At 47.9% G+C, this 57,671-nt stretch carries 53 protein-coding genes, 1 tRNA gene, 3 rRNA genes and 1 pseudogene (2 of these 58 cut by a window edge); 7 read left to right on the forward strand and 51 right to left on the reverse strand.

All coding sequences use genetic code 11. The annotated features are described in order from the left end of the window. Nucleotides 1–369: the 3' portion of a GNAT family N-acetyltransferase gene (locus QF041_RS20180; RefSeq protein WP_307415442.1), read on the forward strand. It extends 126 nt beyond the left edge of the window; only the last 369 of its 495 coding nucleotides appear in the window; the start codon falls outside the window, past its left edge; it ends in the stop codon at nt 367–369. A gap of 150 nt (nt 370–519) precedes the next feature. Further along, nucleotides 520–876: a c-type cytochrome gene (locus QF041_RS20185; protein ID WP_036607288.1), complete on the forward strand. Its 357-nt coding sequence runs from the start codon at nt 520–522 to the stop codon at nt 874–876. Nucleotides 877–950: 74 nt separating this feature from the next. On the opposite strand, the gene rbsK is transcribed toward QF041_RS20185, so the two are convergent. The 4 genes from rbsK to QF041_RS20205 are packed head-to-tail and all read right to left on the reverse strand — an operon-like array spanning nt 951 to nt 2,809. Further along, entirely contained in the window at nt 951–1,934 is a 984-nt protein-coding gene (gene rbsK, locus QF041_RS20190; RefSeq protein ID WP_307415443.1) for a ribokinase, read from the reverse strand. Between the two features lie 44 nt (nt 1,935–1,978). Continuing rightward, complete coding sequence (locus tag QF041_RS20195; RefSeq protein ID WP_017691315.1) at nt 1,979–2,275, reverse strand: 4a-hydroxytetrahydrobiopterin dehydratase; 297 nt, start codon at nt 2,273–2,275, stop codon at nt 1,979–1,981. 30 nt (nt 2,276–2,305) lie between these two features. Beyond that, nucleotides 2,306–2,500, reverse strand: coding sequence for a hypothetical protein (locus QF041_RS20200; protein ID WP_307415444.1), 195 nt, complete (start codon nt 2,498–2,500; stop codon nt 2,306–2,308). 15 nt (nt 2,501–2,515) lie between these two features. Then, a complete protein-coding gene (locus QF041_RS20205) occupies nt 2,516–2,809 on the reverse strand; it encodes a hypothetical protein (RefSeq protein ID WP_074092938.1) in 294 nt (97 codons plus the stop codon). A 233-nt stretch (nt 2,810–3,042) separates the two neighbouring features. Here QF041_RS20205 and motA point away from each other — a divergent pair, with 233 nt between their 5' ends. Together motA and motB are read left to right on the forward strand one after the other, a co-directional pair. Further along, nucleotides 3,043–3,843 (forward strand): flagellar motor stator protein MotA, encoded by an 801-nt coding sequence (motA, locus tag QF041_RS20210; RefSeq protein WP_211085594.1) that lies wholly within the window; start codon nt 3,043–3,045, stop codon nt 3,841–3,843. Then, on the forward strand, nt 3,830–4,648 hold the full coding sequence (gene motB / locus QF041_RS20215; protein ID WP_036607292.1) for a flagellar motor protein MotB: 819 nt from the start codon (nt 3,830–3,832) through the stop codon (nt 4,646–4,648). The genes motA and motB overlap by 14 nt, the downstream gene beginning before the upstream one ends. Nucleotides 4,649–4,859: 211 nt before the next feature. Here motB and rluF read toward each other — a convergent pair whose 3' ends face one another. Together rluF and QF041_RS20225 are read right to left on the reverse strand one after the other, a co-directional pair. Next, nucleotides 4,860–5,561, reverse strand: a complete 702-nt coding sequence (rluF, locus tag QF041_RS20220; protein ID WP_036607293.1) for a 23S rRNA pseudouridine(2604) synthase RluF — start codon at nt 5,559–5,561, stop codon at nt 4,860–4,862. Between the two features lie 18 nt (nt 5,562–5,579). Further along, complete coding sequence (locus QF041_RS20225) at nt 5,580–7,919, reverse strand: PAS domain S-box protein (protein ID WP_307415445.1); 2,340 nt, start codon at nt 7,917–7,919, stop codon at nt 5,580–5,582. A 332-nt stretch (nt 7,920–8,251) separates the two neighbouring features. Between QF041_RS20225 and tadA the strand changes: the two genes are divergently transcribed. Both tadA and QF041_RS20235 read left to right on the forward strand, forming a co-directional pair. After that, nucleotides 8,252–8,758 carry a tRNA adenosine(34) deaminase TadA gene (gene tadA / locus QF041_RS20230; protein WP_307415446.1) on the forward strand — a complete coding sequence of 169 codons (507 nt, stop codon included), beginning with the start codon at nt 8,252–8,254 and terminating at the stop codon, nt 8,756–8,758. A gap of 45 nt (nt 8,759–8,803) precedes the next feature. Beyond that, nucleotides 8,804–9,373, forward strand: a complete 570-nt coding sequence (locus tag QF041_RS20235; RefSeq protein ID WP_307415447.1) for a GNAT family N-acetyltransferase — start codon at nt 8,804–8,806, stop codon at nt 9,371–9,373. Nucleotides 9,374–9,640: 267 nt separating this feature from the next. On the opposite strand, the gene QF041_RS20240 is transcribed toward QF041_RS20235, so the two are convergent. The 13 genes from QF041_RS20240 to QF041_RS20300 form a co-directional block, all read right to left on the reverse strand. Then, nucleotides 9,641–10,735, reverse strand: coding sequence for a hypothetical protein (locus QF041_RS20240; protein ID WP_307415448.1), 1,095 nt, complete (start codon nt 10,733–10,735; stop codon nt 9,641–9,643). 235 nt (nt 10,736–10,970) lie between these two features. After that, complete coding sequence (locus QF041_RS20245) at nt 10,971–11,123, reverse strand: small acid-soluble spore protein P (RefSeq protein WP_036607296.1); 153 nt, start codon at nt 11,121–11,123, stop codon at nt 10,971–10,973. Nucleotides 11,124–11,144: 21 nt separating this feature from the next. Beyond that, a complete protein-coding gene (locus tag QF041_RS20250) occupies nt 11,145–11,321 on the reverse strand; it encodes a hypothetical protein (protein ID WP_307415449.1) in 177 nt (58 codons plus the stop codon). A gap of 29 nt (nt 11,322–11,350) precedes the next feature. Then, on the reverse strand, nt 11,351–11,689 hold the full coding sequence (locus QF041_RS20255) for a hypothetical protein (protein WP_036607297.1): 339 nt from the start codon (nt 11,687–11,689) through the stop codon (nt 11,351–11,353). A 192-nt stretch (nt 11,690–11,881) separates the two neighbouring features. After that, a tRNA-Ser gene (locus QF041_RS20260) sits at nt 11,882–11,970 on the reverse strand. Nucleotides 11,971–12,167: 197 nt separating this feature from the next. Beyond that, nucleotides 12,168–13,451 (reverse strand): serine--tRNA ligase, encoded by a 1,284-nt coding sequence (gene serS, locus QF041_RS20265; RefSeq protein WP_076254817.1) that lies wholly within the window; start codon nt 13,449–13,451, stop codon nt 12,168–12,170. A 273-nt stretch (nt 13,452–13,724) separates the two neighbouring features. Then, nucleotides 13,725–14,315 carry a pyridoxal 5'-phosphate synthase glutaminase subunit PdxT gene (gene pdxT, locus QF041_RS20270; protein WP_307415450.1) on the reverse strand — a complete coding sequence of 197 codons (591 nt, stop codon included), beginning with the start codon at nt 14,313–14,315 and terminating at the stop codon, nt 13,725–13,727. Nucleotides 14,316–14,532: 217 nt separating this feature from the next. Next, the gene (locus QF041_RS20275) at nt 14,533–15,921 is read right to left on the reverse strand and encodes a D-alanyl-D-alanine carboxypeptidase family protein (protein ID WP_307415451.1); all 1,389 of its coding nucleotides are present in this window, start codon (nt 15,919–15,921) and stop codon (nt 14,533–14,535) included. Nucleotides 15,922–16,337: 416 nt separating this feature from the next. Beyond that, complete coding sequence (gene guaB / locus QF041_RS20280) at nt 16,338–17,795, reverse strand: IMP dehydrogenase (protein ID WP_017691330.1); 1,458 nt, start codon at nt 17,793–17,795, stop codon at nt 16,338–16,340. 367 nt (nt 17,796–18,162) lie between these two features. Continuing rightward, nucleotides 18,163–18,279, reverse strand: a 5S ribosomal RNA gene (gene rrf / locus QF041_RS20285). Between the two features lie 81 nt (nt 18,280–18,360). Beyond that, nucleotides 18,361–21,288 (reverse strand): 23S ribosomal RNA (locus tag QF041_RS20290). A 306-nt stretch (nt 21,289–21,594) separates the two neighbouring features. Then, nucleotides 21,595–23,147, reverse strand: a 16S ribosomal RNA gene (locus QF041_RS20295). The 16S, 23S and 5S rRNA genes sit together here, the layout of an rRNA operon. A gap of 439 nt (nt 23,148–23,586) precedes the next feature. Then, a complete protein-coding gene (locus QF041_RS20300; RefSeq protein ID WP_307415452.1) occupies nt 23,587–24,138 on the reverse strand; it encodes a hypothetical protein in 552 nt (183 codons plus the stop codon). Nucleotides 24,139–24,225: 87 nt separating this feature from the next. On the opposite strand from QF041_RS20300, the gene QF041_RS20305 reads away from it, so the two are divergent. After that, complete coding sequence (locus QF041_RS20305; RefSeq protein WP_307415453.1) at nt 24,226–24,816, forward strand: TetR/AcrR family transcriptional regulator; 591 nt, start codon at nt 24,226–24,228, stop codon at nt 24,814–24,816. Nucleotides 24,817–24,901: 85 nt separating this feature from the next. Here QF041_RS20305 and QF041_RS20310 read toward each other — a convergent pair whose 3' ends face one another. The 32 genes and pseudogenes from QF041_RS20310 to QF041_RS20465 form a co-directional block, all read right to left on the reverse strand. Next, nucleotides 24,902–26,239 carry a TrkH family potassium uptake protein gene (locus tag QF041_RS20310; RefSeq protein ID WP_036606097.1) on the reverse strand — a complete coding sequence of 446 codons (1,338 nt, stop codon included), beginning with the start codon at nt 26,237–26,239 and terminating at the stop codon, nt 24,902–24,904. A gap of 204 nt (nt 26,240–26,443) precedes the next feature. Next, nucleotides 26,444–27,955: a lysine--tRNA ligase gene (gene lysS / locus QF041_RS20315; protein WP_047844500.1), complete on the reverse strand. Its 1,512-nt coding sequence runs from the start codon at nt 27,953–27,955 to the stop codon at nt 26,444–26,446. Between the two features lie 115 nt (nt 27,956–28,070). Continuing rightward, a complete protein-coding gene (greA, locus tag QF041_RS20320) occupies nt 28,071–28,550 on the reverse strand; it encodes a transcription elongation factor GreA (RefSeq protein WP_036606099.1) in 480 nt (159 codons plus the stop codon). Between the two features lie 251 nt (nt 28,551–28,801). Continuing rightward, nucleotides 28,802–29,821: a tRNA dihydrouridine synthase DusB gene (gene dusB, locus QF041_RS20325; RefSeq protein ID WP_091018303.1), complete on the reverse strand. Its 1,020-nt coding sequence runs from the start codon at nt 29,819–29,821 to the stop codon at nt 28,802–28,804. A 96-nt stretch (nt 29,822–29,917) separates the two neighbouring features. Then, on the reverse strand, nt 29,918–30,112 hold the full coding sequence (locus QF041_RS20330; RefSeq protein ID WP_036668438.1) for a helix-turn-helix domain-containing protein: 195 nt from the start codon (nt 30,110–30,112) through the stop codon (nt 29,918–29,920). Beyond that, nucleotides 30,073–30,621, reverse strand: a complete 549-nt coding sequence (gene folK, locus QF041_RS20335; protein ID WP_307415454.1) for a 2-amino-4-hydroxy-6-hydroxymethyldihydropteridine diphosphokinase — start codon at nt 30,619–30,621, stop codon at nt 30,073–30,075. The genes QF041_RS20330 and folK overlap by 40 nt, the downstream gene beginning before the upstream one ends. Before the next feature lie 9 nt (nt 30,622–30,630). Further along, a complete protein-coding gene (gene folB / locus QF041_RS20340) occupies nt 30,631–30,993 on the reverse strand; it encodes a dihydroneopterin aldolase (protein ID WP_036606103.1) in 363 nt (120 codons plus the stop codon). 117 nt (nt 30,994–31,110) lie between these two features. Next, the gene (folP, locus tag QF041_RS20345) at nt 31,111–31,974 is read right to left on the reverse strand and encodes a dihydropteroate synthase (RefSeq protein ID WP_307415455.1); all 864 of its coding nucleotides are present in this window, start codon (nt 31,972–31,974) and stop codon (nt 31,111–31,113) included. Next, nucleotides 31,971–32,855, reverse strand: coding sequence for an aminotransferase class IV (locus QF041_RS20350; RefSeq protein WP_307415456.1), 885 nt, complete (start codon nt 32,853–32,855; stop codon nt 31,971–31,973). Before QF041_RS20350 ends, folP begins: the two co-directional genes overlap by 4 nt. A gap of 1 nt (nt 32,856) precedes the next feature. Continuing rightward, entirely contained in the window at nt 32,857–33,432 is a 576-nt protein-coding gene (gene pabA / locus QF041_RS20355; protein ID WP_036606106.1) for an aminodeoxychorismate/anthranilate synthase component II, read from the reverse strand. 50 nt (nt 33,433–33,482) lie between these two features. Further along, nucleotides 33,483–35,054 carry an anthranilate synthase component I family protein gene (locus QF041_RS20360; RefSeq protein ID WP_307415457.1) on the reverse strand — a complete coding sequence of 524 codons (1,572 nt, stop codon included), beginning with the start codon at nt 35,052–35,054 and terminating at the stop codon, nt 33,483–33,485. 140 nt (nt 35,055–35,194) lie between these two features. Continuing rightward, nucleotides 35,195–36,133 carry a cysteine synthase A gene (gene cysK, locus QF041_RS20365; protein WP_036668448.1) on the reverse strand — a complete coding sequence of 313 codons (939 nt, stop codon included), beginning with the start codon at nt 36,131–36,133 and terminating at the stop codon, nt 35,195–35,197. Between the two features lie 345 nt (nt 36,134–36,478). Beyond that, nucleotides 36,479–37,429: a peptidyl-prolyl cis-trans isomerase gene (locus tag QF041_RS20370; RefSeq protein ID WP_307415458.1), complete on the reverse strand. Its 951-nt coding sequence runs from the start codon at nt 37,427–37,429 to the stop codon at nt 36,479–36,481. A 23-nt stretch (nt 37,430–37,452) separates the two neighbouring features. Beyond that, on the reverse strand, nt 37,453–38,343 hold the full coding sequence (hslO, locus tag QF041_RS20375) for an Hsp33 family molecular chaperone HslO (protein WP_307415459.1): 891 nt from the start codon (nt 38,341–38,343) through the stop codon (nt 37,453–37,455). A gap of 102 nt (nt 38,344–38,445) precedes the next feature. Continuing rightward, complete coding sequence (locus tag QF041_RS20380) at nt 38,446–39,216, reverse strand: type III pantothenate kinase (protein ID WP_026081372.1); 771 nt, start codon at nt 39,214–39,216, stop codon at nt 38,446–38,448. 6 nt (nt 39,217–39,222) lie between these two features. Beyond that, nucleotides 39,223–40,089, reverse strand: a complete 867-nt coding sequence (gene nadC / locus QF041_RS20385; protein WP_253428914.1) for a carboxylating nicotinate-nucleotide diphosphorylase — start codon at nt 40,087–40,089, stop codon at nt 39,223–39,225. Further along, nucleotides 40,086–41,726, reverse strand: coding sequence for an L-aspartate oxidase (nadB, locus tag QF041_RS20390; RefSeq protein ID WP_307415460.1), 1,641 nt, complete (start codon nt 41,724–41,726; stop codon nt 40,086–40,088). Before nadB ends, nadC begins: the two co-directional genes overlap by 4 nt. A gap of 35 nt (nt 41,727–41,761) precedes the next feature. After that, nucleotides 41,762–42,700, reverse strand: coding sequence for a quinolinate synthase NadA (nadA, locus tag QF041_RS20395; protein ID WP_307415461.1), 939 nt, complete (start codon nt 42,698–42,700; stop codon nt 41,762–41,764). Between the two features lie 298 nt (nt 42,701–42,998). Then, a complete protein-coding gene (gene ftsH, locus QF041_RS20400) occupies nt 42,999–45,044 on the reverse strand; it encodes an ATP-dependent zinc metalloprotease FtsH (RefSeq protein WP_036606115.1) in 2,046 nt (681 codons plus the stop codon). A gap of 100 nt (nt 45,045–45,144) precedes the next feature. After that, entirely contained in the window at nt 45,145–45,684 is a 540-nt protein-coding gene (gene hpt, locus QF041_RS20405) for a hypoxanthine phosphoribosyltransferase (protein WP_017691352.1), read from the reverse strand. A gap of 52 nt (nt 45,685–45,736) precedes the next feature. Further along, nucleotides 45,737–47,176: a tRNA lysidine(34) synthetase TilS gene (gene tilS / locus QF041_RS20410; protein WP_307415462.1), complete on the reverse strand. Its 1,440-nt coding sequence runs from the start codon at nt 47,174–47,176 to the stop codon at nt 45,737–45,739. 44 nt (nt 47,177–47,220) lie between these two features. Then, nucleotides 47,221–48,168: a serine/threonine protein kinase gene (locus QF041_RS20415; protein ID WP_211085371.1), complete on the reverse strand. Its 948-nt coding sequence runs from the start codon at nt 48,166–48,168 to the stop codon at nt 47,221–47,223. Next, entirely contained in the window at nt 48,152–48,904 is a 753-nt protein-coding gene (locus QF041_RS20420) for a VWA domain-containing protein (protein ID WP_307415464.1), read from the reverse strand. Before QF041_RS20420 ends, QF041_RS20415 begins: the two co-directional genes overlap by 17 nt. Before the next feature lie 85 nt (nt 48,905–48,989). After that, a pseudogene (gene spoIIE, locus QF041_RS20425) lies at nt 48,990–51,498 on the reverse strand (stage II sporulation protein E). Between the two features lie 473 nt (nt 51,499–51,971). After that, nucleotides 51,972–52,502 (reverse strand): S1 domain-containing RNA-binding protein, encoded by a 531-nt coding sequence (locus QF041_RS20430; RefSeq protein ID WP_017691357.1) that lies wholly within the window; start codon nt 52,500–52,502, stop codon nt 51,972–51,974. 198 nt (nt 52,503–52,700) lie between these two features. Further along, entirely contained in the window at nt 52,701–53,039 is a 339-nt protein-coding gene (locus tag QF041_RS20435) for an FtsB family cell division protein (RefSeq protein WP_307415465.1), read from the reverse strand. A gap of 11 nt (nt 53,040–53,050) precedes the next feature. Continuing rightward, a complete protein-coding gene (yabQ, locus tag QF041_RS20440; RefSeq protein ID WP_307415466.1) occupies nt 53,051–53,620 on the reverse strand; it encodes a spore cortex biosynthesis protein YabQ in 570 nt (189 codons plus the stop codon). Then, nucleotides 53,617–53,901, reverse strand: a complete 285-nt coding sequence (gene yabP / locus QF041_RS20445; RefSeq protein WP_036606119.1) for a sporulation protein YabP — start codon at nt 53,899–53,901, stop codon at nt 53,617–53,619. The genes yabQ and yabP overlap by 4 nt, the downstream gene beginning before the upstream one ends. Nucleotides 53,902–54,073: 172 nt before the next feature. Continuing rightward, on the reverse strand, nt 54,074–54,352 hold the full coding sequence (locus QF041_RS20450; protein WP_017691361.1) for an RNA-binding S4 domain-containing protein: 279 nt from the start codon (nt 54,350–54,352) through the stop codon (nt 54,074–54,076). Continuing rightward, nucleotides 54,352–54,624 (reverse strand): HU family DNA-binding protein, encoded by a 273-nt coding sequence (locus QF041_RS20455; RefSeq protein ID WP_017691362.1) that lies wholly within the window; start codon nt 54,622–54,624, stop codon nt 54,352–54,354. Before QF041_RS20455 ends, QF041_RS20450 begins: the two co-directional genes overlap by 1 nt. A gap of 310 nt (nt 54,625–54,934) precedes the next feature. Continuing rightward, nucleotides 54,935–56,428, reverse strand: coding sequence for a bifunctional methyltransferase/pyrophosphohydrolase YabN (gene yabN, locus QF041_RS20460; RefSeq protein WP_307415467.1), 1,494 nt, complete (start codon nt 56,426–56,428; stop codon nt 54,935–54,937). A 148-nt stretch (nt 56,429–56,576) separates the two neighbouring features. Then, on the reverse strand, nt 56,577–57,671 hold the 3' portion of the coding sequence (locus QF041_RS20465) for a putative polysaccharide biosynthesis protein (protein WP_307417018.1). The gene runs 654 nt beyond the window's last position; the window shows 1,095 of its 1,749 coding nt (coding positions 655–1,749); the start codon falls outside the window, past its right edge — the gene reads right to left on this strand; it ends in the stop codon at nt 56,577–56,579.

The raw sequence follows: 57,671 nt of genomic DNA on the forward strand, positions 1-57,671 counted from the left end.
GCTCTGGAAGTGGAATTCGGAGATGCACAGCTGCGGCAGGAGCAATATGCGATCGTCCTGGATCAGAACGATCGTATATGTGGGTTTGCTCAATACTTCCCACTTCAAGGGGTAACCCGGATTGGCCTTGGCATGCATCCAGAGCTGTGTGGTCAGGGTCAAGGGATAGCTTTTGTCACTGCCATTGTACAGGAAGCCATTCGCCGAAATCCCACAAATGAGATTGATCTGGAAGTACTCACTTGGAATGCTCGTGCCATTCAAGTCTATCTGAAGAGTGGATTTGTCACCCAGGATACATACGAACGACAGACCCCAAGCGGCTTGAAGCCCTTTCACTGTATGGTTTATGAAGGGCCTCGCGGTTAGAATCCATTGCAAAACAACCAAATTTGCCCCTTGTTATGTGATTAGTTCAAAAAATTCCCACAAAATGCTATGATGTCAGTACAGGTTCCGTTATAATGATATGGATAGTTTCAGGTTAGATGATCTTTCATTCTGGAGGGGACATAAGGGATGCACAAATGGATCATGAGCGGAGTATTTTTTGCAGCATGCGCTTTAGCTATTGTTTTAATGTTTACGCTTCCAGGGAAAGAGGAAGTGGCTGAAGAAGCCAAACCAACCATGCCGGAAGTAACATTGGATGCCGGACAGGCTGAGGCACTGGTCAAAGCCAATTGTATCTCCTGTCACGGGGATCAGCTTCAAGGTGGCGTAGGACCTGCTCTGGCAAATATCGGTAGCCAAGATGATCTGGAGAAGATCTATTCTACGATTGTCAAAGGTAAAGGTGGTATGCCTTCCTTCAAGGGCAAACTGCAGGACGAAGAGATTGCAAATATCGCCATGTGGCTGTCAGAGAAGAAATAATCTCTGCACACGCATAACAAAGAGGCGCTTAATCCCCTTTTGGGAGAATAAGAGCCTCTTTGTTATATCAATTATTAAGCCTCTGGCGCATTCTCGGCCAGAAAGGCCTCAACTTCACGTGCGGACGGCATCCCGGACTGGGCGCCGAGCTTCGTCACGGATAACGCGGCCGCACCCATGGCGAAGCCTACGGCCGCGTCCAAAGTCTCACCGCGCGCGAGGGCTACTGCCAGCGCGCCGTTGAAGCAATCGCCAGCGCCGGTTGTATCGACGGCGCTTACGGCGTAGCCGGGCGCACGGCACGCGCCGGCACGCTCTGCTTGTACGCGGCCACCAGGCGCCGCCGCGTAAACAGCCCCCTCGGGGCCGAGCGTCGTGACGACAGCGGCCCCGAGGGATGCGGCGAGCTCTGCGACCGCCGCATCCAGGTCTTCCGGCCGGAGATGATCCCGGCCGGTAAGCACGGCAAGCTCACTGCGGTTCGGCGTGACAACGTCGACGCACCGCAGGAGCTCCTGGGGCAGACCCGGCACCGCGGGAGCCGGGTTGAGCACCACCAGTGCGCTGCCTTCAGCCGCCAGTTGGGCGGCGCGGGTAACCGCTGGCAGCGGGATCTCCAGCTGCAGCAGCACCGCTGCGGCTGCAGTCAGGCTTTTTACCGTATCCGCCTCTTCCAGCATCTCAGGCACCACTTGCCCATTCGCACCAGGAATAACGATAATCCGGTTGTCTCCCCGAGAGAGCCAGATGGAAGCCGTCCCTGTAACCGTGTCTTCCAATATGCGAACCTGCGAGGCATCTGCACCACTTTCCGTCAGACTGTGCAGCAGACGTTCACCAAAACCGTCCGATCCCACCGCACCAATCATCGTAGTCTGTCCACCCAGACGCGCAGCGGCAACAGCCTGGTTGGCCCCTTTGCCACCAGCGAGGTAATGCAGCTCCTCACCGCTCACCGTCTCTCCCTCTTCCGGAATCGTGTCTGTCTTCACCACAAGATCCATATTGAGACTGCCTACGACAGTAATAAGAGGTTGTTTCTGATTATAGTCTGACATGTATGGTTCACTCACTTCTGGCCGCGCGATAATAACCGACCTCGTTATTGCGACCTCATTTTGTCATAAGCTTCGTTATATTGCCCTGCTTCCTTGATATCTACAGATGTAATACCACCCGCATCCCATGATGTGAGACGCAGCGTAACCGTTGTATAATCAATCGTAATAAAAGGATGATGATTGAATGCTTCCGAGATCGCAGCGACCTCATCCACAAATGCAATCCCTTTCATGTAGTTGGAGAACACGAATTTACGTACAATCCACCGTCCCTCTTCCAGTTCCCAGCCTTCCAGCCTCCCTAGATGAGCTTCGACTTCCTCTTGCGAAAAAACCATGCGTTATCTTCCTCCCCATAGGATGGTACATTACAGACGTGAGTCCGTATAACCACCGACACCTTCGGCGCTATCAACAGCAACCTCAAAGGCCAGGCTCACCGCCATGCGGTTGGCCCATTTCACGACTAACATCTTACCACGGACAAGCTTCAAAATCCAATCAACTACATGGCATAGAACCACTAACCATAAGGGTTTGAGGACAATTCCAGTTCCATTCATACCCCTGTAAACACACTAAATTAAAGGTACAAACGTCAACTCTTCTTCTCCGATCAAAATATGAATGCGGTGCTGTTCCTTATCATGGATGACCACGCCACTTCCAACCGGAATAACAGACTCCTCGCCCAGCGCATAGAACAAATCCTCCGCCAACGCCTCATCCACTTCAAGTTGGTCAGATGCAGCCAGTCTCTCCCACTCTTCCGCGTCCATTTCAAAGAAAACATACCGATCCGGTATGCGTCCGATTGCCGTTGTCAGATCTGTCAAAATTCCTTCATAATCCCGTCCATGCTTTACGCCCATTGGCTTTTCACTCCTATTCGGCCCCTAAGGAGCGGATTTGATCTTATTATACCTGAAAATAGCCCTTAAAAAAAAAGGCCTTCTGGTCGATAAATACATATATGACCGTTTTAACTGTTTTAGCAACCGTAAGGAATGCCTAACATTGAACGGATTGCGGCCAAAAATTCGTCCGGAAGCCCGAACACAGCCGCTTGAAAGGATTCAATTTTATCTCATGGATGAGGTGTATGATGAACATTTCAACGATTATTGGACTAATTTTGGGGCTGGTCTCCCTTGTATTTGGTATGTTCTTGAAGGGTGCGCCCTTAATCAACCTGGTTAACAATCCCGCAGCCTACATTATTATCTTTGTTGGTACGGCAGGAACCATCTTTATCGCATTTCCGATGTCTGAAGTTAAAAAAATCCCTAAGCTTTTCGGGATTGTTTTCAAAAATCAAGTACTTATTGATCGCGTATCCCTGATCGGCACATTTATGGATTGGGCTTCCACTACCCGTCGTGAAGGTTTGCTTGCACTGGAATCAAAAGTAGAAGAGATTGACGATCAGTTCCTTCGTGGCGGTATGCGTATGATTATAGACGGCAACGATCAGGAATTTGTAAGTGATGTACTCATGGAGGATATTCATGCTACAGAGGAGCGCCACCGTGGCAGTGCCTTGATCTTCGCTCAGGCGGGGATGTACGCACCAACGCTCGGGGTTCTCGGGGCCGTTGTAGGTCTCATCGCAGCACTTGCCGATCTCAGTGACATGGAGAAACTCTCCCATGCGATTGCGGCAGCATTTATCGCTACACTCCTTGGTATATTTAGTGGTTACGTGTTATGGCACCCGATGTCTAACAAGCTGAAACGGATGTCCAAGCAAGAAATGGAGATCAAGCTGATGATGGTTGAAGGACTGTTATCCATACAATCCGGTGTCTCCACCATCGCCATCAACCAAAAGTTATCCGTATTCCTGACACCTTCCGAACGTAAACAACTGGAAGAGAAGGAGGGATCATCAGGTGAAAAAGGCTAAGAAGCACGAACCACATGAAGAGCATATAGACGAGAGCTGGTTGCTTCCCTATTCCGACTTGATGACCTTGTTGCTCGCTCTGTTTATTGTATTGTTCGGTATGAGTTCAATCGATGCAGCTAAGTTCGAGCAGATGGCTTCCGCACTAAACAGTGCATTAAATGGAGGTTCCGGAATTCTGGACCATTCGTCCATGAATCCGGATACGCCAGGTGCTGATTTGGGTAAGAACAAACAGGAACCTACAGAAATTACCAAGAAAACACCAGCTCAGATTACAGATGCACAGATGGCTAAGAAAGAACAAGAAGACCTGGAGAAACTCAAAGAGCGACTCGACAAGTATATCTCGAAGAATGGACTTTCGGACCAGCTGAACACCAAGCTGAATCAGTCTGAATTGAAGATCACCATCAGTGATAACGCCCTGTTCTCCTCAGGCCGAGCAGATGTGAAGCCTGAATCACGATCCCTGGCCAAAGCAATCTCAAGCATGCTACAGGAGTTCCCTGAATATGAAGTGGTTGTATCCGGTCATACCGATAATATTCCCATTTCGAACAACCAATATAAGGATAACTGGGATCTAAGTGCAGATCGTGCGCTCAACTTCCTGAAAATCCTGTTGCTGAACTCGCAATTGGACCCTTCCAAATTCACACCAAGTGGTTATGGAGAGTATCACCCGATTGCCAGCAATGACACCAATACCGGACGGGCACAGAATCGCCGTGTAGAGGTATCTATCATTCGGAAGTATCAAAGTAACAATACAAATGTAAAAGCCGTTGGCGGAGGAAACTAGAGGCCTGCAGCGATTCATTAACCAAAGACCGTTCTCCAGTTACAAGGAGAACGGTCTTTGGGGTTTATATAAGGCTTATGCCTGGTTCATCTACATATTTGCGTACTATTCGGTATTATTGACCAGTCTTCATTAAATCTGCACCAAAAAGCCCTGCGCTCCTTTTCGGAAAGCAGGGCTTCAATCAGTTAATTAGTCGAACTCGAATCAACTATTCCAGCGAATAGTCCAACAGACCGCCCAGCTCCGCTTTTTCAGCAGGGGTAAGCTCTCTCCATGAACCTGTCGCCATTTCTCCAAGATGGATGTTCATGATCCGAATACGCTTCAACTTACGAACCTCGTAGCCAAAGGCACTACACATCCGCCGAATCTGACGGTTCTTTCCTTCAGTCAGGATGATACGGAATACTCGATCCGTCATCCGGGTCACTGTACAAGGCAGGGTCATTTCACCCAGGATCTTCACCCCAGTGCTCATACCTCTAAGGAAACTCGGGGTTACAGATCGATCAACAGTAACGATATACTCTTTCTCATGGCGCCCTTCTGATCTAAGAATCCGGTTAACGATATCACCATCATTGGTCATCAGGATCAAACCTTCCGAGTCCTTATCCAGGCGCCCAATTGGAAAGATACGTTCATCGTGTCCGACAAAATCAACGATATTCCCCTGAATATGCTGCTCAGTTGTACTTGTGATTCCAATCGGTTTATTCAGCGCAATATATACGTGTTTTCTCTTTTCCTTGATCGGTTTGCCATTAATTCGTACATCGTCGCCTTCTTCTGCCTGACTGCCCAGTTCAGCCTTAACTCCATTAATGGTTACCTGACCACTATCCACCAACTTGTCTGCTTCGCGCCGGGAGCAATAACCTGTTTCACTAATAAATTTATTAATACGCAAAAGGTAATCTCACCTCATCTATTTCTCTTCATCTGTAAGTGGTTGATCCGTTACCTGATCTACCTCAATAACATCCGGTTGTTGCTCGGATGCAGGCAGTTCAATAATAACCGTTGTACCCTTGTTCATGACGCTTTTAATATCCATCATGCCCTTATGTGATTGAATAATGCGCTGACTGACCATCAGGCCAAGCCCTGTCCCAGACTCTTTATTCGTAAAGAAAGGCTCCCCGAGCTTGGGCATCATCTCTTCCGGGATACCGACCCCTTCGTCCCTGATCTCAATTCTGACGCGTTTCGACTGTTCGTCATGCTTGAGCTTGATATGGATGCTTCCTCCATTTGGCATGGCCTCCATACCATTTTTCAGCAAATTGATGAATACCTGCTTCAGCTGGTTCTCTTCACAGTGTACCATAGCCGAATCGGATGAGGCACGCAGTACAAATTCTACACCATGCAGATGCGCCTGACTATCCAGTAATGAGATGACATCGCCAAGAATAAAACGAATATCCCGATTCTGAAAATGAACCGCCTGCGGTTTGGCCAGAATCAGAAATTCACCAACGATAAGGTTGATGCGATCCAACTCCGATAACATCAGATCCAGATGACGATGATTCAGCTTGTTGCTCTCTTGCTGTAACTGTAGGAATCCGCGCAGCGTGGTCAGTGGATTACGAATCTCATGTGCCACACCTGCTGCAAGCTGGCCTACAGTTGTTAGCTTCTCAGAACGTCTCAGCAGCTCTTCCATCCGATTACGGCTTGTAATGTCCCTGGAGACACTAATGAGCGCGGTAATCTCTCCAGCCTCGTCTCGTACCGGAGCCGTACTGACACTGACCTCTACTCGGGTCCCGTCTTTCTTCATCCAGGTAGTTTCGTTGGACGTAATGGACATCCCTTCAACGAGTTGGGCATGCTGACGTTTCATTTCTTCTTCTGCCTCTGGCGGGATGATCTTCAGATTACGACCTTCCACCTCACGACTTCGAAAGCCATATAATTGTTCAAATGCACGGTTAACCCGCAGCACTTTTCCTTCAAGATCCGTAATGTGAATGGCATCGGCTGTCTGATTGATAATGGACTCCAGATGTTCTTTCACCGCCCGATTCTCTTCATACATCTGTTTCAGACGGCTCGTATAATGGCCCAGATTACGAATCATGGCATTAATACGATTGGCCAGTTGGCCAAGTTCATCCTTCCTCCGTACTTTCAGACGGAAATCAAAGTGCCCTTCCGCTACATCATTCACTTTGCCCAGTATGGATTGGATCGGACGCGTAATATACCCTGCGAGCAGATAGCTGCCAAAGATCACAATCTCCAGCAAAACCAACGATATGGAGGCATGGCTCACCAACTGCTCAGATACCATGGAGGATATTTGCTTATAGTCCATGACAATACTGATCACATAGGAAGACTGATTGGGTGTGAAAATGGGAATAAAACTCTTCAGTACCTTCTGTTCGTGCGTTTCACTGACAAAAGATACATTTTGCCCTGTTCGAATGGCGCGCACCACAGCACGATGATCCTCATCCGTAGAACCATACTGGTATGTACCAAAACGAATCGGTCTGTTATTCAACTTGCTAAAGTTCGAATCTCTTCCGTCATCACCCATGTTTGGGCTGCCAAAAGTCAACGGATTGATGCCTGTAATCTCCAGAATGGAGGGATTGACCTCACGAATTTTATTTAAAATCTCATCCGGACTAGAGATTTTCACATAGTCATCAACTTCCGTATTATTATAGAAGGGATTGATTATGTAGTTTCTCTTTCCATCATGGTAATAACCCCAGATATCAATATCCGAAGGACTGGATGTCGAATATTCGAATCCATCTGACCAGAAATGCTCCAACTTCTGCCCTTGGGGAATCGTCACCTGTTGTTTTTCAAACAATTGCTTAAAGGCCTGATACCAATAAGTCATGGATTTGGTGGACAGCCCGATTTCTCTCGGATCTGAGGAGCGGCTAACAACGATGTCATCATCCGTCTGCTCCATTAACGAAATATGTGAGACGCCGACCTTTTGGCTCAAGCGTACAAGTTCTTCATTTGTGATATTATTAATATCCGGGTCCAATTCTTCCGCTGCCATGACAGCAGCAAGCCACAGATTGTTTCCAATCTGCCGCTTTACATAATCCGAACTGTATTGATTCTGTTCGACAGCAATTGCAATCTGCTTTGCAGTGAGTACCATCTTGGTTTCACTGTCCTGCCTCAGATTCTCTTCTGTAGTATAATAACTCAGTGCGATATTCAACACTAAAATAACGAGCACTGAGCACGACATAATCATGGATAATTTCGTTTTAATAGACAAGTTTTTTTGTTCACCTCTCGGCTTGTACCCTCTGGCGATATATGGCAAAACCTATCTCCATCATAACGCTTGTATGTCTTTTTGAAAAGGATAATTGACCTGTGTCCAAAAGTTACCGAATGACTGAAAAGCTCGAAATTCGTTGTTTTTTGCATTTTCGAACTCTACAATGAAATTAATCACTATATTTATCCACATACCCACAGGCTTGTGGATAGTTTGTTTATAACTATGTGAGCAACTACACGGTTATCCACAATTCTATACACAACATGTTAACAACCCGAATATTTGTTCGCTGAATAAACGATTTTGGAAGGAGTTATATAGTAATGAATGACCATTCTCCCCAGCCCGATCTTGGGAATTTATCTGAAGAGGCTCAACATGAGCACTGGATGCGAGAGGCCATTGCCGAGGCCTACAAGGCTGAGGCTCTTGGGGAAGTGCCGATTGGAGCTGTAATCGTACAAAATAACCAAATTATTGGTCGGGGATACAATCTGCGTGAAACTACACTGGATTCCACCGCCCATGCAGAGATGGTGGCTATTCGTCAGGCCAGCGAGACCATCGGAGCTTGGCGTTTGTTGGATTGTTCTCTGTACGTCACATTGGAACCTTGTCCAATGTGTGCAGGTGCAATTGTACAATCCAGGGTCCCCCGCGTAATCTATGGTACGGCTGATCCCAAGGCAGGCTGTGCAGGTACACTAATGAACCTGCTGCAAGAGCCTCGTTTTAACCATCGTACCGAGGTTATTGCGGATATTCTCCAACCTGAATGCTCCACGATGCTAACTCAATTTTTCAGACGTCTGCGCCAAAAGTTAAAGTAGTCACCGACTACAAACATCCCAATTAGAAAGGAAGTGTGCTGTGTAATGGCACTAACACTCTATGATACAGCCAATGGCATAAGCCTTCGGTTGCTCACCCCCCAGGATACACAGTCCTATCTGGACCTGATTCAGATCACACGCGTCCCATACCAGTCTGTAGAACCCGTGCGAGACGATGAATTCTATACACTGGATGCTCAGACTCGGCGGATTGAGGATCGGGTCAAGGCAGCAGAAGAAGGTACAGGATATCAATTTGGAATCTATACCATTAAAGACAGCCTGTTGATTGGACAAGTAAGTATCAACAATGTCGTGTTGGGCGTTGCCAATTATGCGGATATGGGTTACTTTATCCATCCGGATTATCAGGGTGGCGGACGAATGACAGCAGCGGTTAAACTGGCCGTAGCTTATGGCTTCCGTGCATTGAAGTTAAATCGGGTTCAGGCTGCGGTATTACCCTCCAACAAAGGTTCACAGCGCGTAATGGAGAAGAACGGATTCCAGTTTGAAGGTACTGCTCGCAAATACCTCAAGATCAACGGCAAATATCAGGATCATCAGATCTATGCTGTACTTGCTGAAGACTTGGACGAACTTACGAATTAATTGATTTAGAAGCTTCCCCATTAAGCTGTCTGTATTCCCAATTTAACTATTTACAAATTTAATATTCAAAACCGCACTACCCTAGTTATGTAGGAGAGAGTGCGGTTTTATTTGTATAGATATCACCAGCCACAATTCAAAATCAAAGATCAATTATTTTGCGGATATCCCCTCTTACGCTGTGTAACAAAAAAACCGCCTGTACCCAAGCGGAAGGAGATTATCCTTCACTTGAATAACAAACGGTTTGATTTGGACTCGACGAGATTAGTATCCGTACGAAGCGTTCATCAGTTCTTCGAACTCTTGCATAGTAATTACGTCATCGCCAGTAGGGATGTTGATTTTGAATGCTGCTTTTTCGTTAATCTTGGTGTACGTATTGGAACCGGTAAATGCCAATTTAACTTCGTCTTTTGTACCTTCTGGCTTGATCAGCACATCAGCGACCATCTTTTGATATACAGGGAAGTCGTTTTTGTCCAATGCGAAATCGATGTTGAATTGGTTGATTGTCAGAACATCTTTCAATTTATCCAAGTCTTTAGCCATTTCAGCCTGATCTGCTTCAGTGATCTTCAGATCTTCTTTAGCTTTGTCGATATCAGCCTGATCCATTTGCAGCATTTCACGATATTCCTCTTTGGACAGAATATCCAATACTTTAGGCATAGCTTTTGTTACCAGTACAGTAACTGCTTCTTTAACATTGTCATTATTCACCGAGAATTGTACAACCTGCTTCGCATCTACACCTTCAGGAAGTTTTGCATCTTTGGTGTCTAGATTTTTGAAGAATTTAGCTTGATCGTACTCGCTCAGCACTGCGTCCATGACTTCGTTGCTCAGCTTTTGCGTTTTGGCTGCGTCCATAGCATCAGGGTTCCATTCTGTACCCTCTTGCTCAGCCAGTTCTTTCAGGTCAAGTTCCAAGAATTTGCCTACAACGTTCTCCGGAATCGGGAAGAACGGAATATTCGGCACTTTCACATAGAGTTTCTCTGCCGTCATCACCATTGGGATATTAAAGGTCATACCCATGTCGCCTTTAAGCTCGATGCCAAGAGTCATCTCTGTCTGCATTGGCTCACTTTGGTATACACCTGTTACATTCAACTGAGCATCCTTCAGCATGCTCATAAACTGAGTCATGGTAGGATCAGTTTGTGAAGTATCCCCAGGTTTATAGCTCAATTCATTAATTGTAAAGTTGGAACTCATCTCATACGAAGTCAATTTGGAAGCATTGGCCGCAGCCGTCTTCAATGCCTCTTTTGGTTCCTGCTTGCTGCTACATGCTGTCAATGCCATAGATACGGTCAACAGCAATGTAAGAAGAAGCGCCCCCATACGTTTAGTCATTTGTTTCTCTCCTCTCGTGATAACCCCAAAAAAAAGTAATTCAATATCAATGATATACCATATCACCAGATACCGAAACCTAATTTGGGAAAAATGTGATCTTTCCTCTTTAAAATGGCTACAAAGACCTAGGTTAGCTTTGGGAATAACCATGCGCCTGTCTTTATATATGTATGAATACGCAAAAGCCCCCTGTTAGGTAACAAGGGACTTTTGCGTGAATCTGTTTCTTCTATTAACCTTGGGGATTCAAATGATCCACATGATTTTGATTTTTTACTTTTTTGGAACCGGATAATGGTTCCTGCATGGAAGAGCGTTTGGATGAATGACGATGCTGTTCGGATGCTTGTGCTTCCGGTACGGGAATTGTTTTTGGTTTGCTCATATTATTGCCCCCTCATCATTGTTAGGAATGGGATGGGTCCCTGTCTTCCGTTTTGTCATGATTCAGTGCATCCTGATGACGGCGATCATTAATATCTTGCTGAATTTGCTGGGCTTGATGACTGTTTACGGCAGGCTGCTCCAGATCATCGACTACATTTTGCAGGTTTTTGTCTACTCCCGCTTTGGCTTTAGTCAATTGAGTTCACTCCTTCAGATTTCAGGCTATTATCTCGTCTGGGATTGTAACGACTGTGCGCATTCATGAATGTGCCGTGTATAATCGTGAGCCAGTTCCTGAATCGGTTCTGTACGCTCATCCGTCGTTCGTCCATCCCGTTCCACATCAATCAGCTGTACGCTGACTTCACGGGAATCGACATATGCACATTTGAAATCAAAAGAGTACATCTCGTGCCCTGCTGTAGCAATGTGTATCCGAATCGCCTGCTGATCGGCTTCATCGGCCATTACCTGAGCCTGGTCTCCAACATTCAGGACTTGAGGCAAACGTTCTTGCCAAGCCCCTACAAGCTCTGTCTGATCGATGTTTAACTCGCGGTTCATCTTACCACCTCCACTCCTATAAAGTGCGGCGATGAAGATGTTTTTATACATATTAGCCTTATTCAAAATATAACGTTGTACTGAGCAACGTATACATCGGTCTCCAACCTGTATGCTCACTACGCTGGACAAAATCAAAACGCAAAAAAGGACCCGAGCGAGATCGCTCGAATCCTTGTTATAAGTGTAGTATGGCGGAGAGGGTGGGATTCGAACCCACGTGGAGTTGCCCCCTAACGGTTTTCAAGACCGCCCCGTTATGACCGCTTCGGTACCTCTCCAGGGAATTAACTTTTATAAACTTGCCACGAAAAGTATCATACCACATCTCGGCATTATAATGCAACCTTTTTATATTAAAAATGATGATCCCGTATCAGACAACTGCCTCAGTTATACAAAACACTCCAATCCGCCATTCCAAAATGACGGATTGAATTTGTATTCCCCTTGATGAGGATGGTTAGCTAACTCTTACTTAAGAGCGACGTGCAATCACACTTGCACCGCCCATATAAGGACGCAATGCTTCAGGAATAACAACCGTACCATCTTCCTGTTGATAGTTCTCCAGGATAGCGGCTACCGTCCGTCCAACGGCCAATCCTGACCCGTTCAATGTATGCACAAATTCCGGTTTGGCTTTTGGCTCTCTGCGGAAACGGATATTGGCACGACGTGCTTGGAAGTCCTCACAGTTGGAGCACGAAGAAATCTCACGATAAGTGTCGCTCTCAGGCAACCACACTTCAATATCATACGTTTTAGCTGAAGTGAAGCCCATATCTGCCGTGCACAATGTCAGGACGCGATATGGCAAGCCCAACAATTGAAGCACACGCTCCGCATTTTGAGTCATTTGCTCCAACTCTTCATACGAAGTCTCCGGAGTAGAGAGCTTGAGCAGCTCTACTTTGTTGAATTGATGCTGACGAATCAAGCCGCGTGTATCCCGTCCAGCCGAACCGGCTTCAGAGCGGAAACAAGAGCTGTATGCCACAAAGTGCTTAGGCAATTGATCTACATTCAGAATCTCTTCGCGATGATAGTTCGTTACCGGAACTTCAGCAGTAGGGATCAGATAATATTCGGTATCTTTCAACTTGAACAGATCTTCTTCGAACTTAGGCAGTTGACCTGTTCCAAACAAGCTGTCCCGATTAACGATGTATGGAGGCAGAATCTCTTCATATCCATGTTGATCGCTGTGCAGATCCATCATGAAGTTGATCAATGCACGTTCCAGACGCGCACCCAGACCTTTATAAAAGGTAAAACGGGAACCCGTTACTTTGGCAGCCGCTTCAAAATCAAGAATATCGAGATCCTGCGCAATTTCCCAGTGTGCTTTTGGTGCAAAAGTAAATGACTTCGGCTCTTCCCAACGACGAATCTCAACATTGTCGTCTTCAGAAGCTCCAATAGGTACACTTTCGTTAGGAATGTTCGGAATCGCCATTGTGAGATCATTGATCTTCACTTCCAGTTCCCGAACTTCCTCGTCCATGGCTTTGATTCGATCAGAGACTTCACGCATCTCCACAATCAGATCATCAGCATTCTCACGATTCTTCTTCAGTCTAGCAACTTCCGCGGAGACCGTATTCCGACGACTCTTCAGTGTTTCACTCTCTTGAAGCAATTCCCGACGCTTGGCATCCATCTCGGTAAATCCAGCGATAAGATCCAGCGATTTGCCACGTTTAGTCAATGCTTCTTCTACACGCGCATACTCATTCCGCAATATTTTCACATCAAGCACGATATACCCCTCCTAATTAACCTCACAACGTGAAGCCTTATGTTAAAATCCATTCTCAAAACTCTACTGTATATACCTACTATATACTTATCGGAACCTGTAACCCAAAAAACAACCTATATCCCCGGTGTCACCCTCCGCTGCGATTCCCGCTTTGAAGCAGATACAGGCAACATCAGGCATCCGTTCAGATGCAACTGCCATCCAGCGGCCTTACACGGCTTCTGGGGAAGTGATCCGATGACCGGGAGATCATAGGTTGTACATCATGCATTATTTAGAGTCTACCGTGTGTTTGTAGGATCTGGCCATGTCTACAAAATAAGTATGCAGACGATAGTCATCCGTCAATTCCGGATGGTAGGAGCAAGCCAACAAATGTCCCTGACGAGCCGTAACAATCTCATCCTTGTATGTGGAGAGAACCTCCACCTGGTCTCCGACACTCTCGATCAAGGGTGCCCGTATAAACACAGCTCTTACCGTTTCCTCAATGCCTTTGACTGGCAAATCCGTCTCAAAACTCTCTCTCTGCCGCCCAAATGCATTTCGGGATACAGTCATATCCATTAGCTCCAAATGAGCTTCTTCTTGCCCTGCAATGTGTTTAGCCATAACGATCAAGCCAGCACAGGTACCAAATACCGGTTTGCCCTCAGCAGCAAACGCCCGAATGGCATCCATAAACCCATACTTGCGCATCAGTTTACCGATCGTTGTGCTTTCCCCGCCAGGAAGGATAAGACCATCCAAGTCCTCCAATTGCCGAACCTGTTTGATAGCTATACCTTCTGCTCCAGCACGTTCAATACTTCGAATATGCTCTGTGACAGCTCCTTGAAGTGCTAAAACGCCGATCTTCATACGCTCATTCCCCTTCTCTTACCAGCCACGATCTTGCATACGGTAAACGAACATTGTACTTTTTCACTTCATCATACGTGAATTCTAACTTGATATTTTACCGGAAAAATTGTAAATATACAATCCATCCGGTCGGAATAACTTGTATTTTGTCAATGATATGACCATGTAAACATTAAAATCATGATCATACTCTTTTCATGAAGTTTGTTATGGACTAAAACAGGTTTTTAATCCCGTCAAAAAGATCCACAAAGAAATCCTTCACAGCACGGAAGAACAAACGGAACCATCCGCCTTTTTCAGCCTCTTCAGCAGTGATCAAGTTCACTGTTTTTTCCTGTGGCTCAATTCCCTCTGCTTTATACGTGTACGTTACCGTACCAACCTTTGTACCTGCCTTGAGTGGTGCTACCAACTTGTCAGCCTCAGTTACGTTGGCTTTGAACGTCACATCCAGATTCTGAGTACCTTTGGGAACAACAAAATTTACAGCATTATCTGTTACGACAGGAACTGTTGTTTCTTTACCTTTTTTCAAAGGTACCGCTTCCCAGCCCGTCACTTTGGTCTTGCCTGCGACAGCCTGTTTCACTTCAAAGTTGTTAAATCCATAGTCCAATACCTTTTTAGTTTCTCTGAAACGTGCGGATTCCGAATCTGTGCCCATAACAACACTAATTAGACGCATACCGTTACGTTCTGCTGTACCTGTAAAGTTATTACCTGCGTTCGTGGTATGGCCTGTTTTCATTCCATCCAGACCTTCATACGCATAGCTTTTGAAATTGGTTATATTTTTATTCGCTTCCAGCATCCAGTTGTAATTGATAATTGGAGCTTTATCATTTGGACGGAACTTATAGGATTGAATCGTTGTGAATTCTTTGTAGTCCGGGTGATCCATAATGATATATCTGCACAGAATCGCAGCATCCAGTGCGGACATCACTGTTTCCTTGTCTTCAGCTGGACGGAAGTCAGCAGGCATATCTGCTCGATCGAGACCGGAAGAGTTAATGAAGAACGTATCCTTCATGCCCATACGTTTCGCTTCATCATTCATCATTTTCACGAAAGCTTCTTCCGAACCGGCAACATACTCAGCCAAAGCAACCGTAGCATCATTGGCAGAGCCAACAGCCATAGCAATATATAGATCCTTGACTGTGTGCTCGTCACCTTCTGCCAGGAAAATACGTGATCCAACACTTTGTGCAGCATTCTTTTTAACAGGTACAATATCGTCCCAACCGAATTTTCCTTGTTTGACTTGTTCTGCGACAATGTACTCTGTCATCATCTTGGTCATACTTGCAGGTGGCATCGCTTTATCCGCATCGACATTTAGTAGAATCTGTCCCGTCGAGGCTTCCATAAGCACCGCTGATCTAACCTCAAGCCCAAGTGAGTCTACCCCAGGCACCTGTACGGCTTTCTCCGTCTTCGTTGTTGTTGCCGCAGCAGTCAGAACCTGACCGGAGTTATCCGCAGCAACCATGACCGGCATTACTGCAGACATGCAAAGCATGTTAATTAGCATTACCGAGGCTACGCTCTTTTTGAGCATTTGGCGTTTCTTTTTATTCATGTGTTTGGCTTTCAATGATGAATACTCCCTTCGATCCAAAGCATTATTAATTGCTTCAGTGCAGCTTATGCTGCGATTTTCTTGTTCCCTAACCTGCGTGGTTGATGTATGAGATGTGTGCTATATGCGCTGTATCGAACGAGCAATATTATTGCTCCTAAAGTTCGTTATCGATTGTCACTTAGTCCGCATTTTGCAAATGCTTATGTAAAAGGACGTCCGCGCTTCTGTTTAGCTGGCAGCCATTTCTGGCACTGCAGTTGCTTTTCAAAACCATATTCATAGATTCACGTCAAATAGCCGCCGCAACGCCTTAATCCACCTATGGATCGTCACCGCTTGTTCTATTCTATCACAGGGGTATCTGCAAAAAAAGACAGACCCGGTGAAAATCACCGAGCCTGTCCTGGAAATGATTAACTCTCTTCAGATTACAACGAGTAGTTAGGTGCTTCTTTGGTAATCTGTACATCATGGGGATGACTTTCGCGCAGTCCCGCACCTGTAATTCGGATAAAGCCTGTATCGTTACGAAGTTGCTCCAAGTTACTTGTACCACAGTATCCCATACCCGAACGCAGACCACCAATCAGTTGGTGGATCGTATCAGACAATGGTCCTTTGTAAGCGACACGACCTTCGATTCCTTCTGGAACCAGTTTCTTGTCATCATCTTGGAAGTAACGATCTTTACTACCTTGTTTCATTGCAGCCATTGAACCCATACCGCGGTATACTTTGTAGCTACGTCCTTGGAAGATTTCAGTTTCTCCCGGGCTTTCTGCTGTGCCGGCAAACAAACTTCCCAGCATCACCGCGTGTGCACCTGCAGCCAGTGCCTTTGTGATCTCACCGGAATATTTGATTCCGCCGTCCGCAATAATTGGAACTCCATATTCGCGTGCCACTGTTGCACAATCGTACACTGCAGTTACTTGAGGTACACCAATACCAGCGATAACACGTGTTGTACAAATCGAACCTGGACCAATACCCACTTTGACTACCGAAGCCCCTGCTTCGATCAGGTCACGAGTGGCTGCGCCAGTAGCGACGTTACCTGCAACGATGGTCAGGCTAGGGAAACGTTCACGAAGCTGACGTACAGCTTCAATGATATTGATGTGGTGTCCGTGAGCCGAGTCTACCGTAATCAGGTCGACACCCGCTTGTACCAAAGCATCTGCACGTTCAAATGTATCTTTGGAAATACCAATCGCTGCACCAACCAACAAACGGCCTTGAGCATCTTTGGCTGCATGAGGGAATTGAATGGCTTTCTCGATATCTTTAATAGTGATAAGACCTTTTAACGTGTTTGTCTCATCAACTAATGGAAGTTTTTCAATCTTGTGCTTCTGAAGGATACCTTCAGCTTCTTGTAGTGTAGTGCCTACAGGAGCGGTAACCAGATTCTCACGAGTCATGACTTCGCTAATTTTGATGCCGTAATCATGGATAAAACGCAAATCGCGATTGGTCAAAATACCAACCAGCTTCTGATCTCCTTCAATAATAGGTACACCGGAGATCCGATATTTCGCCATTACTGCTTCCGCATCAGATACCAGATGATCTGCCGTCAGTGAGAATGGATTCGTAATAACACCACTCTCCGAACGTTTAACACGATCTACTTCTTCTGCCTGTTGTTCAACCGACATATTTTTATGGATAATACCGATACCGCCTTCACGTGCAATGGCAATAGCCAATGTCGCTTCAGTTACCGTATCCATACCCGCACTGATCAAAGGAATATTTAGCTTTACAGTATCGCTCAAACGAATAGATACATCTACTTCTTTAGGCAGTGTCTCGGATTTCCGTGGCACTAGCAATACATCATCAAAGGTGAGGCCTTCCTTACCAAATTTATCTTCCCACACGCAAGTGTTCCTCCTTATGTTTGCTCAGCTTTACGGTCCAAAACCCGAAGATTCCAGGCTGTATTTTACGCCGAAAATACGTTTTCTGAAAAATTTATTATTGCCATCTTAGCAAAGCGATATTTAGACTGTCAAGGAAAAGTACTTGGTTATATCAGGTGTATTGCCTGATGAACACAACTGTTTTTCCAGAGCGGACAAGTCTAGTTATTACGCAAAAAAACGTCAATTCGTATCGAATAACGTTACATTTATACATCCTATTGTGCTGATAAATTACCAAATTCAATCTGTATTTTAATCCCATACTGCATAATAAAACTATATAATAAAAACCACCACCGAATAACATCGGCAGTGGTTCTTTGCTTGGCGGCGTCCTACTCTCCCAGGACCCTGCGGTCCAAGTACCATCGGCGCTAGAGGGCTTAACGGTCGTGTTCGGGATGGGTACGTGTGGAACCCCTCCGCCATCGCCACCAAACGCATAGCTTAGCTTACATACAGAGTTGTTGTTCTCTGAAAACTAGATTCGAAACGAAACATGCGATTTACAACTTGCTAATTGGATAAGCCCTCGACCGATTAGTACTGGTCAGCTCCATGCATTGCTGCACTTCCACCCCCAGCCTATCTACCTCGTCGTCTTCAAGGGGTCTTACATACTGGGAAATCTCATCTTGAGGGGGGCTTCACGCTTAGATGCTTTCAGCGTTTATCCCGTCCGTACATAGCTACCCAGCGGTGCTCCTGGCGGAACAACTGGTACACCAGCGGTACGTCCATCCCGGTCCTCTCGTACTAAGGACAGCTCCTCTCAAATTTCCTACGCCCACGACAGATAGGGACCGAACTGTCTCACGACGTTCTGAACCCAGCTCGCGTACCGCTTTAATGGGCGAACAGCCCAACCCTTGGGACCTACTTCAGCCCCAGGATGCGATGAGCCGACATCGAGGTGCCAAACCTCCCCGTCGATGTGGACTCTTGGGGGAGATAAGCCTGTTATCCCCAGGGTAGCTTTTATCCGTTGAGCGATGGCCCTTCCATGCGGTACCACCGGATCACTAAGCCCGACTTTCGTCCCTGCTCGACTTGTAGGTCTCGCAGTCAAGCTCCCTTATGCCTTTGCACTCTTCGAATGATTTCCAACCATTCTGAGGGAACCTTTGGGCGCCTCCGTTACTCTTTAGGAGGCGACCGCCCCAGTCAAACTGCCCACCTGACACTGTCCCCGCACCGGATTACGGTACCAGGTTAGAACCTAGATACGATCAGGGTGGTATCCCAACGTTGCCTCCATGCAAGCTGGCGCTCACACTTCAAAGGCTCCCACCTATCCTGTACAGATCGTACCCAAATTCAATATCAAGCTGCAGTAAAGCTCCATGGGGTCTTTCCGTCTTGTCGCGGGTAACCTGCATCTTCACAGGTATTAAAATTTCACCGGATCTCTCGTTGAGACAGCGCCCAAGTCGTTACGCCATTCGTGCGGGTCAGAATTTACCTGACAAGGAATTTCGCTACCTTAGGACCGTTATAGTTACGGCCGCCGTTTACTGGGGCTTCGGTTCACAGCTTCGGGATTGCTCCCTAACCACTCCCCTTAACCTTCCAGCACCGGGCAGGCGTCAGCCCGTATACTTCGCCTTACGGCTTCGCACAGACCTGTGTTTTTGCTAAACAGTCGCTTGGGCCTTTTCACTGCGGCCCCCTCGTGCTATTCACACTACCGGGGCACCCCTTCTCCCGAAGTTACGGGGTCATTTTGCCGAGTTCCTTAACGAGAGTTCTTCCGCGCGCCTTAGAATACTCTTCTCGCCTACCTGTGTCGGTTTGCGGTACGGGCACCATCACCTGGCTAGAGGCTTTTCTTGGCAGTGTGAGATCATGACCTTCGCTACTATAATTTTCGCTCCCCATCACAGCTCAGCCTTACAATGTGCGGATTTGCCTACACATCAGCCTTACTGCTTAGACGGACATCCATCAGTCCGCGTCACTACCCTACTGCGTCCCCCCATTGCTCATAACGGCTTACGGTGGTACAGGAATTTCGACCTGTTGTCCTTCGACTACGCCTTTCGGCCTCGCCTTAGGTCCCGACTTACCCTGAGCGGACGAGCCTTCCTCAGGAACCCTTAGGCTTTCGGCGGATCAGATTCTCACTGATCTTTTCGTTACTCATACCGGCATTCTCACTTGTATAATGTCCAGCGCTCCTTACGGTACACCTTCAACCCTTATACAACGCTCCCCTACCCCTGATGCAAAGCATCAAGCCATAGCTTCGGTGGTGTGTTTAGCCCCGTTACATTTTCGGCGCAGAGTCACTCGACCAGTGAGCTATTACGCACTCTTTCAATGGTGGCTGCTTCTAAGCCAACATCCTGGTTGTCTGTGCAACTCCACATCCTTTCCCACTTAACACACACTTGGGGACCTTAGCTGATGGTCTGGGCTGTTTCCCTTTTGACAATGGATCTTAGCACTCACTGTCTGACTCCCGGAAGTAAGTCTATGGCATTCGGAGTTTGACTGAGCTTGGTAACCCTTGCGGGCCCCGCACCCAATCAGTGCTCTACCTCCACGACTCTGTTTTCCGAGGCTAGCCCTAAAGCTATTTCGGGGAGAACCAGCTATCTCCGAGTTCGATTGGAATTTCTCCGCTACCCCCACCTCATCCCCGCATTTTTCAACATGCGTGGGTTCGGGCCTCCAGTGCGTGTTACCGCACCTTCACCCTGGACAGGGGTAGATCACCCGGTTTCGGGTCTACGTCCACGTACTATGTCGCCCTATTCAGACTCGCTTTCGCTGCGGCTCCGGCTCTTCACCTTAACCTTGCACGGGAACGTAACTCGCCGGTTCATTCTACAAAAGGCACGCCATCACCCCTAAAACGGGCTCTGACTTTTTGTAAGCACACGGTTTCAGGTTCTATTTCACTCCCCTTCCGGGGTGCTTTTCACCTTTCCCTCACGGTACTGCTTCACTATCGGTCGCTAGGAAGTATTTAGCCTTGGCAGATGGTCCTGCCGGATTCATACGGGGTTTCACGTGCCCCGCACTACTCGGGATCCGTCTCGGAGGGAACAGACTTTCAACTACAGGGCTTTTACCTTCTTTGGCGGGCCTTTCCAGACCTCTTCGCTTAACCGGTTCCTTTGTAACTCCATGTGAGACGTCCCACGACCCCAAAGAGCAAGCTCTCTGGTTTGGGCTTCTCCGCGTTCGCTCGCCGCTACTGACGGAATCACTATTGTTTTCTCTTCCTCAGGGTACTTAGATGTTTCAGTTCCCCTGGTATGCCTCTGCACAACCTATGTATTCAGTTGTGAGTAACTGGAAATTACCCCAGCTGGGTTTCCCCATTCGGACACCCCCGGATCAAAGCTTGCTTACAGCTCCCCGAGGCAGTTTCGTTGTTCGCCACGTCCTTCATCGGCTCCTAGCGCCTAGGCATCCTCCGTGTGCTCTTAGTAGCTTAACCTCGTGCTCCGGTTTCGACTGCTCGCTTCCCTTGTTTTGCTTGCGCAAAGCCAAAAGTCGCTCCCATTCGATACCATCGTACGTGCAATCTACCGTTTTTATTTAAACTTGTTTAACACAAGTTCAGCTAAAAAGGAATGTTCTAATTCGCGTTTGTTTCGTTTCGATATCTAGTTTTCAAAGAACAAGCTCCATGCAAAAGCAAGCTGTTTGAGAGTTTGAGCTCTCAAAACTGAGCAACGAGTGAGTGTTTTGCAGCTAAGCTGCATATTTGAATGTTTCCGTTGCAGGAAACGATTCTCCATAGAAAGGAGGTGATCCAGCCGCACCTTCCGATACGGCTACCTTGTTACGACTTCACCCCAATCATCTATCCCACCTTCGGCGGCTGGCTCCTTGCGGTTACCCCACCGACTTCGGGTGTTATAAACTCTCGTGGTGTGACGGGCGGTGTGTACAAGACCCGGGAACGTATTCACCGCGGCATGCTGATCCGCGATTACTAGCAATTCCGACTTCATGCAGGCGAGTTGCAGCCTGCAATCCGAACTGAGACCGGCTTTGTTGGGATTGGCTCCATCTCGCGATTTCGCAGCCCGTTGTACCGGCCATTGTAGTACGTGTGTAGCCCAGGTCATAAGGGGCATGATGATTTGACGTCATCCCCACCTTCCTCCGGTTTGTCACCGGCAGTCTATCTAGAGTGCCCACCCGAAGTGCTGGCAACTAAATATAAGGGTTGCGCTCGTTGCGGGACTTAACCCAACATCTCACGACACGAGCTGACGACAACCATGCACCACCTGTCTCCTCTGTCCCGAAGGAAAGGTACATCTCTGTACCGGTCAGAGGGATGTCAAGACCTGGTAAGGTTCTTCGCGTTGCTTCGAATTAAACCACATACTCCACTGCTTGTGCGGGTCCCCGTCAATTCCTTTGAGTTTCAGTCTTGCGACCGTACTCCCCAGGCGGAGTGCTTAATGTGTTAACTTCGGCACCAAGGGTATCGAAACCCCTAACACCTAGCACTCATCGTTTACGGCGTGGACTACCAGGGTATCTAATCCTGTTTGCTCCCCACGCTTTCGCGCCTCAGCGTCAGTTACAGCCCAGAGAGTCGCCTTCGCCACTGGTGTTCCTCCACATATCTACGCATTTCACCGCTACACGTGGAATTCCACTCTCCTCTTCTGCACTCAAGTCACCCAGTTTCCAGTGCGATCCGGGGTTGAGCCCCGGGATTAAACACCAGACTTAAATGACCGCCTGCGCGCGCTTTACGCCCAATAATTCCGGACAACGCTTGCCCCCTACGTATTACCGCGGCTGCTGGCACGTAGTTAGCCGGGGCTTTCTTCTCAGGTACCGTCACCTTGAGAGCAGTTACTCTCCCAAGCGTTCTTCCCTGGCAACAGAGCTTTACGATCCGAAAACCTTCATCACTCACGCGGCATTGCTCCGTCAGGCTTTCGCCCATTGCGGAAGATTCCCTACTGCTGCCTCCCGTAGGAGTCTGGGCCGTGTCTCAGTCCCAGTGTGGCCGATCACCCTCTCAGGTCGGCTACGCATCGTCGCCTTGGTGAGCCGTTACCTCACCAACTAGCTAATGCGCCGCAGGCCCATCCCCAAGCGACAGATTGCTCCGTCTTTCCAGTTCCCTTCAGGCGAAGAAAACAATTATTCGGTATTAGCTACCGTTTCCGGTAGTTGTCCCAAACTTGAGGGCAGGTTGCCTACGTGTTACTCACCCGTCCGCCGCTAACTATCAGAGAAGCAAGCTTCTCATCAAGTCCGCTCGACTTGCATGTATTAGGCATGCCGCCAGCGTTCGTCCTGAGCCAGGATCAAACTCTCCAATAAAGTATTGAAAAGAGCGATAAGCTCATTTTGAATCTGACGAGATTAAAAATCTCATTTGTGCTCCAGTCGATTCAAGCCAAGGCTTGTCTCAAACTTTCGCGTTCATTCTGCAAGCAGAATGTTTACTCACTCGTTGTTCAGTTTTCAAAGATCAAACTTATTTCATTACCGAATGTCGTTCTCTTCAGCAACTTTTATATCTTATCACATCCGAACCAACTTTGCAAGCTCTTTTTTTTAAGTTTCTTTCGAAGCTTATTTCATTTGCTTGCCGCACCGTGTAAACCGTGTTTTCTTGGCCGGACTTAGAATATACCATGTACAGATTTTGAATGCAAGTCTTTTTTTGAAACTATACTAACAATCGGTTTGATTTAATACGGACGTACATATTGTACTCTTCCAATTTAGCAAGTTCATACGCACGTCCATTTTCACTTTAATGTTTAACATTCCTAGCAGGAACCTTTCTTGGCCATAAACTGTAACTAAAGCTTATCAGAAAATCGATTCCGAGTATCATTCCCCACACTCTGATCAGATTATTGAAGGCAGCTGTACGTTCAGCATCTCCAATCCACCATATCATGGCCAATAAAAAGGCACTTCCTATAGCCCAAGCCAATAGATGTCTAAACCATCCACTACGTTCACGACTCGCATGTTCTCTACCATATAACTTGTTGCTGCGAGGATTCTCTCCACCCTTGAACCAATAAAGGAAATATCGATCCGCCCAAGCGATCATCTGATGACCATAAGCAATACTTGCTCCTATATACACCGCAGCTATACCATGAATCATACTTGCTGTAGCTCCTCGCTGTAGATCCATAACTGTAGCTACCAGCAATAACAGATCGATAACCGGCGTTGCCATTAACAAACCGATGCCTAACCGCTTCATGCCAAGGAGATACCTGACACTCAGACCCGTGAACACAAACACCCAAAAGGCAATCTCACAACCTATAATGAAATAACCAATCATTTCAGCCCCTCCTTTTTTTGATAAAAATGTATTAAATCTAATTTAGCACGTGTGTATTATAATAATCAACAGTGATATAATACACCTATGCCTAAAATTGTTGATCATGATAAACAACGTGTGCTCGTAGCCGAGGCGGCTTGGCGTATTATACGAAGAGATGGCATGGAACAGGCCTCTGTTCGGAATATTGCTGAAGAAGCTGGAGTTTCGGTCGGTTCGATGCGTCACTACTTTTCTACACAGTCGGAACTACTACTATATGCCATGAATTTGGTATCTGAACGGGTGTCTCATCGAGTCCAAAAAATGTCCTTCACCGGCTCTCCCATGGACAATATGAAGCGCCTATTGCTCGAATTCTTACCAAACACGGAAGAAAAACTGGCCGAAATGGAGGTGTGGTACGCTTTTACAGCCAGATCGAAAACCGATCCTACACTCAAAGAACTTGCTAATACCGTATATGACGAACTCAGACAAGCTGTAGGTTCTATTATCAACTACCTGATAAAGCTCGACCTCTCCAGACCCGATCTGGACAAAGAACTGGAGATCGAGAGATTGTATGCACTGGTGGATGGCTTAGGCATACATAACGTACTTAGACCAGATCAGATGAACGCCCAGCTCATGGACGATGTTCTCACTTTGCATCTTGCTTCCTTGTGCCGTTAAACCAAAAAAACCGCAGCACATTCATTGTGACTAAGGCCCGTTACGATAACAGGAGTTAGTTCTGAATGTCTGACGGTTTTTCCTTTTATCCGATAATGATCCGGCCTTCCGGATGACGGTACAGTTTCTTCTCTTTGCGAGGACGAAGGGCATACGCGATGGTTAATGGCCCAATCCGGCCTACAAACATGGTAAAGGTAATAATGATTTTTCCCCAATTGGTCAACTCATCAGTCACTCCCACAGAAAGACCCACGGTACCGATTGCGGATGCAGCTTCAAACATCAGTGAAAGGAATGGCGCATCCTCTGTCGTAAGCAGAAGCATCACCACGATCATGAATATGATCAGCGAAACCATAATAATGGTCAGCGCCCTCATCAGCAGTTCTTTCGGAACACGCTGGCGGAAAAACACAATATCCTTATTTCCCCGGATCATGGCATACACTGCACCAATCATGATCAGGAATGTAGTTGTCTTGATCCCACCCCCGGTCGATCCCGGGGAAGCCCCGATAAACATCAGCAGAATGAAGAAGAATTGGGTAGCCTGCCTCATCTCCGTGATATCGATGGTACTTGTTCCGGACGAGCGTGTAGAGACAGACTGGAAAAAGGACGCATAGATCTTCTCGCTCCAGGTGAGTGAAGCCAGTGTATGTCCATTGGTGAATTCAAAAACAAACAACACAATCGCTCCTATACCGATCAGCGCTCCGGATACAGACAGCACCAGTTTGGACTGAAGAGATAAACGGCGGCGTTTGCGATACTCAAACAGGTCATTCAATACAACAAATCCAAGTCCACCAGAGACAACAAGCACAGAAGCGGTCACATTGAATATCCAATCTCCAGTGTAGTATTGAAAGCTGTTGCCAAACAGATCAAATCCGCCATTATTAAATAATGAAACAGAGTGGAATATTCCATAGTATACGGCCTGGCCCAATGGCATCTCCGTTGCCCAGCGCAGCGCTAGTATGACAGCAGCCACCCCTTCAATGGTAAAAGAGAAAATCAACACCTTGCGGATAATGCGTACTATCCCTTCCATACTGTCTGCATTAATGGCTTCTTTGAGTAATAGCCTGTCCTTGAGTGAGATTCTTTTGCCCAATACAAGCGCAAAGAGGGTGGCCATGGTCATGAATCCGAGTCCACCAAGCTGCATCAATACCATAATGACGATCTGACCAAACAAATTAAAGGTCGTCCCAACATCCACAACGACAAGTCCAGTTACACATGCGGCAGAGGTTGATGTAAAGAGCGCGTCAATAAACGCCAAATGCATACCGCTTTGGTTGGAGATTGGCAACATGAGAAGCACCGTTCCAATCGCAATGATAAGCAGAAAACCACCGACCAGAATTAACGGAGGAGATAAGAATTTGGCAAAGTGAAGCCTGAACTTCATGAAGGGCACCTCTTTTAACAAAAATACGAACAGGTTAATCTAACAAATTCAAGACGCGGTGTTACCCTAATGGTGTGCTGTGAGCAAGGGCTTTCTGACAAACTTTATTTTTAGCGTCTATGTAAACCTAAAGAGGAACTTGCCCCAGCATGATACTGAACGGCAGGTTCCTCTTCTATTATGAACGTATCCTACGTTCCTTATTTAATCTTGCGTACGAGGACGCATGTGCGGGAAGAGCAGTACGTCACGAATCGACGGGGAGTTGGTAAGCAGCATGATCAGACGATCCACCCCGATTCCCAATCCGCCTGTTGGTGGCATACCATATTCGAGCGCACGGATGAAGTCGTCATCCATCTCATGAGCTTCGTCGTTCCCGTGTTCTTTCTCCAGCATCTGTGCTTCAAAGCGCTGACGCTGATCGATTGGATCATTCAGCTCTGTGAAGGCATTGGCATGCTCGCGTCCAACGATGAACAATTCGAAGCGATCCGTGAAGCGCGGATCTACATCATTTTTCTTCGCCAGTGGTGAGATTTCAAGAGGATGTCCCATAATGAATGTCGGTTGAATCAACGTCTCTTCTACAAATTCTTCAAAGAACGCGTTCAGAATATGACCAAATGTCATATGTTTTTCAACCGGAACCTTATGTTCCTTCGCCAAGTTGTGTGCTTCCTCATCCGTCATGTGTACGGAGAAGTCTACGCCTACAACTTCCTTAACTGCATCCACCATCGTAACGCGGCGCCACTGCGGCGTAAGATCTACTTCATAATCTCCATACTGGATCACTTGCGTACCCAGTACTTCCTGTGCAATATGAGCAACCAGATTCTCCGTCAATTGCATAATATCTTTGTAGTCGGCATATGCCTCATACAATTCAATCATTGTGAACTCCGGATTGTGACGTGTGGACATACCTTCATTCCGATATACACGGCCGATCTCATATACCTTCTCCAGTCCGCCAACAATCAGACGTTTCAGGTGAAGTTCAATCGCAATCCGCATGTACAGTTCCATATCCAGCGCATTGTGATGTGTGATGAACGGACGTGCTGCCGCTCCTCCTGCGATGGTATGCAACGTAGGTGTTTCCACTTCCAGATATCCAAGGGAATCCAGGTAACGACGCATCGATTGAATGATTTTGGAACGCGCGATAAAGGTCTGTTGTACGTCCGGGCTCATAATCAGGTCAACATAACGCTGGCGGTAACGCAGCTCTACGTCAGTGAGACCATGGAATTTATCCGGAAGCGGATAGAGCGATTTGGACAGCACTTCAAGATCTTTCACTTTGACAGAAGTTTCACCTGTTTTGGTCTTAAAGATCACACCCGTTACCCCAACGATATCGCCAAGGTCCAGCAGGCTAAATGCCGCATACTTGTCTTCAGGCACGCTATCCTGACGAACATAGATCTGGATTCTGCCGCTCAGGTCCTGAATATGTGCGAAGCTTGCTTTACCCATTCCCCGCTTCGCCATAATCCGTCCGGCAATACTGACTTCGATGTGCTTCTCTTCCAGCTCTTCCTTGGTCAGTTCTTCATACTTCTTCAGAATGGAGCCGGCTTCTTCGGTACGTACGTATTTTTGGCCAAAAGGGTCGATTCCCAATTTGCGGAGCTCGTCCAATTTGTCACGGCGAATTTGTAAAAGCTCGCTAAGTTCGGTTTCCTGATTCAAGACTTCATCCGTCATGATCTGTATTCATCTCCTTATTTACATTGCAGGCATCGCGAGAGGACGTTTTCCTCTAATGTTGAAAAAGCTTCCCTAAGGAAGCTTTTGTTTACCGTGCCCAACTGCTTCGTTGCTATAGCTTTTTAATGTCCATAATTTTATATTGAATTACGCCAGCAGGCACACTTACATCAACAACTGTACCTTTTTTCTTGCCGAGAATCGCTTTACCTACAGGGCTCTCATTCGATATCTTGTTCTGAAGCGGGTCTGCCTCCGCAGTACCTACAATCGTATATTCCGTGATGTCGCCAAACTCCAGATCTTCTACAGTGACGGTTGCACCCACGCTTACGGCATCGGTATCGATCTCGTCGCTGTTAATAATCCGCGCGTTACGAAGCAATTTCTCCAACGTGATTACACGTCCTTCAATGAAAGCTTGCTCATTCTTCGCGTCTTCGTATTCAGAGTTTTCACTGATATCTCCATACCCGATGGCTACCTTAATCCGTTCAGCCACTTCGCGGCGCTTCACTGATTTCAATGTTTCCAATTCTTCTTCCAGCTTCTTGAGTCCTTCTGGTGTAAGGATAACTTCCTTGTCGCTCATCTCAACCGATTCTCCTGTCATGGGAATAAATTTGATTGTACGGCAACGGAATCAGTGCTTGTTACAGAGCTCCGCTCGCATACATCTTCAAAACTATATGAAGTTCTCCAGAGAAATAGAATATTCCTCCTGATGCTATAGCCTTATTAACGCACATGGCGAATTTATACTGAGAAATTATAGGGGAACGATCTCGAAAAGTCAATGTTACGTCCCCTATAGGTGTAAACGTTTTACAGATGCGTTTATAATTAAGATGCATTTCCGGCGATTACCGGTTCTGACTCCAAATTACCTTCGCTTTTTAGCTGACTCACAAAGTTCTCCAGAATCTGTACCATCTCGTCCCGCTTGGTTCCTTCCATAATAACATCCTTAATGCGGGCAGACCCTTTCAAACCTTTCAAATACCAAGCCAGATGTTTGCGCATCTCGCGTACGGCAACCGTCTCATTCTTCAATGCGATCAGGCGATCCATATGCAGGATGGCAACACGGATCTTCTCTTCGCCATTCGGGTCAGGAAGCAATTCCCCCGTGCTTAAGTATTGAATGGTACGATACAGCATCCATGGGTTGCCCAGGGCAGCACGACCGATCATAACTCCGTCACAACCCGTTTCATCCAGCATACGGCGTGCATCCTCTGGTGTATGGACATCACCATTGCCGATCACTGGGATAGAGACAGCTTCTTTTACATCTTTGATGTGTGACCAGTCAGCTGTGCCTGTATAGAGTTGCTCACGCGTACGGCCGTGTACACTTACCGCCTGTCCACCAGCACGTTCAACCGCGAGCGCATTCTCCACCGCGAAGATATGCTCGTTATCCCAGCCGATACGCATCTTGACCGTCACCGGCTTCTCCACCGCGTCCACGACAGCGGATACCATCTCATAGATTTTGTTCGGATCAAGCAACCAACGTGCACCGGCATCACATTTCGTTACCTTTGGCACAGGGCATCCCATGTTAATGTCGATGATGTCTGCATTGGTTTCTTGGTCCACGATTTTGGCTGCTTCTACGAGGGAATCACGATCTCCCCCAAAAATCTGAAGGCTCAGCGGTTTCTCACGCTCATCTACAAACAACATCTCACGTGTACGCTGGTTGCCATGGACAATGGCTTTGCCACTCACCATCTCCGCGCATACGAGGCCTGTTCCGAATTCTTTTGCGATCAAACGAAAAGCCGGATTACATACGCCAGCCATCGGCGCAAGTACGACCTGGTTTTTCATTTCAATGCCACCAATGTTAAGCACGGTAGTCGTTCCACTCCTTTTTTAATTCTGTATATATCACGATATAAAGTTCGATCGGTGTCTTGGTTGTTGTAACATGGCGAAACCGAAACGGTCCTAGTTGCCCCGCAACTCCTCGATACTGATTGCCAGTACACCAGCAATTCGATCGAGCTCTTGCTGTGATACCTTACGGTTTCCCCGTTCAATGGTTCCCAGAATGGCCAGCGAGATGCCGGTCTCGGCCGCAAGTTCATGTTGTGTTAAACCTTTCAGCTTCCGGAATGCCCGGATTCGGTTGGCCAATTGCATGTTTTCCAAAGCTGTATTCCATCCTTTCCATCCAGTACAGACAACGATGAGTGTACAAAGGTATACAAACCTGAAATCTCGCCCTCCGGTACGATATCCGACAGTGGGACCAGCACAAAAGCCCGTTCTCCCATACGAGGATGAGGCAATTGAAGCAATTCGGTATCTCGCGTCTCACCCTGCATCCAGAGCAGATCCAAATCAACGGTGCGCGGTCCCCAGCGAATATCACGAACACGTCCAAGCCGGTTCTCGATATCCAGTAATTCCGTGAGCAACTGCTCTGGTGTCAGCATCACCTGTACGGCGACTGCCATATTCAGAAACGCAGGCTGATCTACATATCCTACAGGCTCCGTCTCATATAGTGCAGAACAACGCAGAACGGATATATGAGGGTGTTCATCCAGCAAAGACAATGCTTCAAGCAACGTCTGTTCCCGGTCACCCAAATTGGCCCCTAAAGCAATATAAGCCTCTGAAGATTCAGAGGTCGAATGTGCAATCATGATCGGTTCTCACTTTCTTGTGCGGCGAAGCTCTACCGTTACGCCCTCAAAATGAATATCGAATGGCGGATGTGGCTTCGTCACCTTGACTGTCAATGCATTGATAATAGTATAAGTGTCTAGTAAAGAAGATGCAATATGTTCGCCCAAAGCTTCAATTAACTGGAACGATTTATTCTCAACAATCTGTTTTACCAGCTCATGGATCTCCGCATAATTAATCGTTTTGGTCAGATCATCGTTACGTCCAGCTTCACCCAGGTCCATATCAATCTCCAGATCAATATAGTACCGCTGCCCCAGCTTCCGTTCTTCTGCAAAAACGCCATGATATCCGTAATACTCCATACGATGCAATACCATTCTATCCATACGATCCGCCTGCCCTCTATATATATTGAAATTTTAATCTATTTGAAGTTATCCCTTTGCTTTGCCTTTGAAAAAACGCTACGCGTCCACTGGACGGGTCACCAGGGACCCGCCACATTATTTCCTCCGTATACCCGGAGAAGCATACAACATGGCATCACACATGTCTGCCGTCCGCCGAATCGGCTTCACATCATGAACCCGAACCATTTGGCATCCTTGGGCGATGCCAAATGCAACGGTGGCAGCCGTTCCTTCCAGCGCATCATCCGCCCCGACATCCAAGGTGTTCTGGATGAATCTTTTACGTGAGGTGGCTAGCAGAACGGGATATCCCATTTCATTGAGCAAACCGAGCGATGACATGAGCTTCAGATTTTCTCCGAGATCCTTCACAAAACCAATACCCGGGTCCAGAATAATTTGCTCTGCTTTCACGCCGGCTGTTAACGCTATTTGTATACTCTCCTGCAAATCGCTGACGACACCACTCAGATAATCGGTATAGTTTCGCTCCTGCCGATTATGCATCAAAATGATGGGACACCCCAGCTCTGCTGCCGTGCGGGCCATATCTGGATCTGCCTTGGCACCCCACACATCATTAATAATATGAGCACCTGCCAGAATAGCCTGACGTGCAACATCGGCCTTATACGTATCTACGGATATTGGAATGTGCGGGGCTTGCTGATGCAATGCTTCAATAACCGGAATAATCCGACTAAGCTCTTCATCGGCGCCCACGACATCTGAACCTGGCCGGGTGGACTCCCCGCCGATATCAATCAGGTCCGCTCCATCCTCCATCATCTGCTTGGCATGCGCAACCGCCCGCTCCACGTTGGTATAACGTCCACCATCCGAGAATGAGTCAGGCGTGACGTTAAGAATGCCCATAATCTGTGTTTTTGTACCCAGCTTCAATTCAGCTGGCCCCCATGCATAGTTCCGTTCATAGATGATCGGTGTAAGTGTCATGAAGTATACCCCGCTTTCTGCCGGTACATACCCAGAAGGACTGCTGTAACCGGGCCTATATGTCCGCTGCTGATTATTGTTTCAGCTCCGTCCTGATCCCTCAGAGTGGTAACCGGAACCAGTTCGGCCACTGAGCCTGTTAGAAATATTTCATCTGCTTGCAGGAGATCCTCCCAGGCAGCTAAAGTTTCTATGCAGGGAATTCCTTGTTGCGTAGCGATCTCAAGTACCACAGCTCTCGTGATACCCGGCAGAATGCCGGTTGAGAGTGCTGGCGTGTAGAGAACATTTTCCCGTACCCAAAACACATTGCTGACGATCCCTTCCGCTATATGACCATTCCGGGTTAATTGTAACCCTTCCGCACCCTGAACATGCTGCCCGTATCCATTAAGCTCCCGTTTCGCCAGAATGCTGTTCATATAATGTAGCGACTTGAAACGCACATCTCCTTCGGGCGTGTTGCGAGGTGTAGACAACCGTTGGAGCATTCTGCCACTCTCATATAAAGAGGGAGAAGGTTCAGGTAATGCTTTTGCCAGTAAAATATGATTTGGCTTTGAATAATCACTAGAAGGTAAGCCTAGCGGTGCTTCACCGGCTGATACCGTATAACGCACATACGCATCCCGAAGTCCGTTCGCATCCATCAAACGTTGAATCCAATCTGTCACCTCTGCCGCAGTCGTTGTAAAAGGAATGCCAAGTTCCTTGCACCCCGAAGCCATGCGCTCCAAATGCCGTTCCAAAAGATATGGGACACCTCGATACGTCCGGAACGTCTCAAACAGTCCAAGTCCGTACAAAAAGCCGTGATCCGTTACAGGAACCACGGCCGCCGCCATATTGACCAACTCTCCGTTTATCGCGGCATATTGCATGTTATACCTTCACTTGTTGGGACAAAAAGTTACGAAGCATCTGATGACCATGGTCTGTAATAATGGACTCCGGGTGGAACTGAACACCTTCAATCGCATATTCTTTGTGACGCAAACCCATAATCTCACCTTCAGCTGTCTCCGCTGTAATCTCCAGGCAGTCAGGCAAGCTGCTGCGCTCGACAATCAGGGAGTGATAACGGGTAGCTGTAAATGGGGATGGCAATCCGGCAAATACCGATGTTCCATTGTGGTGCATCTCAGATGTTTTGCCGTGCATCATGCGCTCCGCACGGATGACATTGCCGCCAAACGCTTGTCCAATGGACTGATGCCCCAGGCACACACCAAAGATCGGAATGCTTCCCTTGAAATGATCGATGACTGCCAGACTAATACCCGCTTCATTCGGTGTACACGGGCCCGGAGAGATCAGAATATGATCAGGTGCCAGTGCCTCTATGCCTGCCAGATCAATCTCATCGTTGCGGCGAACTTCCACCGTCTCACCCAGTTCACCCAGATATTGAACCAGGTTGTACGTGAAGGAATCGTAATTATCGATAACCAGTATCATAAGCCTGCTCCTCCTCATCTTCCGTCAATGCAAGTGACGGTTGCTTCGTTTTATTTTAGTTTAACAGCTTCCGCCTCTTCGCTGTAATTCACAGCTCTCATCATGGCTCTTGCTTTGTTGCGGCATTCCTTGTATTCCCGATATGGATCGGAATCAATAACAATCCCTGCCCCGGCCTGTACATAACCAATACCGTCCTTAATGGCAAGTGTACGAATGACGATGTTCAATTCCATATTTCCACTGTAATCCATCCACCCGATGGAACCCGTATAAGGCCCACGACGAACAGGCTCCAGCTCCTCGATAATCTCCATGGTGCGGACTTTCGGCGCTCCGGTAATCGTTCCACCCGGGAATGTCGCAGCGATCACATCAAATACGGATAACCCTTCTGCCAGCCTGCCTTCCACCTGGGAAACGAGATGCATGACATGGGAATACTTCTCGATGGTCATCAATTCAGGCACATGAACCGAACCATAGGCCGCAATCCGTCCGATATCATTACGTTCCAAATCAACAAGCATAATATGCTCCGCCCGTTCCTTCTCACTGCTGAGCAGTTCATCCGCCATAGCTTTATCTTCTGCTGCATCACGGCCCCTTCTTCGGGTCCCTGCAATGGGACGTGCACTGACTTTGCCATTCTCCACTTTGACCAGAAGCTCGGGAGATCCGCTTACCAGTTGAAAGTCTGGACTACGCAGCATTCCCATATACGGTGATGGATTCACAAGGCGCAGCCATTCATAAATATGCTCAGCGCTCGAATGAAGCCGCTTCTCCTGTCTCAAGGACAGATTCACCTGGAACACATCGCCCTGCCTGATATATTCCTGTACCGTACGTACAGCCTGTTCAAAGTCCTCCTGGGGAAAGGAGGTCTCCCATCCTTCCGATTCCCTTTCCGCATCTTCAGGCTGCGGGGTACGATTGACCTGCTTGTTGCGGCGTTCCAGTGCCTGTTGTTGTTCCTCAGCCTGTGCAGCCCCCATAATATGAAGCCATCTTTGCTGCATCGCTGTCGCTCGTGCTTCGGCCGTTGCATATAGGCTACGGATATCAGTTTCGTTCCGGTTAGGCTCTAAAGCCAGATGAACCATGCAGAAAAGCGCCTGCTGCTCATGGTCATACGCCCATATTTCTTCAAAGCGCATCCACCAATAATCCGGCAGAGCCGGGTTATCTTCAGCCAAGACTGGAAGCTTCTCCAATGATCTTGCTACATCGTAGCTGAGATAACCTGCGTATCCACCCCCAAAGTCTGGAGCTCCATTAACCTTGGGTGCGCTATACGGGGCAGTCCATCTCTTCAATACATCAAGCGGCTTGCCGCTGTCCGTCGAGGTGGTTCCTTGCGTCACATCATGAATAACCGCTTCTTGACCTTTACCTGAAATTACGGATACGGGGTCTAACCCCAGAAATGTATATCTCCCGCCTTTGCCATTCTCCAGCACAATTGCGTAGGGTGACGCCTGCTCCCAGGCTGCCTCCCACGATAACGGTAAACCGCCATGATACGGTCCCTCATCCGACTTCGTGATATAGGGCATCATGGTCCAGCCTTGTTCAGCCCACTCCATCCAGTCGGCGTATGTTGTCATCAGGTGTGTCATTGCGGTGTGCCGCCCTCCATCTGTCGCTAGTTCTATTGTCTGATAGTATACTAAAGCGCCGCCCCTTTTAAAAGCATTACACCAAAAATCCTCCATACCCGTCATACGGGCAAGGAGGATTGGTTTTGTCATTTGTAGACTTAGCCTTCGAAATTGTAAAGAGGTGTGCTGAGATAACGTTCGCCGTTACTTGGCACGATTACGACAACGCGCTTGCCTTCACCCAACTGTTTCGCCACCTGAAGACCTGCACGGATCGCCGCACCGGAAGAGATCCCGGACAGAATGCCCTCTTCCTTTGCTACCTGACGAGCCGTCTCGAATGCATCATCATTCTCAATGTGAATGATCTCATCATAGATTTCCTGATCCAGAATCTCAGGGATAAAGTTGGCACCAATCCCCTGGATCTTATGTGGTCCTGGTTTGCCGCCCGCCAGAATTGGCGAAGCTGCTGGCTCAACCGCAACAATTTTAATACCAGCGAAAGCTTCTTTCAGCACTTCGCCTGTACCTGTAATTGTTCCGCCTGTACCAATTCCCGCAACGAAAGCATCCAACGTACCGCCTACAGATTGAATTGCTTCAACAATCTCAGGGCCAGTCGTTTCACGGTGGATCTTCACGTTGGCTTTATTTTTAAATTGCTCAGCCATGAAATAGGAAGGGTTTTCTTTCAGCAGTTCTTCGGCTTTTTTAACAGCACCATTCATACCTTCAGCCCCAGGTGTAAGCACAAGCTCAGCACCATACGCACGAAGCAAGTTGCGACGCTCCAAGCTCATCGTCTCAGGCATTACAATAACGGACTTGTAGCCTTTGGCTGCAGCCACCATCGCGAGTCCAATTCCCGTGTTACCACTTGTTGCTTCAATAATGGTATCACCCGGTTTTAGCTTGCCTTCTTTTTCCGCTTCTTCCACAATGCTAATTGCGATACGGTCTTTCACGCTTGAACCTGGATTCTGATACTCCAGCTTCACGAATACTTCAGCACTGCCTTCAGGTACGATACGGTTCAGACGAACAAGCGGAGTACCTCCGATGAGTTCTGTTACGTTATTAACTACTTTAGCCATATGAATGCCCTCCTTAGTGGATGAATAAAACTTGAGTCCTGTTAACCTATACTTGTGCGGCCGGTAGCCTCTAGCTGTTATAGAAGAACTGCGGAAATCCTGTTAATCCTATCCCTTACTGCTAAGATTTCTAGCAGGGCGGAGGTTTCCGAAAGTTTCTTTGTTCATAAATAAATCTTTTATATCCGAGTAAACGAGTAGGTATTTATTATTTTCATCTTATCAACGTTAACCCTCATTGTCAATATGAGTACTCAAAAAAAATACTCTGCCTTTGGCCCTAAGACCGCAGACAGAGTATTTTTATCAAGATGCAGCAGTACGAGACAATCTTTTCCATTGCATTCAGGAGGCAGGAATCTCGGACAGGATTACGGCTTCATACTTGTTACGCAGCATTTGCTCTACCTGCGGCAACGGATCAGCCTGACTCAGAGCCAGTTGCATTCGAATCTCCTCATGGACCTCTTCGGCCGATTGCACCTGGCGTTCTTCTTTATCATTAAGTCTAATAATAACATAACCTTCTTCCACTCGAACCGGTCCGGCAATATCGCCTACATCCAGCCCTGCAGCAAGTTGAAGGATTTCTTCTGACTGGAATGGATCATTCCGCTCAATCCATCCCAGCCTCCCACCAGCATCACGAGAGAAGCTGTCTGTCGATTGCTTGCGAGCAGCTTCTTCAAAGTCCTCCCCCTTCTCCAACGCATCCAGTAAGGAATCGGCTTCATCTTCTTCCTTCACTACGATGATGGACAAGTCATATTTCTCGGGGGAAACGTAATCCTCACGGTGTTCAGTCCAGTAATGCTCAATATCTGCATCCTTGATCTGTATGCCGATCGTTGCGATTTTCTCAAGCAGCAGCCTGTAGCCGGCTTCCAACTCAAGTTCCTGTTTCGACAGGCCCAATTGAGACTTCATTTCGTCAAAATATGATTTCTCTGAATCGTACCCATCCATCGCGGCGGCAAGTTCTCTTGCAATCTCTTGGGGAGTGACGATCAGCTTGCGTTCAATTGCTTCGGCAAATACTGCTTTACGGTTTAACATCTGGAGTAATAACTCGCTGCCATAGCGTCTTTTCAGCGCATCGGTCCACTCTTTGTCCGTGATGACTTCTCCGTTGATCGTCGCTACGGTGCTTCCTTCTTCCGTATTGGCATCATGGGATGCATCTGCCTCGTCTTTGCCCTGTCTGAGACCATGCATAGCCATCACACTACCCATGACCAGCATACCTAGCGTCAAGACAATTACAGCCGTCCACAACCCTTTTTCCTGTCTTGTCATTCCGCATCCCGTCCCCGCATAGATCAGTTCTTGGCTTGCTCTAGGATGGTCTCAAGTTGTTCTTTGTTAAAGTCATAGGCTTCATTACAGAATTGGCAGACCACTTCAGCCTGGCCCTCTTCTTCAATTAATTGCTCCATCTCCGTTTGGCCCAGGCTGATCAGCGTCTTCTCTACTCGCTCACGTGAACACTCACAGCTAAAATTAATATCCAGTCCTTCCATCACTTGTACATCTGGCAACAATCGGCGAAGCAACTCTTCCAACTCAAGCCCCTGCTCCAGCAAAGTCGTCACTGGCGGCAACGTACTAATGGCGTTTTCGATCGCCGTGATCTCTGGATCTGTCAATCCCGGCAACAGCTGCATAATGAATCCACCTGAGACAATAACGGAATTATCCGTATCAACGAGCACACCAACGCCTACAGCAGAAGGTGTTTGCTCCGATTGCGCAAAGTAGTACGTGAAGTCTTCGCCCAGTTCTCCTGAAATAATAGGCACACTGCCACGATATGGTTCTTTCAGTCCCAAATCCTTCGTTATGTTGATGAAACCTTCCGTACCAACCGCGCCTGCAACGTCCAGTTTTCCCACACTATTGCTTGGCAAATGTACATGCGGATTAGAAACATATCCTCGTACTTCGCCTTTCGCATTGGCATCAGCTACAATCTGTCCAATGGGCCCATCACCGTTGACTTGTACCGTTAACTTCTCTTCACCTTTGAGCATTGCACCCATAATGGCTGCTGTTGTAACCGTACGCCCCATGGCAGCTGTAGCCGTGGGAAACGTATCGTGTCTTCTGCGTAGTTCCTCAACCAGTTCCGTAGTCTGGATAGCAAAGGCTCTTACCTTTCCATTCATTGCTGTACCACGAATTAACCGGTCATGCTTGTTGTTGTTTTCCAAGTCATTCAGCCTCCTTTGGCGTATCGCCATAATAGTATTACACAGAAAAAACGGCACAACACTTAAGCTGTAATCTCAGCCCGCTGTATGCCGTCTCTATGCTCACCTTTCCCGGTTCCGCTCATATATAATACGCAGCCCTTCAAGCGTAAGCAGCGGATCAACTTCCTCTATACTACGGGTTTCTTCTGCGATAAGTGTAGCGAGACCACCCGTCGCAATAACTCGGGGCTTCGCTCCCATCTCCTCGCGAATACGTTCTACAATACCATCTACCTGGCCCGCATAGCCAAATATAATACCCGCTTGCATGGCATGAATAGTATTACGGCCAATGACCTTTTTAGGTTTCTCCAGCTCTATACGAGGCAACTTGGATGCCCGCTCATAGAGCGCTTCAGTGGCAATCTGAATGCCAGGTACAATAGCTCCCCCCAGGTAGTGGCCTTTCTCGTCAATACAGTCAAAGGTCGTTGCAGTACCGAAATCGACCACGACGAGAGGGCCGCCATACTTCTCAACGGCTGCCACTGCATTAACAATACGATCTGCACCCACTTCACGAGGGTTCTCGTATCGCAGATTCAAGCCAGTTTTGATACCAGGCCCAACGAGCAAAGCTTTTTTGCCTACATACTTCTCGCACATCGCTTCGATTACATTCACCAGTGGCGGAACCACAGATGAGATGATGACACCTTCGATGTCACTTGCCCTGATGCCGGACATATGAAATAAATTATAAATCAATACGCCGTATTCATCCACTGTTGACTGACGTGATGTACTCAGACGAAAGTGGTGCAGCAATTCCCGGCCTTGATATACGCCGAGCACCATATTGCTGTTCCCCACGTCTACAACTAGAATCAAAGAGGTTCACCCCTCTTTCTTTTCATTTAAATCCAGACTAATATCCAGGCTCTCAAAGGAATAGGTTAACCTGCCAACCGAAATTACATCCACACCACTCTCTGCAATACCACGAATGGTCTGAAGAGACACGTTACCGGATGCTTCAACCTTCACATGAGGAGCCTGTTCACGAATAAGTTCAACCGCTTCACGCATCCGCTCTGGATGCATGTTATCCAGCATAATGATATCTGCACCGGCTTGCAAGGCTTCTCTCACCTGCTCCAGATTTTCAGTCTCCACTTCAATCGTCATCGTATGTGGGATAACGGTTCGCGCACGCTGTACCGCCTCGGTGATTCCGCCTGCACCCTTGATGTGGTTATCCTTAATCATAACGGCATCGTACAGTCCAAATCGATGATTCGCTCCGCCACCCACGCGCACTGCATATTTCTCAAGTAATCGGTGGCCCGGCGTTGTCTTACGTGTATCCACAAGCCTAGTCTCAAGACCATCCAGCACATCCACGTAGGCACGCGTACGCGTAGCTATTCCGGACATACGTTGCAGCAAGTTAAGTGCCAGTCGTTCCCCCGTAAGCAGTGAATGTGTACTTCCCTCTACCTCGGCCAAAATCGTGCCATGGGTAACCTTGTCTCCATCTGTTACCTTCGGTGTAAATACAAGATCAGGATCAACGACCTGAAATACAAGTTCAGCTACGGTCATGCCTGCAATAATACCATTGTCTTTGGCGTGTATAATGGCCTTGGATTGGTTGCCTGCTGGGATCGTCACACTTGTTGTAACGTCACCTGCACCAACATCTTCCCGAAGCCAGTTTTTGATTGATTCGATAAGCCCTTCATTATATCCGTTCAGTATCATGACATCAATTCCTCCACAATCGCTTGTTCTCGCTGCTGCAGGCTATGCTTCTGCCACACGATATCATCACGTGCCGGGAAATCCTCACGATAGTGAGCCCCCCGACTCTCCTCGCGGTGTAATGCTCCGCTGGTAACTAACCAGGCACAGGTCAGAAGGTTGGCATACTCCAGCTCTTCCTTATGAGTGAGTGTCTGATCAAAAAATTGCAATTCCTGTTGCAGCTTGTCCATAGCCTTCTGCAAATCCTCACCATTCCGGCGCAAGCCTACCTGACGAACCATCATTTTCTGTAACCGTAAGCGTCTTTCGGATACCGGCTTTTGCTCTTCCGTGATCTTATTGATCTTGTTATTCATATCCACAGACGAAGGCGCTCCTCCTCTTGCTTTTAATAAACCAAGCGGAGGGAGAGATTGAATACGATCAACAATTCTCCGCCCAAATACAATCGCTTCTGATAAAGAGTTGCTTGCCAGACGGTTAGCTCCGTGCACTCCTGTAGAAGACACCTCACCACAAGCAAATAATCGGGAGATGCTGCTCTCTCCACTTAAATCCGTTTTCACTCCACCCATCATGTAATGGGCAGCAGGTGCAACGGGAATCCAGTCCGTTGTCATGTCCAATCCATAACGCATACAAGTTTCATATATGGTAGGGAACCGATGCTTGGTCATCTCTGGCTGTTCATGCGTAATGTCCAAGTACACAAAGGTACTGTTGGTGGACTCCATCTCACTAACAATCGCTCGTGCCACGATATCGCGTGGGGCCAGTTCAAGCTGGGCATGATAACGATCCATGAAGCGCTCGCCCTTCACATTGCGCAAATATGCCCCTTCGCCGCGTACGGCTTCTGACACAAGGAAACGCGGGGCCCCCGGGTAACATAGAGAGGTGGGGTGGAATTGGATAAATTCCATGTCACGAACAATAGCCCCAGCCCGATAGGCCATGGCTACACCATCGGCAGTAGCTACATCCGGATTCGTCGTGTATCGGTACAGTTGCCCTGCCCCACCAGAGCAAAGAACAGTTGCCTGTGCCTTCACGAACACTTGCGATCCGTCATCCTTCTGAACCAGAGCGCCAATGCATTCCCCTCGATCTCGATCTGTAATCAGGTCAACAACAAAATGCTCATCCCATACTTCAATCCCAGGATGTTCATTCACTTCAACAGCAAGTGCACGTACAATCTCATATCCTGTTGCATCTCCGTTGGCATGCAAAATACGGCGGTGGCTATGCGCACCTTCCTGCGTCAACGCCAACTCGCCGTTCTCCAGATCAAATAAAGTACCCAAACGAATCAGTTCCTTCACTCCGTCCGGGCCCTCATTCACCAATACCTCTACCGCTTCGGAGCGGCATAAGCCCGCTCCTGCTACAAGTGTGTCCTGCAAGTGGTAAGCAGGTGAATCATCCTCAGCAATAACCGCAGCGATGCCTCCCTGCGCATATCTGGTGTTACTTTCAAGTAATGACTTCTTCGTGATCATTAATACACGTTGTTGTTCACTTGCCTTAATGGCAGTAAACAAACCAGCAATCCCTGAGCCTATAACCAGTACATCCGTCTCTACCATGGGTAGCGCAGACAGATCAAAATCAACTAAATATTGCGGTATCATGTTATTCACCTGTCTTGGAGCAAGAGTAGCGCATCCTACTTTACCAACAACATGCGCTCTAGTGATTCTCTGGCTTTGTCGGCAACGGCCGGTGGCACGTAGATTTGCGGCTTCATCGTTTCCAGGCATTTCACCAGTTTCTTCAAGTTGTTCACCTTCATGTTGGGACATACGAGGAACTTTGTAGCAAAGTGGAACTGTTTATCCGGACTATCCAGACGAAGCTGATATCCTGTACCATCTTCGGTACCTACGATAAATTCCTTCGCTGATGAATTTTTGCAATACTCCAGAATAGCTGTTGTGCTGCCTACAAAATCACCCATTTCTACAACCTCAGGGCGACACTCTGGATGGACAACAAACTCTGCATTTGGATGCTTGGCTCTCATCTCTACCACATCTTTAACTGTAAGCATATCGTGAGTGTTGCAGTAGCCTTCCCAGATAATCATTTTCTTGTCGGTATGCTGCTGCACATAATGCCCCAGGTTTTTATCCGGTACCCAGATAATTTCGTCGGAATCCACCGATTGAATAACCTTGACTGCGTTCGCCGATGTACAACAGATGTCAGTCTCTGCTTTGATCTCAGCCGAGGAATTGATATACGTAACCACCTTGGCATTAGGATGTTGTGCTTTCAATTTGCGTAGTCCATCCACATTCACCATATCTGCCATTGGGCAGCCTGCACGTTCGTCCGGGATAATAACTGTTTTATTTGGCGCAAGAATTTTAGCGCTTTCACCCATAAAATGAACACCACAGAAAACGATCACATCCGCATCTGTTTGGGCTGCCTTCTGGGCTAATAGAAACGAATCTCCACGGAAGTCGGCAACCTCCTGTACTTCGTCACGTTGATAATAATGGGCAAGAATAATGGCATTACGTTCCTTTTTCAACACCATAAGCCGCTCACGCAGCTCGCGGTTCATCTCAGCCTTGCGCTCTAAAGCCAGAGCTTCCACCTGTGATCCTCTCCTTTATCGGGACAGCGTCATGCGCTGTTTCGTGGGCTAACCTAAGTCGTTATCTTCGCTTGAGAAACGAATCACAAGCGGTTTAACAACTAATTTACACAACGTTCACGACTCTGTCAATAAATGAAAAAGGCCCGGAACAGCGCTGTAACCACCTGTTTGCTAACTGGTTCGCCATCTAACTCCCGTTTATCTTTATCTATCCTCTTTTAAAATAATGGATAAAAAAAGAGAGCCCGAGGGCTCTCTTGATTTCACCTGCTATCATAGCCAGATGTATTGTGCATTAAGACGTTGGCTTTGTTCCGCCATCATCCGGGTTATTGTTATTACCCTTTTCCAGATTCGGAGCTTCGTTTGGAATATCTCCGGCTGGTGGCTCAGGCGTTTCATCTTTACCTTGAATACGAACACGCACATCACCGATGGTGTCGATGATTGGCTCTCCGCCTTCAGTTGGTGTGCCTTCACCATCATTGTCATTCTCTGCTTTTGGAGTCAAAGAACCTGTTTCGATCAATTGCTTGATCTGATCCATTTCCAAAGTCTCAACCTCAAGCAAAGTTTGAGCGATCAGGTGCATCTCTTTTGAATGTTTAACAAGCAAGTCCTTACACTTCTCATAACAGTCATTGATAAAGCGTTGCATTTCCTGATCAATCTCGTAAGCAATGGAATCCGAGTAATTCTGTTCATGACCGATATCCCGACCAAGGAATACCTGTCCTTGTGAACTTCCGAATTGCATAGGTCCCAATTTCTCACTCATACCGTATTCCATAACCATGCTGCGAACAATACCTGTCGCTTGCTGGAAGTCACTGTATGCACCAGTACCAATTTCTCCGATGAACAATTCTTCAGCTACACGACCCCCGAGAAGTCCGGTTACTTTATCCAGCAATTCCTGCTTGGTAACCAGCATACGGTCTTCTTTTGGCAACATGATTACATATCCACCCGCACGTCCGCGCGGAATAATGGTCACTTTATGTACCATATCAGCATGTTCGAGGAAGTATCCTACAATGGTATGACCTGCTTCGTGATAAGCAACGATTCGTTTCTCACGATCACTGATGACACGGCTTTTCTTCTCCGTACCAACGATGACACGGTCAATCGCTTCGTCAACTTCCTTCATGGAAATATCTTTACGGTTACGACGCGCTGCAAGCAATGCCGCTTCGTTCAAGAGATTCTCCAAATCCGCACCAGAGAAACCTGTTGTACGCTTCGCGATAATATCCATCTTCACATCTTTGGTCAGTGGTTTATTACGGGAATGTACTTTCAGGACAGCTTCACGACCTCTTACATCAGGGCGGTCAACCGTAATTTGACGGTCAAAACGTCCTGGACGCAGCAAGGCAGGGTCCAAAATATCTGCACGGTTCGTTGCGGCTATGATGATAATACCTTCGTTAACTCCGAATCCGTCCATCTCAACGAGCAACTGGTTGAGTGTCTGTTCACGTTCATCGTGACCACCACCGAGACCAGCACCACGCTGACGTCCTACAGCATCAATCTCATCGATAAAGATGATACATGGGGCATTTTTCTTCGCATTTTCAAACAAATCACGTACACGTGATGCACCGACACCGACAAACATTTCCACGAAGTCGGAACCTGAAATTGTGAAGAATGGTACACCCGCTTCACCGGCTACGGCACGAGCGAGCAATGTTTTACCGGTACCTGGAGGCCCTACGAGCAATACGCCCTTAGGAATCCGTGCACCTACTGCTGCGAATTTACGAGGGTCCTTGAGGAAGTCTACAACCTCAACAAGTTCCTGTTTCTCTTCGTCAGCACCCGCAACATCTTCAAATGTAACCCGCTTCTTCTCTTCGTTGTAGAGACGAGCACGGCTTTTACCAAAGTTCATTACTTTACCGCCGCCGCCTTGAGCCTGATTAAACAGGAAGAAGAACAGCAGGAACATAATGATCAAAGGAATAAAGGAAGTCAGCAACGTCAACCAGATGCTGTCACCTTTCATTGGCTCCTGATGATATTGGAAATTGTTAGTTTCACTTGCAGCTACAAGCTCACTAATTGCCTCATCCGTAGGAGGAATATACGTTGAGAAATTTTCTGATTTGGCGCCATCAGGTGCCTTCTTGTATTGACCGGTCACGAGATACGTTTGACCGTTGAATTGAACCGTCAATTCAGAGACATTGTTGGCTTTGATCGCTGCACGCAACTGATCATATCTAGGATTATCGGTGGCTTCGCCGCCATTGCTGACGAACTGGACTATCCCCACCACAACTAAAAAAAGAATCAAATAAAAACCAGAATTCCGGATGAACCGATTCATCCCCTACCTCCTCTCGAGACACTTTAATTATTTTAACATAGCCCGACATGGCTTCTCAACAGAAGCCAAGAACAGCTCAAGGCTTGGGTCGGGCAGGATATTAGCTACTATAGACTTCCGGCTTCAAAATCCCGATATAGGGCAGGTTCCGGTACTTCTCCGCAAAATCCAAACCGTAACCAACGATGAACGCGTCAGGAATGTCAAAGCCTGTGTAATGAGCTTCCAACTCAACTTTACGGCCTGAAGGCTTGTCGAACAGCGTAACCACACGCACCGACTCGGCACCGCGGTTTTCTAGCAGTTCAATCAGATAGCTGAGTGTAAGTCCGCTGTCGATAATATCTTCGACAATCAGAACTTCCCGTCCTTCAACGGATACATCCAGATCCTTAATGATTTTGACAACACCTGATGACTTGGTGGAAGCGCCGTAACTGGATACTGCCATAAAATCCATTTCAACAGGTACCGTTATGTTTTTAACCAAATCAGCCATAAATATAAACGCACCCTTGAGCACACAAATGACCAAAGGATTGCGATTTGCATATTCGGCACTTAGTGTTGCGCCTAATTCCTTGACTTTACTCTGAATTTCTTCTTCACTGATCAATACTTCCTGAATGTCGTTCTGCAACTGTGCGAACCTCCTAAGTTATACTATGAAAGCCTTACCTGAACCATAACCACTACCCCTGAATCGCTGAATCGCCTACAGTCATGTACAGGATTGCGGAAGTGCCCTCCCTGACAGGAGCCACATTGGACCGTCGAACACCCGGTAACCAGATGATCTGACCTGCTCCATCACATACCACAGGAATACGTGGACGGACAGATGGGGGGATTTTCTCATCGATGAAAATATTTTTCACCTTTTTGCTTCCGTTTAATCCCATCACTTTCATGGTATCTCCAGGTAACCGTGAACGCACAACCAGCGGCATAAGCAGTTGATCCGCATCAAACGCGGCTTGATCCGCCGATTCCGGTACATGATAGTCCTCGGGACTCACCGTCATCAACCGAATATACCGGTTAATTGGGGTGAGTGAAAGCTCATAAGTTCCACTCCATTGCGCAAGACGATACTCGTAAGATTGATCCTGTACGTCCGTCCGTATGCCAAAAGAAATCAGATTATACTCCCGAGTGCAGGCGAGTGTCTGTCCTATATCCAGGCTCCAGGTCGTCACATGGGTCTCCATGACCTTGCGTCGAATGGTTTCAATACGGGTAAAGTCGACAAAATCACTGTCCAAAGGCAGATAATTCAATATTAGTTTAATCAACCTTCGTTGTAAAGCGACATGTAACTTCAAGAAGGAAGGCACCTCAAAGGTTTGCCTTCCGCCGTTCACCTGCACTAGACACCTGTATGTGTCATATGCACTCTGCTCCATGAAATCGTCTTCATCACCCACAATTTCGGCAAGCCGATTCAATGACGGCGTGAGTTGTCCATTATACTGCCCCAAAAAAGGAAGCACATCCAAGCGAATAGCATTACGCCGATATTTACGCATGGCGTTGCTCTCATCATTGAAATACATAAAACCCTGGGTATTACAAGCTTCTACAAGGTCTGTCTTGTTTATACGAAGGCATGGACGAATAAGTTCCACATTTTTTTCTCGTCTTTTAAACTTCATTCCTGAGAGTCCCGACAAGCCGGTTCCACGAAGCAAATGAAGCATGACTGTCTCCGCCTGATCATCCGCATGATGTGCCAAAGCGATGCTTGCCGCATTATATTTGGAAGCCACTTCGTGCAAAAAGGCATATCGCTTGTTGCGGGCTGCTTCCTGTGGTCCTTGACCCGTCAACTCCATATATGAAGGTACATCGGCCTTGGTCCATTCAAATGTAATACCAAGCTGCTGTGCCAGTTCCATCATTTTCTCCGCTTCGTCATCAGATTCAGTCCGAAAACCATGATGAACATGGGCACAGATTAATTCAAGCGGGACATGCCGCATGCTGATCTCGTGCATGATATGCAAAAAAGCTACCGAGTCCGGCCCGCCCGATACTGCGACGACAATCCGATCCCCGGGAACCCATAACTGATGCTCTTCCGCTGCATCCAGCACGTTCTTCACCAGCATGTTCCAGCGTAAAGCCTCCATACCTGTTCCTCATTCCTTGCGTTATGTATATGCACTCTCACAGATCAGAAAAGTAGTGCATAGATGAGCACTCCAATAAGTAATATCACAGATACAGCAAATGCATTTTTAAGCCAGCGCGGTGTTGTACTTTTGGAACGACGACGGAGAGGCGTGGGGCGTGCCATCATTTCCTTCCACCCTTGTGCCGCATGACCTGCATCACGAAACTGACCTCGTAATGCCTGAATCGTCCAATTGCGAAAAGGACCCAGTCGTTCACTGCGCTCCACCAGCGCTACGAGCTGATTCACACTTCGCAGTTGCGGTAATCCCTCCGCTGCCAGTGCCTTGAGTGCGTCTGCTTCAAGTACATGAATCAACAATAATGCAAATGCAAATACATCATAGGTACCATCTGCCGTACGGCTGCCTGCATTCCAGAAGCCCCGATCATACCATTCGGTGAACTGTTTGACGCTTCGACCAATCGACGTAACTCCGCCGTAGTCGATCAATTCCACCTGCCCATAGTCGGATACCAACACATTCTGAGGTTTGAGATCACCAAACACCCATCCCGCCTGATGCAATTGTGCCAGCTTCTGCAAGAGTCTAAGTCCCACCAGAAGTGTCCAGTCTGTCCCCTGACGCCGAATGAAGTGATGAAGTGCCTCACCTCGAACGTAACGCATCACATAAAAGGGAATATCCCGGCCACGAACGGCATAATCATCCACATCTTTAAGATAGGAAGGAATGCCGCTCTGCCGAAGGGCCTCATGATTACGCTGTAGTTGAAAAGATTTGAGCACATTAACTTCCGATTGCAGATCTACCGGATCAAATCCCATTTTTAGCGCGTAGTGTTTGCCATTTTCACCCCGTTGGACAAGAAAAACGATGCCATTAGCTCCTTTGCCCAGTAGCTTCCGAATCGTGTAACGACTGCGATTCCATTTCCCTGTAACCACTGTTCCTGGCGGGAAAGAGGCGTCAGACAACGTTGTCACCGAGCATCCCTTCTCTTTCAATGCGATAGTTCCCTTCTATTTCCTGCTGTTTCTCCAGTGTACCATAACGGTAAAAATCAATCACCTTCTGAATTGCAGGACCTGTCGGTGTTGCACCCTTCATCTGCAACCTTCCAAACAAGGACCGAACACGGCCTGGATCCGTTGTCCAGTCAATATCCATTACCGCATCTTCTCCACTGTGTCGTCCCGGAAAATGAAATACAGAAAGCTTGCTCTGACCTATACGCGCCTGCAAACTTAACATTAAATCACGAATGCCTTCTTCTACCGCAGCCAGTTTGGGTTTCATGCTGGCACTGACGTCGATTAGCAATATAACCTGTAAGGCTGAAGTTTCAGCCATATCATCCATCACTTCCACGACCCGGGCGCGTTGTGCAGGCTCCAGATCCGTTACCGTTTTGGGCTCCTTCTCTCCCAAAATTTGTGTTAACTCCCTATTAACCGCCTGCTGAATGGTCTGAACCACCGTTTTCCTTGTCATCATCTGCATGGTATGGGCAAGCTGACGTGTACCTACAATTTGGCTGATTCCACCTCCGGCTCTGGCAATATCCTCGATCTCCCGACTACCCAGCTCACCAATGGTTCCATAATCAATCACACCAACCACATTAACCGTAATCCCCTCTTCCTGTGCTTCGGCCGCTGCCAGCACCGGACTTGGTCCCACATTGGAACAACCGTCGGTGATCAATAAGATTTGCTTCATCCGATATCCCTCCGTTATTCGTTACTCTCCAACTCTATGACTAGCATTGCCAGAATGAAGAGACTTCAAACAGAAGAATATGCAATTAGCTGACGGTCCGTGGACGCTCCATCCGGTTGATGCCAGGCACACGCAGTGTGGCCCATTCAGGGCGGAAATGCTCTACTTTTCCAACAACGACGGTCATATCATCCAATATCTCATGCTGCTGATATCTTATAACACTTTCAAGCAGGCAATCGGCCAAATCTTGCGGATCATCTGTATCAATCTCTTGAATGAGCCGTTTCATCCATAACTCTTTGTTTACCGCATACCCCGGTGCATCATAGATGCCATCCGTCATCATAATGAGGATATCCCCCGGCTGAAGCTGTACCGTCACCAGATCCACTTCAATATCCTTAATAATACCGATCGGCAAATTGCTGGCCGAAACCTGAATAACCTCCTGTCCTCGTTTGATAAAACTTGGCGTTGAGCCGATTTTCATAAACGTGGTCTCTGCCGTATATTCATCAATCAGTGCCATATCCACTGTGGCATACATCTCTTCAGGTGAGCGTAGCATCAGAACGGAGTTCACGGATTTGATCGCCAGTTTCTCGTCCATGCCGGACTGTAGCAACTGTTCCAGTATGTTCAGCGCCGTGCTGCTCTCCATGCGTGCTCGTTCTCCATTGCCCATTCCATCACTGAGCGCCACCGCAAATGTACCGTTGCCTAACTCAACCGTACTGAAGCTGTCGCCTGACATCACATCTCCCCCTTTTGCGGCGGCAGCAACACCCGTGGTAACCTCGAAGGTTTTGGCCGAACCAAACGTGACGGTTGCCAGTCCCTGACGAGGATCGGTCATGGTCTCTTGCAAGACGGCAATATGCTCGTCCAATACATCCGAGATCAGCGGAGCTATCATTTTGCGGCACTCATCGAATCCCCGTGTATATGCATGTACAATCTCAATCTCTACATTGCCCGCTTCCAGATTGATGATCTCAATGGAGTGAATGGACAAGCCCAGTGACTCCAGTGCGTCCCGAATCTGCTCCTCCTGCTGTACCATCTCATCACTTTCCCGCTGAATTTCTTTGGCCAGGTCCTCCATGACCTGAGATACACCGGACAATTGCTCTGCAACCAGCTGCCGGCTATCGATAATTTGGCGCTTCCATTGCATGTTATGTTGATGCAGTCCATACTGGGCACGCATGACTTCAAGGACCTCTTCCGGTTTCGCACACACCCTGTTCCAGTCCACTGGAATCTGCTTGCCTGAGATCTCCGGGTTTCCTTCAATCGTACTCATCACGTCCGTCATATATTTGTAGGTTTGAATAAACTTCGCATCCCAGCATTGTGTACGCTTGAAGCAGCTTGCACATGTGCCCTCGGCAACCGCATTCATGAAATGGTCCATTCCACCTTCTTTCTGTACCTGCTCCCCTGCACCGGACATCTGATCGAAGCTACGTGACAATTGACGGAATACCTGCGAGAACCGGGTTACCCGTTCTGCCGTGATATCCCGTATCCGTTTGGCATACTCATGCTGGGATTTCGTATGATCCTGCGTACCCGGTACATATTTGGATATCGCCGTCATCAGGCTTTTAGGTGTCAACATGAATAGTACGATAGCTGCACACGTCTCCCATAATGAGTTCATAACATCGCCCGGTCCGCCCAGATATATGGATAGAATGGACGAACCTAGCAGCATACCCAGTGCAACCGCCGCACGTTTGCCTTCTCGAAGCATACCCGCCAGCATCCCGGCAAAAGCAAGCAGGCTCATCTGATACACCGCTGACATGTCAGCCAGACTCAGAATCAAGCCAGGTAATAACCCCAACTGAGGCTCCGAGGGGGGCTCCGCCCACCAGCGCAAAGATTAATATGAGATAACGGGAGAGCATATGCTCTACGGATAAAGACTGAATGGTCCACCCTACGGCTCCCGTCATAACGGAAGCGAGCAATATGATCAGGCAGAGGATCTCCTCGTTCTTTAGGCTGAACTTTTTTTTGCGGTAAGTGAAGATCGGTATGGCTTGTATAAAAACAAGGGTGAGCACGAAACTTAGTACGGAATCCATCGTAAGCATCAGCATCGCGTACCAGCTGAAGGATGGTCCAATCACAACCGCGAATAATTTGACCATAAATGTAGTGGTAAACACCATCGTTGGCGCATAAGATAATTCAGCACGATCATACGACTCCAGACCGCGGAAGAGCAGATAAAAGATGGCGATCTCCGATGCAACAATGAGTGGTACCGGAAACGGTGCAAAGAGACTACCTGCAAGTAGAGCGGCGCCTACCGGAATGATGTAATCCCTGCGCATGAAAGCAATTACGGCGAAGTAAGCAATGGCAAAGGGAGATAACTCATTCAGGATCATTGCCTTTCCGAGCAGGAACCCCATAAACGTAAGCAGCAGTACCCATTTGCGGGAAGCAACCATCTGGACAGCCTTGCGGGAGCCAAGCCATTGTTTCAGACGTACCGACAGCTCCTCCCGAGCTTCCGTACCTCCTTTACCTGCTTTCATTCCCGGAAATTGAATGACATTCCACTTTTCCATCATCCTCAAGGCACCCCATTCGATTAATTTGAATTTTCGTGTTTCGTTCTCGATGGTTCTGATTATAGATAGATTAGAAGACGTAGTTTGTCAGAATAGGTGGGCAGGGTCCAAAAAGTTTACGACAAAAGAAACAAGCTTGGCGCGGTGGAGCGAAACCCCGGCCTTATTGTGGTTTCATTCCTTCTCCTACTTGATTCCGACAATCGGAATGTCTGATTTTGAACCGGAGATGGTTTGGTCTCGCCACCATTTGAGCAGGATAACTGTGGAATGCCACGGAAACCTGTCGGTAAAAAATGGTAGACGACAAATGTTCTTATGGTTTCATTTTGCCGTGCAGAAAAACTGGGGATATGGAGCTTCACCTTACAAAAAAAGCTATTCAACTACTTATCTGTGATAGAAACGCAAAAAAAACCGTTAGCCCATGGGCTAACGGTTTTACTTATATGTTTAGATCAGGTTGTGACAGATTACACACGCTTGGCTCCACGGCCTCCGCGTTTGCCTTCTGTGTTCTTCTTAAGCGAAGAGATCCGCTCTTCACTATCTTTCAGGAAGCGTGACATTTTATCCTCAAATGAAGGTTTGCCTGCTGCGGGCTTGAAAGAACGGCCTCCGCGGTCACCACGGTTAAATCCACCGCCGCCACCACCACGACCTTGGCCACCACTTGGGCCTCCGCCGCTGAATCGTTCGCGATCTCCTCCACTGCGTTCCGGTCTAGGAGCTCTCGGGGGTCTAGATTGGGTTTGTTGCTCAACCGGTTTGTCAACAGCTTGCTTAATGGAAAGTCCGATCTTGCCATCCTTGTCAACGTTGATAACCTTCACTGTAACGAGGTCATTCAGCTTCAGGTGGTCGTTGACATCTTTGACGTAATTGTCGGCGATTTCCGAGATGTGAACGAGACCCGTGACACCTCCTGACAGATCCACAAATGCTCCAAAATGCGTGATTCCTGTCACCTTGCCCTCTAACTTGGTGCCCACTTCAATTGCCATAGAATAAAATGATCCTCCCTTAAAAATATACAACCCGATTTTTTGAATGCCAAAATCAATGCTGCGCTAATGTAATTATACCTTATGCCATAAACCAAGGTCAACTGAACACTACCCCATCAGAGAGCCTATTTTTTCCGGTTTAACGGTTTCAGACACACGGATAACAAACCTAGCTCGGTAATAGACCGAATTCCATCAGTTCCCTGACTCTTCAACCTGGATCGGCGTTTCCTCAGGAAGGAGATAATATCCTTTTTTCCGTGCCAGCTGTCCTATGTATTCAGGGTCATTCAACCGGCTGACTTCGTACTTCAACTGTTCCAGCTTCTTCAACGTATCTTCCTTTGAAGCTTGCTGAGTGGCCAGATGAGAACTCTTGTCCGAAATTTGTGCAGTCTGCACAAGGAATGTATATCCTGCCCATATTACAAATACAATCATAAACGTCATCCAAAGCATGAGGCGCCTTTTTGCACCGGCAGATTTTCCTTGGTTAGTTGGAGCCTTTGATCTGCCCACAGGTGTTTTACCCATTACGGACCTCCTTAAAACCAGCGTTTCCATATCGCTGCAATTCTTGTACCCACACGGATCATGAAGCGTGGCGTTACCCAATGTTTCAGGAGCGGCCTAAACATCCAGCGGAACAACTTGCCGAAAGGTACCAAACACTGCAGCACCAGCCTGCCCAGGAATAATAGTATCGCAATTACAAAACCGAATAATACGCGAATTAACTTATAAATTCCTTTAACCGGCATAACGATCAGGATGTTAAGGATATGTCCACACCAATGAATCAGCGTTCTTGCGAGTTTAATTAACATTACCACAAAACGCTGGGTTGTAACACTTAAAAGCCAAAAATAGAAGCAAACCCCTATAATCAGCCCCAAAAAGACATAAAACCGCAACTGTCCGTGGTTTCCGGCGTATAGCATCCGAAAAACGAACAGCGCGGAAGCAACCCAGTACAACAGATCGAGCGTGTGTATACTCCATCTCGGAAATCGCAGCTGTCCGGACAGTACCCGGTAACTGTCGTAGGCCATTCCCATCACGACCCCCGAGGTAAGCATCCACATCAATGTGATCCATTGAGTATCCGGACTCATCGGAACATCTTGCCAAACAGGCCTTTACCATTTTTGGACTGGGAACCGGGGTCCAGATATTGGAGCGAACTGACTGTGCCTTCAATGGATAACAAACCTTCCTCCAGGCTCAGGTTTTTGATATGTAAATTGTGCCCCCGGATGGTCAGATGCCCAAGTTCAGTCTGCAGCAAAAATTCCTCACTGTCGAAGCTCTCCACGTTGGAGACACCCGTCAGATCCAGCAGTTTCCGATTCTGCATGCTCAGATGATGCTGTTTGGCCTTACCGTGCTCAACCATGGCATGTACCCCTCCTTCTTACACCTAGCTTATGGGTGTGGAGGTTGGAATAGAACCAGCGTTGTTGAACAAATAAACCGGCATCCAGTAAAAACAAAAACGCCCTTCCCTGTTACAGGAGGACGTTTCGATTCAACTTGCATTGAATGAATATTTAATACCAGATGTACTGTTACCAGTTCATCCCGTTATCCTTGGCGATCGGCTCTTCCTTCACCAAGGTGTAGAGGCTGCTCGCCTCATCCTTCTTGGTACTCTCGGCAATTCGTTCCACCCTCACGGTGACCAGTTTCTGACCGAACTGAACCGTCAGCTCATCGCCCACTTTGACAGCGGCGCTGGGCTTTGCTTCACGTCCGTTCACTAGAACACGTCCCTGTTCAGAGACGTCCTTGGCCACAGTGCGGCGTTTGATTAGCCGGGAGACCTTCAGGAATTTATCAAGACGCATTATTTTACGGCTTCTTTAAGTTTGTTGCCTGCTTTGAATGCAGGAACAGTGGACTCAGGAATCACGATTTCATTCCCTGTTTGTGGGTTACGTCCGGTACGACCGGAACGTTTGCGGGTCTCAAAAGTGCCAAAGCCGATCAATTGTACTTTGTCTCCGCTGGCAAGTGCATCTGTAATTTCTCCCAAAAAGCCGTTTAATACGGACTCAACGTCTTTTTTAGTCAAACCACTTTTGGTTGAAATGTTGTTAATCAGATCTGTTTTGTTCATTTTTAAAAGCCTCCCAAATTGAAAAAAAAGTATCTGCGAGCCCTGACAATACATCGATTGCCACTGGTTTCGCGTAAGGTTACTACACATGTATTCTGGCTTGGCATCTGAAATCCTGCCTTGGTCCGCGACTTTTTTTAGCTTTTTGTCGATGGTCCGCAGGCAACAGTCTAAGACCAGTACCCGAAACCATCCGTCGCTAAACACCAACCCCAGTTTACACAGATGAACACATGTTCGTATTATCATAACACACTGCATAGCATGAATGGAATAAGGTTATCTGGCTTTTCCCAGAAAATTGAACCTGTTATAATCCTGCCTTCTTCGCATCCTGCCAGAATTGCTCCATCTCTTCTACATTGCTTTCTGCTGGTGTTCTTCCCTGTTCGCGAAGACGCTCTTCGATGTACTGGAACCGCCCGATGAACTTGCGGTTGGTCGCAGCAAGCGCCTCTTCCGGGTCCGTATCGATGAATCTTGCAACGTTTGCGGCTGCGAATAACAAATCACCCAGTTCAAGCTTCCGTTCTTCCGCAGACTGGCCTTGTTGCACCGCTTCTTTCAACTCCGCCAGTTCTTCCTCGATCTTGGCAAACACACCTTCAACATCATCCCAGTCAAAGCCTACTTTGGCTGCTTTCTTCTGCAACTTGTATCCCTTCATCAATGCAGGCAAGTCACGCGGTATACCATCCAGCACGGAAACCTTCTGCTGATCCTGGCCTTTGCGCTTCTTCTCCTCTGCCTTCATCTGTTCCCAGTTCTGAAGGGCTTCATTCGCATCTTCTGCCTGATTATCGCCAAAAACGTGTGGATGACGGAAGATCAGCTTATCATTCAAACCTTCGATGACATCATACACATTGAATGTACCAACCTCTTCTTCCATCTGGGAATGCAATAAAATCTGCAGCAGCAAATCACCCAGCTCTTCTTTCATATGGTCGGGGTCATCCTCATCGATCGTCTCAATGACCTCATAGGTCTCTTCAATCAGGTTTTTGCGAATGGACTGATGTGTCTGCTCCTGATCCCATGGACAGCCGCCCGGACTGCGAAGAATATTGACGATCTCATGCAACCGCGCAAAGGAACGGCGACGCAGGGCATCATCGGTGTTCTTCGGTACATAGATCAGTGACAGATTGCCGTACCCTTCGATCCGGTCCAGTTCATGCAATGGAATCTTGTGAATGACCTCCTGGCCCTGTACACCCAACGCGTGACCAACAAATACCGGATAATCATCCGGGTAAACCTCCATCAAGCATAGCTTCACATCTGAAGCAGTGAACACATCGTAGACTTGTCCAATCAATGTATGTAGCTGTGGTTGTACCAATTCCGTGTTCAGGCTGCTGGCATCTAGGAGTTGAAACCCTTCGATTGGATCGAATCCAAGCCGTATAAAGGCTTCGTCCAGAAAGCTCTCTCCGCCCATGACACGCAATGAGATACCCATCTGCGGACAACGTTCTTTGAGCAGGCGCACACTTGCTTCTGCTACCATCGGATGACCGGGTACGGCATACACAATCTCGGTTCCGGCCTCACCCTTGCGAGCGGCTTCTATCAGTTGGTTTGCGATCTCATCATACACCTCGGGGAAGGAGGACTTCGCCTCATAGATAGCATCAAATGATGTCATCTCCAGCCCCTCTTGTTGCAGATCATTCAATACGGGATGATCCAGGGTACGTACATACAGCGTAGCTGCATGTTTCATTTTTTTGATAATACCTACGGTCAGTTGGTCTGCATCTCCAGATCCAAGACCCACTACGGTTAAAGCTGCACTCATTACGTAAACCTCCATCCGGACTATCCTGTTGCAAGCTTACAATTATTGTACCTGAACAGGACTAATTACACGTATTATACCAGAATCATTCGATATCCTATAATTGCATATTAGCTGTGCTGGGTGTAGAAGCACCGTAAGCATGGAGCTAGCGCAGCACACGCAGTCTGCGCAGCAGCTTGGCAAGGCGAGGCCCTAACTTGGGCACGGCCGCCAGCTCTGCGGCGGTCAGTAGCCCTGTCCGGGCCGCTGCCAGCAAGAACACGGCCGAGCCTGCGGCAATGCCCAGCAGGCTCACGCCCATCGCGGCCAGCCTGCGGTCGGCCGCGACACCCATGCCGCCGAGCACCGCTTCGGCGGCCAAGGCCGTGCCTACCGCCGCCAGACTCATGGCGGCGATCACCAGCGCCGGCTTCGCCAGGACGGCGCCAGGGGCAGGGCGCAGGGCGACAAGTCGCGCCAGCAGCGCCACATTCAGGCCAGCCGCCAGCATATAGGCGACTGCGCCTGCCAGAGCCGCGCCGCTGATGCCCAGCGCCGGCACAAGCATGACGTTCAGCAGCGCCTTGACGCCTGCGGCGGCCAGCATGCTGAACGCGGGTGCACGCACGGCGCCGAGGCCTTGCAGCAGCGCCGCCGCAATAATGCTGACGGTGCTGCCCGCAGCCGTCAGCGCCATGTACCGCAGTGCTTCGGTGCCTGCGGCATCTCCGTACAGCATGCGGTTAATCGGCTCCGCCAGCACCGCGAGACCCGCGGATGCCGCCAGGCCGATCAACCAGAACCAGCGCAGCGCGAGGCCTGCTTGCTGCCGGACAGCTTCTGGCCCGCCCTTTAACCGGGCTTCCGCCATTGCTGGAATAAACAGCACAGACAGTGACGTGGCCAGCATCGTCACCAGTTGAACCAGCGGCAATCCACGGTTATAGATGCCGAAGGAAACCATCGACTGAAGCTCATCCAGTCCTTCTCCTCGCAGCAATCGGGGCACGGTGAAGGTATCCACCAGATTCATCAGCGGTACGGCCAGCGACCCGAGACAGACGGGAATGGCATACATGAGTAGCGTCTTGATCCACTCACCATTGGATCGTGATCTTTCTGCCAGACCAGGGTTAATAGCACTCACCGTTTTCTTCAGCGGCGTAACCGGTGTATTCTCCTGACGCTCATGATGATCTGATCCAACCTCTCCGCTGTTACTGCTCCATTCCGAATCCAATTGCCCGATTCGCTCTTCCCT

Source organism: Paenibacillus sp. W2I17 (genome assembly GCF_030815985.1).
In the GTDB taxonomy this organism is placed as follows: Bacteria; Bacillota; Bacilli; order Paenibacillales; family Paenibacillaceae; genus Paenibacillus.

Coding starts and splice junctions, on each gene's coding strand:
- QF041_RS20185 (WP_036607288.1), top strand. CDS start 520: ATGCACAAATGGATCATGAGCGGAGTATTTTTTGCAGCATGCGCTTTA.
- rbsK (WP_307415443.1), bottom strand. CDS start 1,934: ATGTCAGACTATAATCAGAAACAACCTCTTATTACTGTCGTAGGCAGT.
- QF041_RS20195 (WP_017691315.1), bottom strand. CDS start 2,275: ATGGTTTTTTCGCAAGAGGAAGTCGAAGCTCATCTAGGGAGGCTGGAA.
- QF041_RS20200 (WP_307415444.1), bottom strand. CDS start 2,500: ATGAATGGAACTGGAATTGTCCTCAAACCCTTATGGTTAGTGGTTCTA.
- QF041_RS20205 (WP_074092938.1), bottom strand. CDS start 2,809: ATGGGCGTAAAGCATGGACGGGATTATGAAGGAATTTTGACAGATCTG.
- motA (WP_211085594.1), top strand. CDS start 3,043: ATGAACATTTCAACGATTATTGGACTAATTTTGGGGCTGGTCTCCCTT.
- tadA (WP_307415446.1), top strand. CDS start 8,252: ATGAATGACCATTCTCCCCAGCCCGATCTTGGGAATTTATCTGAAGAG.
- QF041_RS20235 (WP_307415447.1), top strand. CDS start 8,804: ATGGCACTAACACTCTATGATACAGCCAATGGCATAAGCCTTCGGTTG.
- QF041_RS20240 (WP_307415448.1), bottom strand. CDS start 10,735: ATGACTAAACGTATGGGGGCGCTTCTTCTTACATTGCTGTTGACCGTA.
- QF041_RS20245 (WP_036607296.1), bottom strand. CDS start 11,123: ATGAGCAAACCAAAAACAATTCCCGTACCGGAAGCACAAGCATCCGAA.
- QF041_RS20255 (WP_036607297.1), bottom strand. CDS start 11,689: ATGAACCGCGAGTTAAACATCGATCAGACAGAGCTTGTAGGGGCTTGG.
- pdxT (WP_307415450.1), bottom strand. CDS start 14,315: ATGAAGATCGGCGTTTTAGCACTTCAAGGAGCTGTCACAGAGCATATT.
- QF041_RS20300 (WP_307415452.1), bottom strand. CDS start 24,138: ATGATTGGTTATTTCATTATAGGTTGTGAGATTGCCTTTTGGGTGTTT.
- QF041_RS20305 (WP_307415453.1), top strand. CDS start 24,226: ATGCCTAAAATTGTTGATCATGATAAACAACGTGTGCTCGTAGCCGAG.
- QF041_RS20310 (WP_036606097.1), bottom strand. CDS start 26,239: ATGAAGTTCAGGCTTCACTTTGCCAAATTCTTATCTCCTCCGTTAATT.
- lysS (WP_047844500.1), bottom strand. CDS start 27,955: ATGACGGATGAAGTCTTGAATCAGGAAACCGAACTTAGCGAGCTTTTA.
- greA (WP_036606099.1), bottom strand. CDS start 28,550: ATGAGCGACAAGGAAGTTATCCTTACACCAGAAGGACTCAAGAAGCTG.
- QF041_RS20330 (WP_036668438.1), bottom strand. CDS start 30,112: ATGCAATTGGCCAACCGAATCCGGGCATTCCGGAAGCTGAAAGGTTTA.
- folK (WP_307415454.1), bottom strand. CDS start 30,621: ATGATTGCACATTCGACCTCTGAATCTTCAGAGGCTTATATTGCTTTA.
- folB (WP_036606103.1), bottom strand. CDS start 30,993: ATGGATAGAATGGTATTGCATCGTATGGAGTATTACGGATATCATGGC.
- folP (WP_307415455.1), bottom strand. CDS start 31,974: ATGACACTTACACCGATCATCTATGAACGGAACTATGCATGGGGGCCA.
- QF041_RS20350 (WP_307415456.1), bottom strand. CDS start 32,855: ATGCAATATGCCGCGATAAACGGAGAGTTGGTCAATATGGCGGCGGCC.
- pabA (WP_036606106.1), bottom strand. CDS start 33,432: ATGATACTGGTTATCGATAATTACGATTCCTTCACGTACAACCTGGTT.
- QF041_RS20360 (WP_307415457.1), bottom strand. CDS start 35,054: ATGACACACCTGATGACAACATACGCCGACTGGATGGAGTGGGCTGAA.
- cysK (WP_036668448.1), bottom strand. CDS start 36,133: ATGGCTAAAGTAGTTAATAACGTAACAGAACTCATCGGAGGTACTCCG.
- QF041_RS20370 (WP_307415458.1), bottom strand. CDS start 37,429: ATGACAAGACAGGAAAAAGGGTTGTGGACGGCTGTAATTGTCTTGACG.
- nadC (WP_253428914.1), bottom strand. CDS start 40,089: ATGATACTGAACGGATATAATGAAGGGCTTATCGAATCAATCAAAAAC.
- nadB (WP_307415460.1), bottom strand. CDS start 41,726: ATGATACCGCAATATTTAGTTGATTTTGATCTGTCTGCGCTACCCATG.
- ftsH (WP_036606115.1), bottom strand. CDS start 45,044: ATGAATCGGTTCATCCGGAATTCTGGTTTTTATTTGATTCTTTTTTTA.
- tilS (WP_307415462.1), bottom strand. CDS start 47,176: ATGGAGGCTTTACGCTGGAACATGCTGGTGAAGAACGTGCTGGATGCA.
- QF041_RS20420 (WP_307415464.1), bottom strand. CDS start 48,904: ATGAAGCAAATCTTATTGATCACCGACGGTTGTTCCAATGTGGGACCA.
- QF041_RS20430 (WP_017691357.1), bottom strand. CDS start 52,502: ATGGCAATTGAAGTGGGCACCAAGTTAGAGGGCAAGGTGACAGGAATC.
- QF041_RS20435 (WP_307415465.1), bottom strand. CDS start 53,039: ATGGGTAAAACACCTGTGGGCAGATCAAAGGCTCCAACTAACCAAGGA.
- yabQ (WP_307415466.1), bottom strand. CDS start 53,620: ATGAGTCCGGATACTCAATGGATCACATTGATGTGGATGCTTACCTCG.
- yabP (WP_036606119.1), bottom strand. CDS start 53,901: ATGGTTGAGCACGGTAAGGCCAAACAGCATCATCTGAGCATGCAGAAT.
- QF041_RS20450 (WP_017691361.1), bottom strand. CDS start 54,352: ATGCGTCTTGATAAATTCCTGAAGGTCTCCCGGCTAATCAAACGCCGC.
- QF041_RS20455 (WP_017691362.1), bottom strand. CDS start 54,624: ATGAACAAAACAGATCTGATTAACAACATTTCAACCAAAAGTGGTTTG.
- yabN (WP_307415467.1), bottom strand. CDS start 56,428: ATGAGTGCAGCTTTAACCGTAGTGGGTCTTGGATCTGGAGATGCAGAC.